This is a genomic window from Actinosynnema sp. ALI-1.44 (assembly GCF_001984155.1).
GTDB lineage: Bacteria > Actinomycetota > Actinomycetes > Mycobacteriales > Pseudonocardiaceae > Kibdelosporangium.
Genome location: NZ_MTQO01000043.1, coordinates 288,358 through 345,394, shown reverse-complemented (window position 1 = coordinate 345,394; position 57,037 = coordinate 288,358). Strand labels below are relative to the sequence as shown.

Sequence of the window (57,037 nt, the reverse complement as noted above, 5' to 3'; positions counted from 1 at the left end):
TCGGCCGGGGCATCTCGGACGTCACCGGGCCCGCCGCCGAGAACGGCATGATGGGCTACTCCAAGTTCGACCAGAAGACCACCGGCATCCACCAGCGCCAGCGCTCCCGCGCCTACGTCGTGGTCGACCGGGCCACGAACAAGCGGGTCGTGTACGTCAACGCCGACCTGGCGATGATCTTCCGCGCTGTCCAGGAAGCCGTCCTGGCGAAGCTCAAGCCGCGCTACGGCGAGTTGTACACCAGGCAGAACGTGCTCCTGTCGGCCACGCACACGCACGCGGGCCCCGGCGGTTTCTCCCACAACCTCGCCTACAACCTCTCAATCCTCGGCACGCAGCCGCAGACGCTCAACGCCATAGCCGACGGCATCGTCGAATCGATCGTCGAGGCGCACGAGGACCTCAAGCCCGGCACGCTCTCCATCGGGCGAGGTGAGCTGACCAACGCGAGCGTGAACCGGTCCACAGTGGCGTTCGACGCCAACGCCGCCGCCGACAAGGCCGTCTTCCCGAACGCGATCGACCCGGCCATGACCGTGTTGCGGCTCAAGCAGGGCGGCACCGACGTCGGCGCGATCAACTGGTTCGCCACCCACAACACGTCCATGACCAACGAGAACACGTTGATCAGCCCGGACAACAAGGGATACGCGGCCTATCAGTGGGAGCACGACGACAAGGGCGTGCGGTACCTGGAGAACAAGCCGGGATTCGTCGCCGCCTTCCCGAACACGAACGCCGGTGACATGTCACCGAACCTCAACCTCAAACCCGGTTCCGGCCCGACCGAGAACGAGGTGGACAACACCCGGATCATCGGCGAACGCCAGAACCGCAAGGCGCAGGAGGTCTACAACGGACCGCAGACCGAGATCACCGGCGCGGTGGACTACCGGATGCGGTTCGTGGACATGGCCAACGTCGCCGTCGACGGCAAGTACACCCCCGACGGGAAACCGGCCACGACGTGCTCAGGCGTCGTCGGCGCGTCGACCATGGCAGGCAGCGTGGAGGACGGCCCGGCGCTGCCCGGCTTCACCGAAGGCATGCAGAGCCCGTGGAAGAAGCTGTTCGAGCCGCTGCAGATGCCTGTGCCGCACTGGCTTCGCGACTGCCAGTACCCGAAGGCGTCGCTCGTGCCGACCGGTCTGATCGGGGCGACCCCGAACGTCCTGCCGGTGCAGATCGTCAAGCTCGGCCACCTGCACCTGGTAGCCGTGCCCGGTGAGGTCACGATCGTCGCGGGCCTGCGCATCCGCCGCAGCGTCGCGGAGGAACTCGGGGTGCCGTTGGCCGACGTCCTGGTCCAGGGGTACGCCAACGACTACAGCCAGTACGTCACCACGCCCGAGGAGTACGACCTCCAGCAGTACGAGGGCGGCTCGACCTTGTTCGGCCGCAACACCACCCCGGCCTACCAGCAGGAGTTCGGCAAACTCGCCGCCTCGTTGCGTGCGGGGACGACCGTGCCCACGGGCACGGCACCCGGTACGCCACCGTTCACCGACATCAACCTGCAGACCGGCGTGGTGTTCGACGACAAGAACCCCGCACAGAGCTTCGGCCAGGTGCTCACGCAGCCGAAGCCGTCGTACCAGTCCGGGCAGACGGCCACCGCTGTGTTCGTCACCGGTCACCCGAAGAACAACCTGCGCCGCAACGGCACGTTCCTCGAAGTGCAGCGGCTCGTGAACGGCACATGGACCCGGCACGCGGACGACGGCGACTGGTCGACCAGGTACGAGTGGAAACGGGTCGGCATCGCCAACTCGGAAGCCACCATCACGTGGGCGATCCCGGCAGGCACCCCGGCTGGCGCGTACCGGATCGTGCACAACGGCGACTGGAAGAGCGGTTGGACCGGCGCGATCACGTCGTTCTCCGGAACGACGACCGCCTTCACAGTGGGTTGAGAAGGCGGCTAGGGAGGGGGAGAGGGGCGCCGGTCACCGGTCACGCGTGACCGGCGCCCACCCTTGCCGTGATGTTCACTCCGTGTCGGACTGGATCGCGGTGAGGATCGGGATCCGCGCGGCTCGCCGGGCGGGCCACAGCGCGGCCAGTATCCCGATCGCGGCGGTCACCACGACGAACAGGCCGAGCCGACCCCACGGCAGCACAACGGGAATCCCGCCCTGACCGGCCACGGCGACGGCTCCGACGACGCACCCGGCCAGCAGACCGGCCACCGCGCCGAGCACGGCGATGATCACCGACTCCAGCCGCAGGATGGTGCCGACCTGGCGGCGGCCGAGACCGACCGCGCGCAACAGGCCGATCTCCCTGGTCCGTTCCAGTGTGGATATCGTCATCGTGTTGACCACCGACAACGCGCCGATCAGCACCGAGATGCTGAGCAGGGCGTAGAGGATGTTCAGCACCAGGTCCAACTGGGTGCCGACCGACTCGATGTACTCGGCGCGGGTCTGCACGACCAGCGTCGGGTTGTCCAGAGCCTGCTGGATCCCGGCGCGGACGGAGTCGGCCTGTGCCGCCTTCACCAGGACCGTGGACGGCTGCCTGCCGGTTTCGGCACGGGACGCGCTCACCAGCGCGTCGTACCGGAAACCCTCCGCCGCGTCGAAGATCGCCACGATCGGCAGACCGGGCGCGACCGACGTGCCGACTGTCCACTTGTGCACGTCGGCTTCCTTGGCACTCACGGCGATTCCGTTGGCGAGGCCGTCGAGTGAGCCCGACTTCACCTTGACGGACACGAACCGCGCGATGGTGGCGGTGTCCACTCCCGCCGCGTCCAGCCAGGTCCGGCCGACGCCGATGCTGACCGGGGTGAGGGGCGTCACCGCTTGTACGCCAGGGACTTGGGCGATCTTGCCGACGGTTTCCGCGCCGATGTCGGCGAAGTCGATGGCGGTGACGCGGATGTCCGCACTGTCGCCGGTGTCCGCGCGGCGTTCGTCCTCGGCGTTGACCGACGCGATCGGAACCGTCACCGCCGCGCAGATCGACAAGCCGATCATCAACGCGCCCGCTGTCGTGCCGGTTCGCCGCGGGTTGCGGCGGGTGTTCTCCACCGCGAGCGTGCCCCGAACGCCCGCGATGCGCGTCATCGGGCGGCGGAGCAACGCGGTCAGCCACACGCTGAACAGCGGTGTCAGGATGATCAGCCCCAGCAACAGCAGTGGCGCGCCGAGGTAGATCAGGTCCGCCGACTCCGCGCCGCCAGCCACGGCGGCGGCACCGGCCAACGCCACCACGAGGCCGGTGACGTTCCTGCGGCGCAACGACTTCCCGCTCGGTGGCAGTCCGGTCCGCAGCGCCGCGATCGGCGGGACGGCCGCGGCGCGACGAGCGGGCACGTACGCGGCCACGACCGTCACACCGATACCGACGCCGAGGGCGGCGACAACCGGCCACACGCCGACCACTTGCAACGGAATCGGCGGCCCGTCGGAGACCGAGAACAACGCGTCCAGCGACGCCGCTCCCCCGATCCCCAGCAGGTAGCCGAGGACCGTCGCGACCACGCCGAGCAGCAATGCCTCCGCGAGGACCATGCGCAGGATGTACCGCCGGTCGGCGCCGACCGCCCGCAACAGGGCGTGTTCACGGGCCCGCGCGGCCGACAGCATGGTGAAGGTGTTGGCCACCAGGAAAACCGACACGAACAACGCGACACCGGCGAACACCAGCAGGATCTCGGTCAGCTTGCTGTCGGCGCCCGGCTTGCGGATCTCCGCCGCGGTGTCGACCGTCAGGTCCTTCGACACGACTGCCCGGACGTTGGCGGCCAGTGCGGCATCGGTCGTGCCGGGCGCTGCCGTCAGGTTGATGGCTGTGTAGCTGTCCGGTGTCTTGGCGAACAGGGCACGCGCGGTGGCGTCGTCGAACGCCGTCAACGTGCCGCCTTGGGCCACGCGCGCGTCCTGCACGGTGAAGACACCGGCCAGCCGGACCGAGCGCACGTTCCCGTCCACGACGACACGTACCTGGTCCCCGACCTTGAACCCGGCTCGGCCCGCTGTCCAGTCGTCGACCGCGATCTCACCCGCGCCCTTCGGTGCCTGCCCGGCGACGAGTTCCAGGTGCGCGTCGAAGTTCACGCCGCCCGCCAGACCCGGTGGCCCGACGAGCGAGCCGTTTTTGCCTACGACGAACGCGCGGCCGTCGGCGACCGGCCGGACCTCACCGGCCCCGGCGACGCCACGCAGCTCGCCGACCAGTTCGGCGGGCACGGGCTTGTCGATCGTGTACGGGCTGACCTGGACCGAGAAGTCCGGTCGCACCCGGTCCAGCGACGCCTGCACCGAGGCGCCGTACAGCAACGCCCCCGACACGAACGCCACACCCAGCATCACCGCCACGGTCGGCAGCAGGAACCGGGTCTTGTTGGCGAGGATCGAGCGCACCGCCATCCGCAGCATCAGCGCACCGCCTGCGCGTCGAACCGGCGCATCCGGTCAAGCACACGGTCGGGCGTGGGGTGTGCCATCTCGTCGACCAGCCGCCCGTCGGCGAGGAACAGCACGCGGTCGGCGTAGCCCGCGGCGATCGGATCATGCGTGACCATGACGATCGTCTGCCCCCAATGACGCGCGCACATCTGCAACAAGCCGAGGATCTGCGCGCCGGTGCGGGAGTCGAGGTTGCCGGTCGGCTCGTCCGCCACGACGATGTCCGGCCGGGAGATCAGCGCACGGGCGCACGCCACGCGCTGCTGCTGTCCGCCGGAGAGTTCCGACGGCCGGTGGGTGAGCCGGTCCGCCAGGCCGACCGCGTCGACGACCTGCTTGGTCCACGCACTGTCCGGGCGTTTGTCGGCCAACGACAGCGGCAGCACGATGTTCTCCCACGCCGTCAGGGTCGGCAGCAGGTTGAACGACTGGAAGACGAACCCGATCTTCTCCCGCCGCAGCCGGGTGAGTCCGGCCTCGGTGAGCGAGCCGAGGTCGGTGCCGCCGATCAGCGCCTTGCCCGACGTGGGTGTGTCCAACCCGGCCAGGCAGTGCACGAAGGTGGACTTGCCCGAGCCGGACGGTCCCATCACCGCGGTGAACTCACGCTGGCGGAACTGTGCCGACACGCCCGCCAGCGCCGTCACAGCGGCCTGCCCGGTTCCGTAGACCTTGCCGAGCTGATCGGCAACGGCGACCGTTCGCTGATCCATCACACACCTTCCTCATCGGACTGGACGGTGACGATGGTGGTGCGAACGGTCGCCCCGGCGGATCAGCCACACTGGCGAGTGAGCACGGGCCCGCTCAGCCGAAAGAATGAGGCCGGGGCCGGGAGCACTGTCGTAGCGTTGCCGCCATGCTCGGCATCCTCGACAGGCTCCCATGGACACAACGCGTGGTGCTCACCGTGCTCATCGCAGTGGCGGTGGCGGGTGTCGTGTTCGAAGGACTCAGCGCCGAGACCGTCCCCGGGGCTGTCGGTGTGGTGATCTGCGGCCTGCTGCCCGTGGCCACGCTGCTGGTGCCGACCGTGCCCACGGCCCTGGTCAGCGGGATCGCCCTGCTGTCGATCGCCTACACGATCATCGGCACGCAGCTTTCGCCGCGCCTGGACAACACCTTCGGTGTGGTGGAGCTGCTGGGCCTGTCGTGGCTGCTGGTCCGGGTGGTCATGCAGTACCGGCCATTGCGGACGATCTGGCTGGCCGCGTTGCTGATCGTGGCCGCGTGCCTGTTGCCGCTGCGGCTGGACGCGTCCAACGAGGAGTACCTGCCCGCGATGGGCGTCGGGATCTTCTTCGGCATGGCGTTCATGACGTTGCTGGGCCTGTACCTGCGGCTGCACGACCGGCGCCGGGCCGACTCGTTCGAACTCGCACGCCAGGCCCAACGCCTGGAGTACGCCCGTGACCTGCACGATTTCGTGGCACACCACGTCACGGCGATCGTCGCGCAGGCCAAGGCGGTCCGGTTCACCACGGCCGCGGGGCTGCCGCCGTCGCCCGCGGCGCTCGACGACATGCTCGCGGGGATCGAGAAAGCCGGTTCGCAGGCGTTGGTGTCGATGCGCGGCATGATCACCGTACTGCGCGACGACGGCAACGGTGGCGCCGTGCCGGTCCGTCCACACCAGACTCTCGGTGAGCTGGTGGCCACCGCGGCCGACAGCTTCGCCGGTCCCCCGGTGACCACGTCGATCGACGACCAGCTGGCCGGGCGGACCCTGCCGCACCAGACGCTGGACGCGGCCAAGCACGTCGTGCAGGAGTCCCTGACCAACGTCCTGCGGCACGCGGCGGAGGTGAGTCACGTCGAGATCAGCGCGTGCGACGAGCCGGGATCCGTGCGGATCACCGTGGCGAACGACGGGATCGCCGCCGACAACGGCATGCCCAGCAGCGGGTTCGGGCTGCTGGGGCTGACCGAGCGGGTCGAGTCCGTCGGCGGGCGGCTGACCGCCGGTCCGACGGGGGCGGGCTGGGCGGTCACGGCGGTCCTGCCATCATCTCCCACATGACCATCCGTGTGCTGATCGCCGACGACCAGGAGATGATGCGTTCGGCGTTCCGGATGATCCTGGACTCCCAGCCGGACATGGCGGTCGTCGCGGCCGTCGGTGACGGCGAGGCGGCGGTCGAGCAGGCGCGCAGGTTGCGGCCGGACGTGTGCCTGCTGGACATCCGGATGCCCGAACTGGACGGTCTGGAGGCGACCCGGCTGCTGGCCGGGCCGCAGGTCCCCGATCCGCTCAACGTCCTGATCGCCACGACCTTCGACCTCGACGAGTACGTCTACCGCGCGCTGCGCAACGGCGCGAGTGGCTTCCTGCTCAAGGACATGTCCCCGGCGCTGCTGGTGGAAGCGGTGCGCGCGGCCGCCACCGGGGCGTCGCTGATCTCCCCGACGGTGACTGTGCGGCTGCTGTCGCACCTGGCTCCCCGCCGCACGGACGAGCCGGACGCAGCGGAGCAGGCGCCGGTCGAGCCGCTCACCGAACGGGAGCTGGCGGTGGTGAAGCTGGTGGCGCACGGCAGGACCAACGACGAGGTCGCCGCGGAGCTGTTCATCACCCTCGCCACGGTCAAGACTCACTTGGCGAACGTGCAGCGCAAACTCACCGTGCGCAACCGGGTCGAGATCGCCGCGTGGGCGTGGCGAACGGGCGTTGTCAGCTCGACGTGAACGACGAGGTACAGAATTCATTCCACCGCCAATGCCTCTCGTGAATATTCGCCGTTCGACGGGCAACGCGCATTGATGCGCTTGTTCATTCAATCGGGATTGAATTCGGCGCCCAGCCGGAGGCTACCCCGCACGGGGGACACGCACCGCGACACTCGAACCACGCAGCGACGCATCAGACGGCCACTCGCGGCAAGCCACTACCCCGAACGGCGCACAGCTACGCACGAGTAGGATCGCAGGACTGTGCGGTCATGCCAAATTCCCCCTGGCCGGATATCGCGGGATGACAAGTTCTCCCCTTCGGGCAATGCCGACAGAACGAAGCCTTGCGAACACCCGGGGTAACAGATAATTTGCGCTTCGGTAGCACTGTTTCGAACGAGCTACGCCCAACCGTCCGGCAATTCGGCGAAGGCCGCCGGACCGTCGGTGTTCCGCGCGGTTTTCGTGTCTTTGCTGATACTCGGAGGAAGATTGTGACCAACCGAATCGGGTCCGCCCGCGTCGCCCTCACCGCTGTCACCACCGCCGCGCTCGCGGCGTCCGCCATGCTGGTCGGTGCGGGCACCAGCGCCGCCGGGGAGCGGTCCGAGGTGGCGCTGAACTACACCTGCTCGTTCCCGCTGATCGGCGGGCAGCCGATCCAGATCACGATCGGGATCGACTTCCCGCCGAGCGTCCCCGTCGGCACCCCGGTCGACGCGCTGCCGATCAACACCGTGTCCAAGGTCGGCAAGAACGCCACCGGCGGCCTGAACCTGGTCGGCGCCAAGACACTCGAGGGCACCGCGCTGGCGCAGGCGAACATCGCCGCACCGGAAGCCCAACTGCCGCTGGAGGTCCCGGCGACCCTCGAGAAGACCCCGATCCCGGCCAGCGGCGAGTTCAGCGTGACCGCGACCGGCGAGACCCCGTCGATCACGTTCTCGCAGCCGGGCAGCGCGAAGATCACGGTCGGCGACGTCAAGCTGCACCTGGTGCCGCGCAAGGCCGACGGCAGCCTGACCGCGCTCAAGGAGTTCGACTCGGCCTGCAAGCAGAACCCCGGCCAGAACAACGAGCTGGCGACCATCGAGATCACCCCGGCGGGCGAAGCCGTCCGTCACTGAGATTCGCCCAGCACAAAGCACCGTGTGGCCGGTCCCCCGCGGCCGGCCACACGGCCTTGTGCCGCGACGCGGTCAACGAGACGCCTCAACGGGGCAGGGGCAGATCGCGGTTGGCCAGTGCCTTGAACAGCAGACCCGGCCGCTGCGGTTTCCCGGTCAGCCGGACCGTCCGCGGCTGACCGTCGACGACCTCGGCGGCGGCGTTCGGCAGCAGGTCCTGCCACGGCTGGCCGGTGATCGACTTGCCCGTGCCCACCTTGTCCGCGATCTGTTCGCGCACGTCTTCGGCCTTGCCCTCGGCCGGGAGCACGCACAGTGCCTCGGTCCCGTCGGCCAGCACGCCGATCGCGGCGGGCATCGGGTCGCGTTCCGATCGGACGATCGTCGCCGCGACCACGTCCTTGAGACACCCGGCCAGCGCCTGCACGTCCTTGTCCTTCGCGAGCGTGTCCTGTCCGGGATCGGTCACCGTGGCCAGACTGGCCGCTGAACCGGCGTACGCGAACGACCCGGTGGCCACATGGAGTTTGGTGAAACCGGTGGGAGGCGCGGCTTCCCGGAGTGGTCCGTCCAGTTGGACCTTGTTGTCCTCACCGACTGTCCACACCGCCGCGCCGTCCTTGTCCTCGCGCCGGATCTTCGCGTCGGCGAGCGCCTGGTTGACCGCTGCTGTGTCGTAGTCACCCCACAGAATGCCCGCCGCGTCCGGCGGCTGGCCCACGGTCAACGCCGCGGTGAACTTCCCCGGGTCCAGTTTGAGCCGGTCGGCCAACCGCGCCGAGTACGGGGCGATGGTCGCGTACCCCGCGTGTAACTGGGTTTTCGTCTCCCCTGGCTTGCCGTACTCGATGTACGCGCGGGTCTCGGCGGTCGCCTTGACCTTGCCGAGCGCGTCCAGCAGACTCCTCGTTTCGCTGACCGGAACCGGAGTCGAACCCGGGGACGAGCTCGGTTCGCCCGAGCAGGCGGCGAGGCTCAGCGGCAGGGCAAGCACGGTGACAACGGTCTTCCAGCGCGTGATCATCGGGCGAATGGTAGGGCCGGTGGTCCCCGGCAGCCAACCCGATGGGAGTCTCAGGACGGTCTCAGACGACCGGGACGTCCACAGCCGGAACGCCCGCGCAGCCGCTGATCGACGCCGCGGCGGCCGTCAACCGCCGCACCGCGTCCACTAACTGCTCGGACGGCAGACCGAACGGCAACCGGATCCAGCGCTCCAAACCGCCGTGCACACCGAACCGCGAACCGGGCGCCAGCTGCACACCGTGGTTCGCGGCGGACACCGCCAGCCGCGTGCTCATCGGCTCAGGAAGCTTGCACCACAACGAAAGCCCGCCCGACGGGACCTCGTACGTCCAACTGGGGCAGTGCGCCCGCAGCGCGCCGACGAGTGCGTCCCGCTGGCCGCGGAAGTCGTGCCGCCGCCTGGCCAGCGCCTCGTACCCGTCGGGTGCCATCATGGCCGCCAGGACGAGCTGGTCGAACACCGGCGGGCCGAGGTCGATGGCGTACCGCGACGACAGCAGCCGGTCAAGCAGTTCGGTCGAACCGCGGATCCACCCCAGCCGCAGGCCACCCCAGTACGTCTTCGCCGCGGAGCCCACGGTCAGCGTCAGGTCACCGGCGAAGGCCGCGAACGGCGGCGGCCCGTCCAGCGGGTCGCCGGCGTAGTCGAGTTCCACAAGGGACTCGTCGACGACCACCGGGGTGTGGCTGCGGGTGAGGATCCCGGCGACGCGTTCCCGTCCGTCCGCGGCCAGCCGCAGGCCGGTCGGGTTCTGGAAGTCCACCACGAGATACCCGAACCGCGGTGCCGCCTGGCGGACCGCCGCCTCGATCCCCGCCAGGTCCCATCCACTGACCGGGTCCAGCGCGACCGGCACCGGCTGGGCGTGCGCGGCACGCAGCGCGTCGAGCGCATTGGGGTACGTCGGCTGCTCGACCAGCACGCGGTCTCCCGGCCCGGCGAGCATCCGCAGGCACAGCACGAAAGCCGAGTACGCGCCGTTGACGACGATCACCTGGTCCGGCGTCGTGGGCAGGCCACGCGCGGTGTAGCGCTCGGCGAGCCGTTCCCGCAGCACCGGCAGGCCGCCGAGGATGTAACCGTTGCCGCCCAGGTACGCCGACAGGTCCTGGCGGGCCGCGTCCACCGCGGTCATCATCCCCGGCAGCGCCAGCGGTGCGGCCTTCGCCAGGTCGATCAGAGCCTTCCCACCGGTGAGCTCGGGTTCGGCGCGCCGGGTGCCCGTGCCCGCGATCCACGATCCCGCGCCCTGGCGGCTGGCCACGACACCGTCCTCGCGCAGACGGTCGAGTGCCGCGCCGATCAACGTGCGGCTGACGCCCAGTTCGGTGGCCAGTTCGCGTTCGGCGGGCAGCCGGGTCCCGATCGGCAGCTGGCCGTCGAGCACGTGCAGTTCGACGGCCGCGGCGAGGTCGGCCGCGCCCTGCCGTGAGCCGTGGCGCCGCCACTCGCCCAGCAACATGGCCAATCGCGCGGCGGACACCCGGCTACCCAGCGGTATGGTCGTGGTCACAAGGCCAATTATCCTGCATTGGCTCTGGATCACCAGTCCACTCTGACCCAGACTGCCCTGGTGGCATCAGTCGATCTCAGTCCGGTCAGCATCCGCCGGGCTCCCGTGCGCCGGTCCGGCCAACTGCTGGCGGGCCTTGTCCTCTACGGCGTGAGCATGGCCATGCTGTCGCGCTCCCACATGGGCCTGTTCCCGTGGGACGTGCTGACCGACGGGCTCAACAAACGCACGGGGCTGTCCTTCGGTGTGATCACGGCGATCGTGGCGGTGTTCGTCATGCTGCTGTGGATCCCGCTGCGGCAACGCCCGGGGATCGGCACCATCGCCAACATCGTCGTGATCTCGATCGCCGTCGACGTCGTCCGGGCCCTCCTGCCCGACCAGAGCCTGCTCGTGTGGCAGATCGTGCTGCTGGTCGGCGGGATCACGCTGAACGCCGTCGCGACGGCCGTCTACGTCGGCGCCCGCCTCGGACCCGGCCCGCGCGACGGGCTGATGACCGGGCTGGCCGCCCGCACCGGCTGGTCGATCCGCCTGGTGCGCACCGGGATCGAGATCGTCGTGCTCGGTGCGGGCTGGCTGCTCGGCGGCACGGTCGGTATCGGCACCGTGCTGTACGCGCTCGCCGTCGGACCACTCACCCAACTGCTGTTGCCGCTGGTGGCGTGGCGGTCCGCCGACGTGCCCCGAACGCGTGCCCTAGAGGCGCAGAGCTAACACAGGGCCTTGTCCATCGCCTTGTCGATGCGCTTGGCGGCTGCTTCCGGGTAGCCGTAGACGCCCGGCAGCACCACCACTGGAGGTAGGTTGTGCCCATTCGGGGGCTGCTCGGCCTGGGAGTGGAAGATGAGAGCACGGTTACTCGCCGCACTGGTGTCTGTCGTGGGGCTGCTCGGCGTGTCGTCGTGCGGCGGGCCACCGGCCGTCCCGACGAAGGTCACCCTGGGGTTCACCGCGTGGCCGGGCTGGATGCCGTGGCAGGTCGCCGCCGAGAAGGGGTTCTTCGCGGTGAACGGGGTGGACGTCGATCTGAAGTTCTTCGACAGCTACACCGACAGCCTCACCGCGCTGACCACGGGCGCGATCGACGCCAACAGCCAGACGCTCAACGACACGCTCGCCTCGGTCAGCGGCGGCGCCCAGCAGACCACCGTGCTCGTCAACGACGTCTCGACGGGCAACGACCAGATCATCGCGCGGCACGGGATCACCAGCGTGCGTGACCTCAAGGGCAAGACGGTGGCCGTCGAGAAGGGCACGGTCGACCACTACCTGCTCCTGCTGGCGCTCCACCGGGCCAAGCTGCACGAAGGCGACATCCAGGTCGTGTCGACCATGACCCACTCCGCCGCGGCGGTGTTCGCCGCGGGCCAGGTCGACGCGGTCGGCGCGTGGGCGCCGTACACCACGACCGCGCTGGCACGGCCCGGCAGCACCCGGCTGACCAGCTCGGCGGAGTTCCCCAGCTCGATCCCGGACACCCTGGTGGTCCGCTCCCAGCTGGCCCGGCTGCGACCGGACCTGGTGCAGCGCATCGTGAACACGTGGTTCGAGACACTGGGCTGGATCGCGCGGAACCCGGACGAGGCGACCGCGATCATGGCTCGGCGCGCGGGCGTCAGCCCGCAGACCTACCGCGCCTACCAGCCGGGCACCACGTTCCTGACCAAGCAGCAGAACAAGGAGGCGTTCGGCAGCCTGCGACTGCACCGTGAGGCGACCCAGGTCGCCGACTTCATGCAGCGGACCGGTTTGACCGAACGGCAACCGTCGCTGGACGGCGTCTTCGACGCGAGTTTCGTCAACGCACCCTAGGTCGCGACGGTCGCGTTCGGACAGATGTCGCCGCGGAACAGGCCGGTCGGGTCCACCTGCTGCCTGATCCGGTCGACCGCGACGACCTGTTCGGCGTCCAGGTGTCCCTGCGGCTGCAGGTGGCTGCCGACGAAACTGGGAACCGTGCGGCCGGTGTCCCACGGCGCCAGCTCGGCCCTGATCCTCTCGGCACGCCGCCTGCCCGCCTCGGTCGTCGCCGGATCCGCCGCCGACCCCACACACTGGTACAGCAACGGCTCGGCGACGTGGTCGAGCACCCCGCCCTCCGGGTGCGGGCGGCCGATCGCGCCGCCGAGCTGACGCAACTCCGCCGACAGCAACGGCGACCCTGAGCCCGCCGCGGCGACGAAGGTGTCCGCGTCGACGTCGTTCAACAGCATGTGGTCGCCGAACGACTTGACCGGGTTCGGCGGGTCCATGTGCGTGGCCAGGACCGCCTCCGGGCCCGCCGCGTGCCACGTGTCGTGCACCGGCTCGCCGAGCGGTCCGAGCAGGCTGTCACGGATGGACCGCGACTCGGCCGTGTCGCCGATGATCGCCCCGTCGACGCAGACCACCTGGCCGGACGTGATCGGCTCCGGCTTGCCGGGCCCGGGGGCGATGTTCATCAGCCGCAACGACGTGGTCACGGTGTCGGGCGCGTCCTTGGCCCAGTCACGCCACAGCTTCACGATCCGGCCGGCCTCGGCCACCGGCCAGAACGACGCGCCGGTGATCACCGACGACACCGGGAACAGGTCGATCTCCACCGCCGTCACGACGCCGAACCCACCACCGCCGCCCCGCAGCGCCCAGAACAGCTCGCCGTCCGCCGTCCGCGGTTCACCGTCGGCGGTGACCAGGTCGATCGAGCGGATCGAGTTCGGCGCGAGCCCGAACATGCGGCTGTAGAAGCTCAGGCCACCCCGCAGCATGTACCCGACGACACCGACAGTCGCCGCCGTACCGTGCACAGCGACCAGTCCATGCGGACTCGTCGCGGCCACGACCTCGCCCCACGACGATCCCGCCGGGATACGCGCGGTCCTCGCGTCGACGTCGACCCGCACGCCGCCCTCGATGTCGGTCTGGATCACCAACGCGTCGTGCATCGGCCCGTAGGTCGCCGACGCGTGCCCGGTGGTGTACGTCCTGACCCGCAGTCCCTTCGACACGGCACGCCTGATCGCGGCCTGGACGTCGGCGACCGTGTGCGCGACCACTCCTTCGGCCGGGTCGACCGGTGCCGCCATGTTGAAGGTCTTCATCGCTTCCCCTCGACCGCTCTGATCGCCATGCCTGACCGCCGTGACCGTCGGGATTCTGCCTGAATCCGACCCGGAACTCACCCCGCTTGGGTCAGATTTCCACTCCTGTTCCCAGTGTCCACGCGGCCCGGACGACGGCGGCGGCCGACCATGCCTGTGGGACGCACGCGGAGGGATACGCCAGCGGCGCACCATCCAACACCACGTACAGCTCGGGCGTGTGGCCGTCGAACCGCTCGCTGGCCCGGACGATACCGCGTGCCATCCGGGCCGCCAGGTCGTGGTGGCCTTCCGCGGTCAGCCCGGTCATCACGATCGCGGTGTCGTGCGGCCAGATCGATCCGCGGTGGTAGCTGAACGGGTTGTACGTCGGGCTGTCCGCGCTCAGCGTGCGCAGGCCGTAGGGGGTGAGCATGTCCGAGCCGCCCAGGCGTGCGGCGACGAGCGCCGCTTCCGCCGCGTCCAGCAGGCCGGTGCCGAGCAGGTGGCCCATGTTCGACGTGGCGCCGTCGACCGGGGTCTTCGTGCCGTCCAGTGCGATCGCCGGGTAGCGGCCGGAGGCGTCCTCGGTCCAGAAGGCCGCACGGAACCGCTCCTTCAGCCGCGCCGCCCATTCTGTCCACAGTGGAGCATTCGGCAGGTCGAAGGCCGGTGCCAGGCCGGCGGCGGCGATCGCGGCGGCGTAGGCGTAGCCCTGGGCCTCGCACAACGCCAGCGGCGCCGCCGGGTGACGGCCGTCGTGGTGCAGGAACGCGTCGTGGGAGTCTTTCCAGCCCTGATGGGTCAGGCCACCGGACGCCGACGGCACGTACTCGATCAGGCCGTCGCCGTCGGGATCGGCGTCCGGGCCGGTCAACCAGCCCATCGCGGCCACGAGGTTCGGCATCAGCGCACGGACCTCGTCGGCGGGCATGCCCGCGCGCCATGCGTCGTGCACCAGACAGATCCACAGCGGGGTCGCGTCTATCGTGCCGTAGTAGCGGGAGCTCAGCCGGACCTGACCGGTGTCGATGGCGCCGGTGCGCAGCTCGTGCGGGATCTTGCCGGGCTGCTGCTCGGAATCCCGGTCGTACCGGGTTCCCTGGCGACGGGCCAGCGCACGCAGCGTGCCCGCCGCGAGGTCCGTGCCCAGCGGGAGCAGCAGCCGCGCGGCCCAGATCGAGTCACGGCCGAACAACGTGAGGTACCAGGGGCTTCCGGCCGCCGCGTACGAGTCCGCCGGGTCCTGCGGGTCCGCGAGCAGCAGGGCGCGCAGATCCGCCAGGTTCGTCCCGGCCATTCCGCCGGGCTCGGTGTTCCACCGCGGGCGGACCTGGACCGGGAGCTGAGCGAAGTCCGCTGGTTCGGGCGCCGCGTGCGCGGTCAGCGCCAGCCGCCATGTCTGGCGCGCCGCCAACTCCACGTGCCACGTCAACCGCGCCACACTGTTGTCGATCGCCACCGCCCCAACAGGTTCCGCGCGTAACGTCACGTTGTCGCGCCAACGCAGGACATCCCCGTCGGCTGTCGGCGCGACCAACTCGGTCTCGCGGCCCGCCTTCACGGCGTCCACCCCGGCGAAGTCCGTGGCCAGGAGCATCGTGACGGTCAGCGCCCGGCTGTCGCCGCCGAAGTTGGTGATCTCCAGCCGCTCCACGAGATCCGACTCGGCCAGCACGCGGTCGCGTCGCACGTGGACGGTCGAATCCCGCCACTGCCCGGCGGATCCCCGCGCCACGGCGTCGAAGGTGACGCGCGACGGGTGGTCCTGACGGCGTCCGACCGTGACCAGGGGCATGTCGTCGATCGTCAGTTGGACGACCGAAAGCGCACGCTTGTCCCGGATGAACCACCCGCACGACCCCCCGGGCAGATCACAGGGCAGATCACCACCCTGGTCCGACAGCACCAAGGACGGTGCTGCCAGAACGGTGACGAGTGTGTGCTGGGATGCGCTCGGTCCGGTCACAGTTCCTCCCCGCGGGCACAGCGGTCTTGACATCGGCAAGTGGCGTGAGCAACAGTTACCGCTCAATTTTGACCGGTCAAAACGCGGAACGCGGAACAGCTCGACGAGCGTCGGGAGTGGACGGTGACGGAACACGGGCAAGCGGTGACACTCCGCCAGGTCGCGGTGCGGGCCGGGGTGTCACGACAAACCGTCTCCAACGTCATCAACGCGCCGGACCGCGTCGAGGAAGCGACCCTGCGCAAGGTCCAGGCCGCGATCGAAGCACTGGGCTACCAGCCCAACCGCACGGCGCGCAGCCTCGCCACCCGCCAGGCCGGGCTGATCGGCCACTGCCTGGCCCGCCACCCCGGCCGCAGCCTGTTCATGGATCCGTTCCTGCACGCGCTCACCGAAGCCGTCGAGCGCACCGGACGGCGGATGCTGGTGTTCACCGCGCCGGACGGCGCCGGGGGTCTAGCCACGTACGCGGATCTGGTCGCGCAGCGCGCCGTCGACGCCTTCATCCTGTCCGACACCGTCGGCGACGACCCGCGGCACACGTGGCTGGCAGGCCGCGGCATCCCGTTCGCCTCCTTCGGCCGCACCTGGCCCGCGCACGGCGAGCAGCCCGGTCCGTGGGTCGATGTGGACGGCGCGGGCGCATGTGCGGAGATGGTCGGCAGGTTGCACTCGGCCGGGCACGACCAGATCGCCTTCGTCGGCTGGTGCGACCCGGTCCCGATGGGCGCGGCGCACGACCGTCGCCGGGGCTGGCAGGAGGAATGCCGACGCCTGGGTCTCTCGGAGCAGTCCGCTTGTGCCGATTCCGACAGCATGCAGGCAGCCGCACGAGCCACAGCCGTCCTGTTGGACGACGCGAATCCGCCGACGGCGATCGTCGCGGCGAGCGACCTGCTCGCGGTCGGGGTGCTGACCGAGGTCCGGCGCCGGAAGCTGCGCCCCGGGCACGACGTCTGGGTGACCGGCTTCGACGACTCGGTGCTGGCCAGTTCGGTGGACGGCGGACTGACCACGGTCAGCCAGCCGACCGCCGAGATCACCTCGGCCCTGGTCCGGCTGCTGGACGCCGGGGCAGGGCACTCCGGCGGCGTCCTGCTGCGCGGGCGGATCGTGGCACGGGGCAGTGCGCCCATTGATTGAGCGGCATCAACGGTGATGGGAGAAGCTGATGGCACAGAGGACCACGCTGCGCTTGACGGCGCTGGCGAGCGCGGTGTTACTGGTCACCGCGTGCGGTAGCGGAGGCTCGGGCGGGTCCGGCGGAACGACCGGTGGGGGCGGCGGCGCCGCGCCCGCGCTCGAGGGACGCGGCGAGATCACCCTGGCCACCGGCAAGGACACGTCCAACAACATGCAGAAGCTGTCCGACGAGTGGAACGCCGCGCACCCCAACGAGAAGGTCCGGTTGGTCGAGCTGCCCGACTCGGCCGACGGCCAGCGCCAGCAGATGATCCAGAACGCGCAGGTGAAGTCCGACGCCTACACCGTGCTGAACATGGACGTGGTGTGGACCGCGGAGTTCGCGGCCAACCGGTGGGTGGTCGAGCTCCCGCGTGACCAGTTCGACCTGAACAACTTCCTCAAACCGGCCGTGGCGACCGCGGAGTACCGCGACAAGCTCTACGCCGTGCCGGTCTACTCCGACGGCGGGCTGCTGTACTACCGCAAGGACCTGTTGGAGAAGGCAGGCGTCCAGCCGCCGAAGACGTGGGATGAGCTGACCTCCGCGTGCCAGAAGGTCAAGGCGTTGCCCGAGGCGGCGAGCATCGGCTGCTACGGCGGGCAGTTCGACAAGTACGAGGGCCTGACGGTCAACTTCGACGAGTCGGTCAACTCGGCAGGCGGATCGATCGTCGACGGCTCCGGCAAGCCCACTGTGGACACACCACAGGCCAAGGCCGGCCTGGACAAGCTGGTCAACGGGTTCGCCAGCGGCCAGATCCCGCAGAAGGCCATCACCTTCAAGGAGGAGGACGGCCGCCGGGCGTTCCAGGCAGGTGAGCTGCTGTTCATGCGCCAGTGGCCCTACCAGTGGGCACTGGCCAGCAAGACCGACGGCTCGTCGCAGGTCGCGGGCAAGTTCGACGTGGCTCCCCTGCCCGGCAACGGTTCCGGACCGGGCGTGTCCAGCCTCGGCGGGCACAACTTCGCGATCTCCGCGTTCGCCAAGAACAAGGCGACCGCGCTCGACTTCATCAAGTTCTTCACCTCCGAAGCGGCCGAGCGCTCGAACCTGCTGGCCACCTCGCAGGCACCGACCCGCACGAACCTCTACGACGACGCCGAACTGAACAAGCAGTTCCCGTACCTCAAGACGCTCAAGGAGTCGATCCTCAGCGCCAAGCCGCGCCCGAAGGCCGTCCGCTACGGCGACGTCACCAGCGCGATCCAGGAGGCCGCCTACGCGGCGCTGACCAAGAACAAGGACAGCGCCACGGCGCTGAAGGAACTGCAAGCGAAGCTCCAGGATCTGCTCAAGTGACCACGCCTGCCCGGCGCGGCGGCAGAGCGGCGGGTGAGGCCGGACGGCTCGCCGCACTCCTGCTGTCGCCCACTTTCATCGTGCTCGGCCTGGTCGTCGGCTACCCGCTGGTCGCCGCGCTGCGGGAATCGCTGTACCGGAGCGGGCAGACGGTCGACGCGGACGGATTCGTCGTGCAGGGCGACCAGTTCGTCGGAGTGGACAACTACACGGGGATGTTCAGCGGGCCCGCCGCCGCCCGGTTCTGGAACGCGTTCGGCAACACCACGTTCTTCACCGTGACCACCGTGGCCGCCGAAGTCGTCATCGGGGTCGCGATGGCGCTCGTGATGCACCAGGCGCTGCGCTGGCGCGGCCTGGTCCGGGCGAGCATCCTGGTGCCGTGGGCGATCCCGACGGCCGTGTCGGCGATCCTCTGGCAGTGGATCTTCCAGGCCGACGGCGTGGCGAACGCGTTGATCGGCAACCAGATCCTGTGGACGACCGAAGGCTGGCACGCCAAGTTCGCGGTGATGATCGCGGACGTCTGGAAGACCGCGCCGTTCGTCGGGTTGCTCGTGCTCGCCGGTCTGCAGGTGATCCCCCGTGACGTCTACGAGGCCGCCAGGGTGGACGGCGCCAGCCCGGCGCGGCAGTTCTGGTCGATCACGCTTCCCCTCGTCCGGCCGGTGCTCGTGGTCGCGGTGCTGTTCCGGGTGCTGGACTCGCTGCGGATGTTCGACCTGCCGTTCGTGTTGATCGGCAACCGCAAGGAATCCGTCGAGACGCTGACGATGCTGGCGTGGGACGAGGCGAGCAACCTCCGGTTCGGGCCGGCCGCGGCCTACGCCACGATCCTGTTCGTGTACATCGCCGTCGTGGCGTTCGTGTTCGTGAAGCTGTTGGGCGCGGACGTGATCGGCGAGGCGCGTGACCGCGGCAGGCAGGCGCGGGAACGCAGACCCAAGCCGCTGCCCCAGGCCGAGGTGGTGCCCGCATGAACAGCCGTGTCGTGCTGCGCTACGCCGGTCTGGCCGCGATCCTGGTGTACTGCCTCGCGCCGTTCTACTGGATGCTGGCGTCGGCGTTCCGCAGGCCGTCCGACCAGTTCTCGCTCTCGCCGATCCCGAACCCGGTCTCGGCGACCAACTTCACCGCGGTGTTCGGCACGGATGTCGGGTTCGGTCGTGCGCTGCTCAACAGCCTGGTGGTGGCTGGGATCGCCACGGTGTTGACGTTGCTGATCGGCCTGTCGGCGGCGTACGCCATGGCCCGGCTGCGGTTCCGGTTCAAGAACGCGGTCGCCGCGCTGATCATCGCGACGTCCATGTTCCCCGGCATCTCGCTGGTCGTGCCGTTGCTGAAGCTGTTCACCGACATCGACTGGATCAACACCTACCAGGCGATGATCGTGCCGAGCATGTCGTTCGCCCTGCCCCTCGCGGTGTGGAACCTCAACGCGTTCTTCCGGCAGATGCCGGGCGAGCTCGAAGAGGCCGCGATGATCGACGGGTGCACGCGGTTGCAGGCGTTCCGCCGGATCATCCTGCCGCTGGCCGCTCCTGGCGTGTTCACCACGGCGATCATCACGTTCATCACCGCGTGGAACGAGTTCATCATCGCGCTGTCGATGGTCAACGACAAAACCATGCAGACCGCGACCGTGGCGATCTCGCGGTTCACCGGCGCGTACGGGTTCGACCAGCCCTTCGGCACCCAGATGGCCGCCGGAGTGATCGTCACCGTCCCGCTGGTGGTCCTGGTCCTGGTGTTCCAGCGGCGGATCATCACCGGGCTCACGGCGGGAGGCGTCAAATGAAAGCCGGTGTGGTCACGGCATTGGTGGTCGCCGCCACGCTCGTGCCGGTGCCGACCGCTGCGGCGGCGCCGTCCGGCGAGGTCTCGGAGACCACCCGGCTGGCCGACCGGCGTGCGCTGGTGTCCGGCGACCGGGCGTTCGCGATGGGCGACGAGACCGGGCTGTACCCGGCAACGGGGTGGCACATCCGCGGCGAGATGGGTGGTTTCTGGGCACCGCCGGTGAAGCTCCTCGACGGCGTGTGGTTCGCGCTGGACGGATCTTGGCTGGGCAAGGACGTTCCGGCGACCAGGTACGCCCGTGGCCAGGGATACCAACGGTTCGAGTACCGCGGCGGCGGGCTTTCGGTGGACCGCGTGGAGTTCGTGCCCGCCGGTGCTCGGGCGACCGTCATCGGGTTGACGGTCCGCTCGGATCGGAAACGGGACGCACGGCTGGCGTTGGACGCCCATTCGGAGCTGATGCCCGCCTACCCGTGGGGCTGGACGACGCCCAACGCCAGCACCAACGGCCCGGACAGCGGATCTGTCGGCGACGGGGCCCTGGTGTTCCAGGATCCCGTCGGCTCGGCGGTCGTCGGGTCCGCGTCCCAGCCGACGGGCCACGCCCTGGGACCGGGTCACCGGGGACCGCAGGACCCGGCGGTGGTGTGCCCGGCGGACGGTCCGGCACCCGCGCGGTGCGACGATTCCGCGTTCGGCAAGGGCACCGGGGGCAGGCTGGAGTACTCGCTGCGGCTGGCCGCCGGGCGTCCGGCGACGCTCTGGTTCGCTGTCGCCGGTGGCGACACGGGCGGCCAGGCGCGTGCGACCTTCGACGCGGTCATGCGCGACCCGGCAGGTGCGCTGCACCGGACGGTGTCGGCCCGGCGTTCGGCCGCTTCGTCCACTGTGGTGGATCTGCCGGGTGACCGCCTGCTGGAGCGGAGCGTCGAGTGGAGCAAGCAGAACCTCCTCGATTCCGTGCAGGAGGTCCGCAACGCCCGCATCCGTGACGTCGACGAGGGCAAGGCGTATCCCGATCCGGTCGGGACCGTGCCACGGATGCGTTGGCTGGCCGCGGGTTTCCCGGACTACCCGTGGCTGTTCGCCACGGACGGCGAGTACAGCGCGTACGCGGCGGTGGCGGCCGGGCAGTTCGACATCGTCCGCGACCACCTCCGCGCGCTGCGGGACGTCAGCGAGATGTTGAACAAGCGCAGCGGCAAGGTGGTGCACGAGGTCGTGTCCACTGGAGACGTCTACTTCGGCAACAACACAGCCGCCGGGAACACCGACGAGACCGTGAAGTTCCCCAGCGCTGTCGCCTTGGTCTGGCGTTGGACCGGCGACAACTCGTTCCGCGACGAGATGTACGACTTCGCGGTGCGCAACCTCCGATACGTCACCGGCACGCTGGACAAGGACGGGGACGGCTGGCCGGAAGGCCTGGGCAACGTCGAACGCCAGGGTATGGGTCAGGAGAAGCTGGACAGCGCGGTCTACCTGATCCGCGGCCTGCTCGACCTCGCCGATCTGGCGGCGAGCAAGCACGACGGCGCGGTCGCGCGTTGGGCCGCGGGCAAGGCCGAGGACCTGCGGCGGCGGTTCGAGGCGCAGTGGTGGGTCAAGGAAGGCGTCGGTTACGCGGACTCGATCGACGACCCGGCCAATCCCGCGAACGACAACACCCCGGTGTTCCAGCGGCACTGGACCGGCGTCACGCCGATGGAGGCAGGCCCGCTCGCGTCGGCCGAGCACGGCAAGCAAGCGCTCGTCCAGCGCGAACGGGACTGCTACACCGGCGAGTTCGGGACGTTCCACACCGGGACCGGCCCGACCAGCGCACCGGTGGGCAATCCCGGACCGTCCTGCGACCCGCTCGTGTCCACAGTGGCCAGTGAGCGGGCCACGTACTCCTTGAACACGGCCGTGATGGCGGTGGCCGAGGGCAACTACGGCCGGATGGCCGCGCAGCGGCGGTACACGACCGGCAACGCGCGGATCCAGCTCGACCCGGCCGTGTGGGAGACACCGGGCGCGATGCCCGAGGTGGCGCCGTCGCCCGACTCCAAGGCCAACATCGACCGGCCGTTCCACGACCGGTCGATGAACCTCCAAGCTTGGGGCACGTACGGCACGCTCTGGCCGGTCGTGCACCAGCAGCTCGGGGTGGCGCCGGACCTCGGTGCCGCTCGCCTCGCGGTCGTCCCGCAGCTGCCCGATGGCCAGAACTCCGTCGCCGGTCGCGACATCCGGGTCGGTCGCGGCTCGGTCGACGTCAGTGTCGACCGGGACGGGAGCGTCTACCGGACCGAGGTCACGTCGCGCTCGGTCGGCGCGGCGCTGACCGTCGGCGTCGTGCTGCCCGCTGGGGCAACGATCGCTGCCGTACGGCTCGACGGCCGTCCCGCCGCGTATCAGGTCGCCACCACGACACGCGGAGCGGAGGTGCGTGTGGCCTCGCCTGGCTCGTCCGCACGGCTGGAGGTACAGGTAGGCCGCTAGAAACCCAGGCCCAGCACGGAAATCGCCGCGGGCACGGCGAAGTTGAGGAGCAGGATCGGGATCTCCTCGGCGACGCCGTAGCCCGCGGCGATCACCCGACCACCAGGTTCGCCAGGCAGAACAGGAACCACAGCGGCAGGAACACCAGCGTCGCCGTGCCACTGGGTTTCGCCGTGAAGAGGAGTATCCCGGCGAGCGGGAACCGAGGCAGCCGCACGCGTCAGGCCCTGATGGTCATCCGGGAGACCTTGCCCCCGTCGACGGTGAACACGAAGTGGCTCGGCCCGGTGAAGCCGTTCCCGCCGACCTGCGCGGTCACCATGGTCTCGCCGTCCCTGGTGTCCACTTCGGTCACGTCGAGGCTGACCTGTTTGCCGATGAACTCGTTGTCGCTCCACTGACCGATGCGTTCCGCACCGCGGAACTCGCGGCCCCAGTCGTCGACCACCCCGTCCTTGGTGAAGCACGCGAGGAAGGCCTCAAGGTCGTTGTTGTTCGCGGCGTCGATAGCCGCCTGCACAGCTGCATCCATCGTCACGCCGACAGCATGAACCCGAGTGCGCCCGTTCGCATCCCAGTGATAGGTTCCGCCCCCGGATCGGGGGACACCAATCACACGCTCGCAGGGGGCTCACATGACTACGGAACAGCCAGGCCCGCAACTGGGTGACAGCTTCTTCCGTTTGAGCCGAGTCAGATCGTTGACCAAGCTCGCCGTGGTGGCGATCGTCGGCGTGGTCGCCGCGATGGTGGAGAACGCCTACGTGACCTACGTCGTGTTCGACCTCAAGTCGAAGTACGACGACTACACGGCAGGCAACCTGAGCTCGACGGAACTGCTCGACAGCGCGGAGTACGTCGACAGCCTGGTATGGCCCGAACTCGGCTTCCTGGCGCTCGTCGGGATCCTGTTCGTGATGTGGATGTGGCGGGCGCGGACCAACGCCGAACTGATCGGCGGGTCGGAGTCGCAGTCACTGGCTGCCGGGTGGGTGCTCGGCGGCTGGATCATCCCGATCGTCAACCTCTGGTTCCCGTACCGGGTGATGCGGGACATCTGGCGGGCAAGCTCGCCACGATCGGACACGCCCAGCGCACTGGTGCTCGCCTGGTGGCTGGCTTTCATCGGCAACTACGTCATCTCGTTCGTCGTGGCGCGATACCCCCCGCATGACCGACAGCAACGACATCGACCTGCGTTTCTCCGCCATGACGTTCGACGCCGTGTCGACCTTCGTGCTCACCATGGCCGCCGGTGTCATGGTGATCATGATCGTCCGGCGGATCACCGCATGGCAGTCCGCGGGCTGAGAACGTGGCCCCGGTTCAACCGGGGCCTTTGCCGTGCACGCGGCGGTAGCTCCAGCCCAGCAGCACGAGCAGCACGATCCCGGACAGGATCAGGCTCGACCCGGTGCTCCACCCGCCGAGCGGCAGCCCGTCGACCGTGCCCCACACGACGCCCGCGGCGATCAACGCCAACCCGGCGAGAACAGACCAGGCGATCCGCAGCGGTGTCTTCACGCTGTCCTCGGCGGCCTTCATGGCCCGGTCACGGACGGGGTCGACGTACTTCTCCAGCGCGGGGAACTCCGAGGCGAGCACCAGCAGACCGGCGAGCACCAGCAGCAACCCCGGCCCCGGCAGGACGAGCAGGGCCACGCCGACGAGCAGGAGCACCCCGCCGACCACTGTCAGCGTCACCTTTTTCACCGCTGCCACTGTCCGATTGTCCGCGCCGCGGCGCGGATCCGCATTTCAGACCGCGGCTTCGACGTACACCCAGCGGCCGTCCTCGCGGGCGAAGCCGCTGTTCTCGTGCATGACCTCGGCCCGTCCGTTCTGCCGGTAGCTCGCGTTGAACTCGACCGTGCCCGCCGTGTGGAACGGGCTGCCTCCGGTCGTGCCCAGGATCTCCAGTCCGGTCCAGCGCAGCGCCGGGTCGAAATCGACCCGCTGGGGGCGGGTCGTGGAATGCCACGTCCTGAGTAGGTAGCCCTCGTCACCGACGGCGTAGGCGCTGTAGCGCGACCGCATCAACGCTTCCGCTGTGTTCGCCGTCGCGTCTCCCCGGTGCAGGACGCCACAGCACTCGGTGTACGACTTGCCCGAATCACAAGGACAGGTTTGTTGCCTTTTCACGCCGGACACGCTAACAAGATCGCGATGACGTTTCTGGGGGGGTCGCGTTGGTTTTGGCGTCCTTCGTGGGTTCTCATGGATGACCTGTGCCGGGTGTCGGACGAACTGGGTGCCCGCGGCGGGTTCCGCAAGATCAGCTAGGCGGTGTGCTGACTGGTCCGAACGGCGGTAGCCAACCGGCGGGGCCGACGGCATCCTGAAACGTTCCGCATGGGGCGGACCCGGTGACACCGCACCGGCATCCACCAAGCGGAGGACACGTTGCCCGACGAGGACACCCGGTACCTCGCACACCTCTGTGGGCTGGCTGACAACCCGAATCTGCCGGACCACCTGTTGGACAAGCTGGTCGCGATGACCAGCGGCGAGCTCGACGCCGGAGAGGACCTGTTCGGCGCACCGAGGACCGCCCACGTCCCGGAAGCGGCGGACATACCGGCGCTGGAGACGACAGGCGAGGTGATGGCCCGCCGGACGGACCTGCCGGTGGCCGCCTACCACCAGATGGCCACGGACAGGAGGCTGTGGGTGCGCCTCTACCTGGCGAGAAACCCGGCGCTGCCGGAAAGCCTGCTGTGGACCCTCGCGGACGACCGGGCCGTCCGGCCGGAACTGGCGTGGAACCCCAACGTGCCGCTGCGACTGCTCGCGGAGATAGCGGTGACAGCCGCCATCCCGCCCGTTCTCCTGCCCCGCGTCGCATCGGCGGCGCCCGCGGAACTGCGCTGGCTCGCCACCTCGGAACACTGGCAGGTACGCGCACTGGCGGCACCGCACCCCGACCTGCCCACGCACCTGACGGACAAGCTGATCGACGACCAGGAGATCAGCGTGGTCCAAGCACTGGTGGCAGCCAAGAACCCCCGATGCTCGACAGAACTGCTGCACGAACTGGCCCAACGCTCCCCAGCCGTGTGTCCGCACATCGCCCAGCACCCGAACGCCAGCGCGGAGACACTCATGCTGTGCCTGCGTGTGCTCCCCGCCCGCCGCCACGCGGCGAAGCACCCGAATCTCCCAGCAGGAACAATCACCGACCTGCTCGACGACCCGGACCTACTCGTCGCAGAGGCAGCGGCAGCGAATCCAGCACTGCCCCGAAAGGTCATGGAACGGGTCTTGCTGGAATCCTGCTGAAGGGCCCCCAAAACCGCGAAAGGCCCCGGAGCGGCCCACCGAAAATCGCTACCCTGAACAGGTGATCGACTTCCAGAAGAACACGGTCTTCAAGCTGTCCCCGGCGAAGGTGGACAACCTGGCCCCCGAAGTAGCCCCCATCCTGATCCAGGGCGAGCAAGTCCTCCTGGCGTTCAAGGCGGTACGCGACTACGTCGTCTTCACGACGAAGCGCCTGATAGCGGTGAACGTCCAAGGAGTGACGGGCAAGAAGAAGGACTACACCTCCCTGCCGTACAGCAAGATCCAGGCCTTCTCCATCGAGACGGCCGGAACGTTCGACCTGGACGCCGAACTGGACCTGTGGTTCAGCGGCCTCGGCAGCGTCCGGCTGGAGTTCCGGGGAGGAGCCAACATCCGCCAGATCGGCCAGCTGATCGCGGCCCACGCCCTCTGAACCTCGACGGAATAGTCACCGATCCTGACTTGTTCAGGTCGGCATGGAGCTTGGCATCTACAGTTTCGGCGACCGCCACCCCGACCCGGTCACGGGCGAGCAGGTGTCCGTCGCCGACGCTCTGGCGCAGACCATCGAGCGGATCCGGCTGGCCGACGAGCTCGGTCTGTCCTTCTACGGTCTCGGTGAGCACCACCTCGACCAGTACGCCATCTCCAACCCGGGGACCGTGCTGGCCGCGGCGGCGAGCGTCACCACGAACATCACGCTGTCCAGCGCGGTGACCGTGCTCAGCACCGAGGACCCGGTCCGGGTCTACCAGCAGTTCACCACGCTCGACCAGCTCAGCCGCGGCCGTGCCGAACTGCTCGCCGGTCGTGGTTCGTTCACCGAGTCGTTCCCGCTGTTCGGTGCGCGGCTCGAGGACTACGACGAGCTGTTCGAGGAGAAGCTCGCGCTGCTGCTGCACCTGGACCGCCAGGATCCCATCACGTGGTCCGGGAAGTTCCGCGAGCCGCTGGACAACGTCCGGGTGCTGCCGCGGCCGTACTCCGACCGGCTGCGGATCTCGATCGGCACCGGCGGCAACCCGGAGTCGTCCATCCGCACCGGACTGCTCGGGCTGCCTGTGGTCTACGCGGTGATCGGCGGCCAGCCGGAGCGGTTCAAGCCGCTGGTCGACCTGTACCGCAAGGCCGGGGAGTCCGGTGGGCACGCGCCCGGGGACCTGCACGTCACCATGGGCGGGGTCGGGCTGATCGCGAAGAACTCGCAGGACGCCAAGGAGGCGTTCTTCCCGTACTGGATGGAAACCATGCGGTACGGCTCGAAGGCGCGCGGCTGGCCGTTGCCGACCCGCGCGCACTACGACGAGTACGCCAGGGACGCCAACTCGCTGTTCGTCGGCAGCCCGCAGGAGGTCGCCGAGCGGATGATCAGCGTCGGCAAGCTGGTCGGCGCCGACCGGTACGCCATGCAGATGGACTGGTCCGGCGTGCCGCACTCGGCTGTGATGAACGCCATCGAGCTGCTCGGGACCGAGGTCCTCCCGCAGGTCCGCGCCGAACTGGGCTGAGCGGGGCGGACCCGCGGCGGTGAAAAGGTTTGGACCATTCGTCCTCCGGGAAGGAGGATGATCGGGTGACTACCGCTGCGGGCGCGACGCGCTCCTCGCTGAGTCTGCGATCCCTCCTTCCCCTCGCGGCGATCTGCGTACCGATCGGCGTGTCCAACGCGTTGACGTGGCCGTTCCTCGCGCTGTTCCTGAGCGACGAGGTGCACGCGAGTTCGGCGGCGCTCGGCGCCTTCATGCTGGTGTCCCCGCTGGCCGGGCTCGCGGCGAGCAGTTGGCTCGGCAGGCTCTCCGACGTTAGGGCCATGCGCCGCAACATCCTGGTCGCCGGAGCCCTCGCGGGCGCGACCGGTTCCGTCTTGTTCGCGATCGTCCGCGACTACTGGGTGTTGCTGGCTGTCTCGGTCACGCTGGTCGCCATCTCCTCGTGCCTGCTCGCGCAGATGTTCGCGTACACGCGCCAGTCGCTGGAGCGCACGAACCCCGCGAAGGCGTCGTTCGGCGTCAGCATCATGCGGACGCTGCTCTCGCTGGCCTGGGTCGGCGGTCCGCCGTTGGCCGCTCTGCTGCTCGACAGGACCGGCTTCGAAGGTCTGTACTTCGGCGCGGCCGCACTGTTCCTGGTCGTGGCGCTGATGTCGGCGCGGATGCCGGAACTGGGGCTGCGGCCACCGGCCGAAAAGGACGAATCAGTCGGCGCGGTCCGGCGGCAGATCGTGTTCGCCGCGATCGGTCTCGTTCTGCTGCAAGGGGGTTCGGCGCTGGGCGTGAACGCGATGCCGCTGTTCGTCACCAACGTCCTGCAGGGCACGACCGGCGACGCCGGGCTGATCCTCGGGCTGTGCGCCGCGCTGGAGATCCCGATCATCCTCTGGTTCGGACACCTGGCGACACGGTCCGACCAGCACCTGATCGTCCTGATCGGCGGGAGTGTCGCGCTGGGCTACCACACCGTGATGCTGTTGTCCGGCGCAGTCTGGCACGTCGCCGCCGGGCAGGTGCTCAGCGCGGTCGCGATCGCGGCGGTGATGGGTGTCGGCCTGACGTACTTCCAGTCGCTGGCACCGGAGCGGCCAGGGTTCGCGACCACGCTGTACTCCAACACCCTCACGGTCGGCGTCATGCTCGCCGGGCCACTGCTCGGTCTTGCGCGGGAGCTGGGCTACCGCACGGCGTACTCGATGAGCCTCGGCCTCGTCGTGCTCGGCCTGCTGTCGTTGTTCCTCGGCAGGCCGCGGCGGGTCACTTCAGCTTGAGCCGCTCCCCCAGCGGGAACGTCAGCGTCCGCACGAACGTCTCGGTCAACGGCACGTCGCGGATCCCCGCGATCCGAATCCCTTTGTCGGCCAACGGCTTGAGCACCGAACGACAGCCCGGCAGCAGTCGATCCCCGTTGGTACCAGCGGCGCGGGTACGGAAGGGCCTGTGCACGACCGATGTGGACGGTGTTGACGACGTGGCCGGTGTGACTGGTGTTGCCGCGACACCAAGCATGGCCAAAAGTTCTACAACCGAGCGACGCTCACCCGTACCCGCGAGGAGCATCGCCACGGTGCCGAGCGTGGCCACGATCGCGCGATCCAGCCGAGCGGCAGCCGCCAACCCGTCCCGAGCCGGACGCGGCGCACAGCGATCGCGGCGAGTGGCGTGCCCGCAGTCGGTCGGGCTGGTGCTGGTGTACCACCTGAATCGACGGGACATCTCCGCGGTGGACTGTGACGTTTCAACTCGTGAGGCGGATCACACTCCACAGTGGAACCGGCCGAGCCGGGGCACGATCCGGCCCGGCTCGACGGGCGGCTGTGATCGGGCAGACGGAACATTGGGCGCGAACCTGTCCATTGAAGGCCGATCAAGGCGGGCAATAGGGGGTGATCGGGGAGCATCCTGGGGGCAATCGATCGCATCGATCACGCCGTCGCGGACTTTTTGCCGACCGCTTTGCACAGGTCAGCGGGGCCGTCCGGAAAACTGTGACAGACAGGTGATCGCCAGGGAGTGGACAAGAACCGTCTACGGGGATACCGTTTCACCAGTGTCGCGCTCCCGGTAACCCCCAGGCTGGTTGAGCGCGACACCCTTTTTTTAGCCTCCGCCCTGGTAACGAAGCGCCATACTGGTGAAATCACCAGTCTGCTCCAGCAGCACGCGAGCTTCGGGAGTGCGTGCGAAGCGCGACGCGGCCACTGTTCGCTGAACGAACTCCACCCGCCGCACGAGCCGCTCGGTGCGTCGCGCGGGCTCGAGCGCGCACACCGGGCGCAACGCCTCCTCGGCCGCGTCCAGATCTTCGGTCAGCACCCGGGCGGCGACCAGTTCGAGCAAGGCGCGCACGTCGGCGTTGCTCGGTTTCTCGCCACGCGGCCGCGCCCGGTAGGCAGCCAGGCACTGCCCGGCCAGATCCGCGGCGGCGGCGCCGTTGCCGAGGCGCACGTGCGTCGACGCCGCCAGCAACAGCCCGGACGCCGGGCGCCACTCGAAGGATGTGCCTCCCCACAACGAGTCCGCGGGCGCCCGCTCGACGTACTCCCCCGCCAGCCGCAGAGCTTCCAGCGCGGTGTCCCGGTCCCCGATCGCCGCCCTCGCGCGCGCCTGGTTGTAGAGCAGGCCCGCCTGCCGGGCCGCGGGAGCCGACGGGATCTCCGGTTCCACCATTCGGAGCGCCTCCGCGGGCTGCTCGTCCCAGAACAGGATGTTGGCCCGCACGGTGCCCGCGTGCACGCGCAGTTCGTCGTGGCCCGCCAGGCTCGCGTGCCTGCCCGCCAGTTGGGCGTGACGGGCACCGGCGGCGGCGTCACCCAGGTCCTGGTGGGTGTAGGCCAGCAAGACGCCCAGACGGCCGCTCAGCGCGTGCAGGTCGCGCCGGGCGGCAGCGTGCGTCTCCCTGGTGAACCGGTCCCTCAGCGTGGCACCCAGCCGGGTCAGCCGCTCCAGCCGTTCGCGGGGCAGCGTGCCGGTGTAGTCCTTGATCAGGCGATCGACTTCGGCCTCGGTCACGTCACCCGACGCTACGCGCGGGCCCGGTGCGCCTCAAACCGACGCGGGTCGCGGTGTTCCCGCTCGGAGGCACCCCCAGTACCGCGCCTCCGAGCGAACGCGTCGACCGTGCCCGTGCCATCGCGGATCGGACGTTACCGACACCCGCAGTGACGCGTCAAGTACGCTGGACGGTCAGTGGACGCCCACGAAACGATCACCAAACGCTTGCACGGCAGGGGATCTCAGCTCCCGGCCGAGGGTGAGCAGGTACCGCGTCTCCTGGTACACAGTGGACTCGTCCGCCGTCAGCGCCGGCAGGAACGCCTTGTCGGACGACGCGTACCGCTTCGGCGCGCCCGCGAGGCTCTCCCGCCTGGCGACCTCGAGCCACCGCGCGGTGACGCCGACCCGGTCGTCGCCAGGGGTCGCCGTTGCCGCCTGCTCGACGAGATCCGGGTGGCACCACGAGTCGTGCAGGTGGAACGCGCTGTCGCGGATCTCGATGATCCGCCGGTGCAGCCGTTCCGACGCGTCGTCGACCGTGCGGATGTCCCGCCACCGGGACACCGGCCGGGTCAGCGCGATCTCCCCGGTCGCGTCCCTGAGCATGCGCCAAAGCGAGTAGAGCCGCAGCCGCCGGTAGTAGTGCAGCAACGCCGTGCGCATCGGCTCGAACGCGGCCACCACGCACCCGAGCGGCACCATGACGAAGCGCGCGGTGGACGCGTAGAACGCGACATCGGTGAGCACCGGCGAGCCGAACCACGTCAGCCGCTCGCCGACGCGGATCACCGCGAACGGCACCTCCATCGCGTTCCCGATCGCCACGAGCGCCAGCCCGGTGCGCAACGTCCGGCCGCGGATCCCCGGCAGGTGCCGCCACATCTGCCAGGCCGCGGCCCCCAGCGAGATCCCCAGGTAGGCGAAGATCAAGAGGTTGTACGCGGCGAACGGGCCGTCCGGTGACGGTCGGAACCGCTGGGCCGCCGGGGTGACGTAGTAGCACACGGTGATCGCGCCGGCGACGGCCCACGCGGTCGCCGCGCGCAACCAGCGCCCGCCGGAGGAGTGCCACCACGTGTCCTTGCGTGCCGCGATGTGCACGACGAACCGCCACGTCACGGCCGCGTCGAGGATCGCGAACAGGCCGCGGAACAGGTTGTGGAACTTCGGGTCACCGGTGAGCTGGTCGATCCAGTCGGCGAACCACGGCTGGATCGGGATCGCACCGAGCGCGATCACCACCAGCACGACCCACAGCGGGCGCTGCTGGGCGTCGCGGACCATCGCAGGCGTACGAACCAGCACGACCAACCAGACGACAGTCAGGACCACCCACCGGGAGATCTCCTCGAACATCAGGCAGCGCCGAAGACGGCCGACGCCCGCTGCTCGAACTCGCCGCCCGGCGGGCGCTTGCGCGCCTGCTTGAGCACCATCGTCGCGAACGCCTCGGCCAGTTCCTCCTGGGCGTTGGTGTGCGGGCTGGCCACGGCCGCGGCGATCACCCGCGCGGCCATGTCGTCGCCGTCCGCCGTGGCGGGGCCGGTGTTGTGGCCGGCCAGCATGTGGCAGATCTCGTGCAGGACGATGTGGTCGCGGTGGTACCCCGTCGTGCCCGCGCGGGAGATGACGTGGTCGCGTTCACCGTCGAAGTACCAGAGGCCGAACGGCAGCGCGGCCAGATCCAGTTCGTGCAGCAGCAGCGGGCGGCCGCGCCGCTCGGCCAGCGCCGCGCACAGGTCCTCGATCCGCCATGGTCTCGGCAACGGCGGTAAGCCGGTCATCAGAGTGGTTGCCTCGGTTCGCGCCTGTTTCCACGTCATCGCCTGCACCATCTCGTGGGTCACGGAACAACGCCGGCTCATCCGCCGGTCATCCGGGCTGTGGTCATCAGGGCCGGGGGTCGTCCGGGCGGCGCTGCCCCGACGCGATGTCCAGCGCCGTCCTAATCGCGTCGAGCTGGGCCTGGTCGAAGGTCGCCAGCCGGGCCGCGAGCGCGTGCACGGAGTCCGGGTTGGGTGTGCCGTGCTCCGGTGGGTGGAAGAACGCGGGCTGTTTGCCGAAGAACCTGGCCAGCAGCACTCTCGTCCGGTCGGTCAGGTTCTCCGCCTCGCCGGTGAGAATGTTGTGCACGTGGCCGTGTGAGATCGTGTCGCCGCCGTTCGCCTCGGCGATATCGGCCGAAATGCGCCGGACACCGGGGATTCGAGGGCCGTACTTCTCCGCCAGCTGCCTTTTCACGGTCGCGGCGAGCCACGACTCTTCCCGGTGCATCGGCTCGCCCCCAAGCTGTACGCGACGCGACGTCGACACGTTCACTGTACTCGACCTGTCACCGACCGCAGTGAAATGCCCCCGCGAACCGGTTGGACACGTAGTTCTACCCAAGCGACCGCCACATCCACGGCCGTAACCTTTCGCCGTGACCGCTGACTTCCTCGTGGACGTGCTCAACGCGGCCCGTGAACGCAGGGGCGCGCCCGCGATCACCGACGGCCGGGGCACGATCACGTACGGCGACCTGATGAAACGGGTACTGGGTACGGCACACCGGCTGCGGGACAACGGTTTCCAGGTGGGCGACCGGATGCTGTTCTCGGTCCGGCCAGGTGTGCGGTCAATCGTGCTCGCGCTCGGCACGGTCGCGGCGGGCGGAACCGTGGTGTTCGTCGACCCGGGCGATGCGCCCGAGTTGTTCCACAGCCGCTTCGCGCTGACCGAGCCGTCGTGGGCGGCGGCGGAGTCGGTGCTGTACGCGGCGGGCGTTCCTGGTCCGGTTCGGGCGATCGCACGGCGCCGCGGTCTTGTCGTGCCGTCGTACGGGAAACTCCCCGTCCGGCACATCCGGTCGGGCCCGTGGTTGCCCGGTGTGCCCCGTGGCGCGCTGTCGGCCGATCGACTGGCCGAACCTGTTCGCTACAACGAGTTTCCCACGCCGACGCCGGACAGGGACGCGGTCGTGGTGTTCACGTCCGGCACCACAGCCACACCGAAAGCAGTCGTGCACACCCGTGGTTCGCTCGGTTCGGCGCTGCGCACGCTCACGGCCCGGCGTTCGCTTGTCCACGGCGACCAGGTGCACACGAACCACCTGGCGCTGGGTTTGCCCGCGCTGGTCGCCGGTGCACAGTGGACGATCACGCCGAACTCCGGACCGGGTGCGCCGCACACCATCCTGTACGACCGGGTCGGCAACCGCCGCCAGTCCACGAATCTCCGCGCGACGTCGCGCCGGGCACAGGCGGGCGCTGAGATCCCTGAAGCCCGCGCCCGGTCGCGTTCGCCGGATCGATCCAGTCCGCTGGCTTCAACCTGCCCTGACGGACAGCACGTCGATCAGGCCCGCGATCTCCAATGACCGGTACGCCGCGCCGGACTGCGCCGCGGTGACGGCCAGTTCGATGTTCTTGGCCGCGGCTTTCTCGCGCCCGGCGATCAGTGCGGACATGCCAGCCGACGCCAGGAACGTGACCTCGGTCAGGTCGACGACCAGTCTGCCGCCGCTCAGTTCGCCGACCGCGGCCACGATCGCCTTCTCCAACGCTGGTGCCGTGCTGAGGTCGACCTCTCCCGCGAAGCCGAGCACGTGACCACCACCGTCGACTTCCCGCAGTGCCTTCACGTCCAGCAGTTCACCGACCACGTTGATCCTCTTCTGTTCGGAGGGACTCGCCCGCCCAGGTACCCCGGACCGGGTGTGGATCAAACCTGTTTTCTCGCCCGGAACGCCGCGGCCTTGACCCGGTTCTGACACGCTGTCGAGCAGAACCTCTTCGTCCCGTTGCGGGAGACGTCCACGAACACCCGGTCGCAGACGGTCGCCGTGCACACGCCTAGCCGGTCGTGCATGGGGTTGCCGAGCACGATCGCGAGCGCGGTCGTCATCGGTGCCGCCCACGCACGGGCCCATGTCTCGGATGCGGTGTGGAAGTGCAGGTGCCATGGCTTGTCGTCGTGCTTGATCAGCAACGGCGCCGCCTGCGTGTCCGCCAGCAGGGTGTTGGTGAGTTCGCAGGCGTCGTCGACGCGGTCGTCGTCGACTGCTTCGAAGATCGTGCGCAGGCGTGCCGCGTACGTGCGCAACTGGTCGATGTCGTCGCTGGTCACGGTCTCGTCGCCGACCAGGTTGCTGACGTCCGGGTCGACGGCTGTGTAGGCGCGGCCCCGGGCCTGCCCTGGCGTGAGCTGGTTGACCGCTTCGACCGCCGCGGCCACGATCCCGCTCGCGTAACCGTCAAAGTCCACTTGACCAGTCACCCCTTCCCTGTCTAACGTCACTGCCGAACAGGATATCGACAGTGACGAGGTGAAGCATGACCCAGGTGACCAGCACCGCTGCCGAGACGTGGTTGCGCCGGTGGGACACGCAGCAGGAGCGGTACATCGCCGACCGCGAAGAGCGGTTCACGGTCCTGTGTGACGTCGTGGAGGCCGCGTTGGCCGACGTCGAACAGCCGGTGGTCCTCGACCTCGGCTGCGGACCCGGCTCACTGGCCGGGCGTCTGCGCCCACGGCTCCCGCACGCGACGATCATCGGCATCGACTCCGACCCGCTGCTGCTCGGCCTCGCTCGTTCGCACTACACCGACGGCATCACGTGGATCGACGCGGACCTCGGCACAGGCGACTGGGTCGCGGAGGTGCCGCGGACCATCCACGCGGCGGTGTCCACAACGGCATTGCACTGGCTGCCCGAGCACAAGCTCGCGGAGCTGTACCGCACAGTGAGCACTCTCATGGCGCCCGGCGGTGTGTTCGTCAACGGCGACCACATGGGCCCCGGCGACGAGTACCTCAACGGTCTCGCCGCGGTCGTACGCCGCCGCCGGGCGGCCAGGGCAGGCGTCGAGGACAACGAGGACTGGGGCGCGTGGTGGGACGCGGCCCGTACCGCGCCCGAACTGGCCGCACTTGCTCAGGCCCGCGAGGAACGCCTCGTGCACAAGGACGACCACAACGCGAACACGCTGACGACACCGTCACACGCCGAACTGTTGCGTGCCGCGGGGTTCAGCAGCGTGGCCCCGCTGTGGCAGGTGGGTGACGACCACATCCTGGTGGCAGTCAAGCGTTGAACGCACGGCGGTAGGCCGCGGGCGTCGTGCGCACGGCCGCGACGAAACGACGCCGCAAGTTGGTGGCGGACACCAGCCCGACCCGGCGGGCGATGGCCTCCACCGACAGGTCCGTCTCCTCCAGCAGCGCCCTGGTCGCGTTGACCCGCTGGGTCAGCAGCCAGCGACCAGGGCTCGTGCCGAGTTGCTCGTCGAACCGGCGGGCCAGGGTACGCGGCGAGATCTTCAGGAACGCGGCCATGTCCTCGACACCGATCGGCTCGGCCAGCCGCTCGGTCACCCACTCCAGCAGGCCGCCGAGTGACTGGTCCGGCTGGGTGACCGGGATGTCCACGGTGTACTGCGTCTGACCGCCTTCCCGGTGCGGCGGCAGGACCATGTACCGCGCCAGGTGCACAGACCGCGCGGCACCGAGGTCGTTGCGCACCAAGTGCAGGCACAGGTCGATCCCGGCGCCCGCTCCCCCGCTCGTGGCCACGTCGCCGTGGTCGACGTAGAGCACGTCGGGATCGACCTCCACACGCGGGAACAGCGCCCGCAACTGGTCGGTCCGGGACCAGTGCGTGGTCGCGCGGCGGCCGTCGAGCAGCCCGGTCTGAGCAAGAGCGAACGCTCCACTGCAGATCGTCACGAGACGGCAGCCACGCTTGTGCGCGCGTTTCAACGCACGCAAGACGGCAGGCGACAGTTCGGCGTCGTACGGCCGCCAGCCGGGGATGATCACGGTGTCGGCTTCGTCCACGGCAGACAGCCCGTCGGTGACGACCATGTCGTACCCAGCGGTCGTCGGCACCGGGCCTGGGCGCTCCGTGCACACCCGGAAGTCGTAGTAGCGGGGCAGGAAGTCCCGTTCGAGGCCGAAGACCTCGTTCGCGCAGGCGAGTTCGAAGGTCGACTGGACCGGGCGCACGAGAGCGACCACGCGATGCATGGCAACAAAGTACCCAATGATGTCTTTCCTGACACTGGCCGCGTGCCGCGGCGCGGGCGAGGCTCGAGCCATGGAATTCGAATCGACGCGCACCGCCGACGCCCCGGTCCACCAGTTGTTCCCGGGTATCCGGCTGCGTCCGCTGTGGAAGGGCGCGAACGGCGCGTCCGCGAACGTCGTGGAGATCGACGCGGGCGCGTGCTGGGAGGGCAAGGACGTGCACGAGCCCGGCCCGGAGGAGGTCTACGTGGTCAGCGGCGTGTTCAACGACGGCTTCAACGACTTCTCCGCCGGGTCGTTCATCCACGCCCCGGCCGGGTCGTGGCACATCCCGCAGAGCAGGACGGGCTGCGTGCTGTTCGTGTTCTACCCAGAAGGTTAGGCCGGAAGGCTAGGACTGGTACCGGTCGAGCAGCCAGCGGCCCAGCACCCGCAGCCGCCCGGTCAGCTCGACCGGTTCGAGCACGTCCAGATCGAGGTTGAGGTACGCCAGCCACCGGGCGGCCCAGTCGAGGTCATCGGTACCGAACCGCAGCTCGCACTCGTAGTCGTCGTCGATCACGGTGGCCACGCTCGGGTCCACCATCTCCCGGACAAGATCGCCCGACGTGTACACCCGCACACGAACGCGGTGACGCCACGGCCCGTGAGCGAGCGCGTCGGAAACGAACGCGGCGGCATCAGACGGCGGCTCAGGCGCTGAGAACCGGGTGCCGAGAGGTTGGACGTGGTCGACGCGGTCAAGTTTGTACACCTTCCACGCCGTCGCCCCACGCGGACACGCAACGAGGTACCACCCCCGCCGCACACTGACCAAACGATGTGGCTGCACGTCCACCGGCCGCGATTCCATCTTGCCGCCCTTGCGGTGCCGGATCCGTATGGCCTCATCGGCACGGCACGCCAGCGCGACGGGAATGAGCACTTCCCGGTCAGCGCTGCGTTGTGCGGGCCACCGCGACGATTGCACGTCGGCCAGCGCATCCAACCGTCGATGCCACCGCGACGGCACGACCTGGCCGAGCTTGGCCATAGCCGTCACCGCAGCGGCCTCAAGACCGTCGACAGAGGTCGCCGTACGCAGTCCGAGCGCGACAGCGGCCACCTCGTCCGCGTCGAGCAGCAGCGGCGGCATGGCGTGGCCGGGCGCGAGTCGGTATCCGCCGGTCCGGCCTGCCTCGCCCTCGATGTGATAGCCGAGTTCCCGCAGTTGGGCGACGTCGCGGCGAGCCGTGCGCTCGGTCACGCCGAGGCGCTCCGCGAGCCGGGTCGCCGAGATCCCCGGATGCGCCTGGAGCAGGGAAAGTGTCTCGATGCGGCGGTTGGTCGTGCTCACGAGACCATCATCCGCCATGAACCCGGACAGTAGATGTCCTAGTTGCGTTCCATACTCGTCCCATGACCGAGATTTCACTGCTCCGCCCCGAGGGCCTCGTCCAGTCCCCCGCGTTCACCCACGTCGCGATCGTGCCGCCCGGCGCGACGACCGTCTACGTCGGCGGCCAGAACGCGGTGGACAGCGAAGGCAAGCTCGTCGGCGGGGACGACGCCGCCGCGCAGACCGCCCGGGTGATGGAGAACCTGCGCACAGCGCTGGCAGCGGCGGGCGCGACCGTGCACGATCTGGTGTCGGTCACGCTCCTGCTGGTCGAGGGAGCCGACCTGAACGCGGCGTATCCCGTCGCGGCCGCGGGCCTGGAAGGCGCGACGCCCCTGATCACGGCCGCCCGCGTGGCCAACCTCGCCGTGCCGGGCGCTCTGCTCGAGGTCGGCGCCGTCGCCGCGGTGATGGCATGAGCGGCATGCGGCAGTCCCAGGTCGGCCTGACCAAGGACGCGGGCTGGCAGATCGGCGTGTCGAAGACCGTCGACCACCCGGCCCCGGCGGTGTGGGCCTTCCTCACCTCGCCCGAGGGCATCGCGATCTGGCTCGGCGAGGGCGTGACCGTGCTGTCGGACCTCGGAGCCGGTTACGAGACCAAGGGCGGCGTACGCGGTGAGACCCGCAGCTTCCACAACCACGGTCGGCTCCGCCTGACCTGGCAGCCGAAGGACTGGAAGCACGAGACCACGCTGCAGCTGACCGTCACGCCCGTCGGTGAGGGGCGTGCGCGGTTGGGCGTCCACCAGGAACGATTGGCCGACGCTGCCGAGCGGGATCAGCAACGGCGTCACTGGCAGGGTGTCGTCGCCGCACTCGTCGAGGCGCTGCCTGGAGGTACCGTCACGTGACCTGGACGGCGACGATGCACGTGTCGTCGTCCGTGTCGGCGCTGCTGTAGCGCACCAGGTGATCGAGGCGTTGCTCCAGCGGACCGGTCGTGGTGGCGGCCAGCTCGCGCAACTCCTCCAGAGCTCCGTCCAGGTCACGGTCGCGGCGTTCGATCAGGCCGTCGGTGTAGAGCATCAGCATGTCCGACGGCTCCAGCTCCAGTTCTTCCTCCGCGTACTGGGCTTCCGAGACCACACCGAGCATGGTGCCGTGCGGCAACGGGAGAAGGCTGGCACTACCCGAACGAACCAGCAGCGGCGGCAGGTGCCCGGCCCGAGCCCAGCGCAGGGTCCGGGTTTCCGGGTCGTACACCCCGCAGATCGCGGTGGCCATCACGCTGTCGGTCAGGTGGTGCGCCACCAGGTTCAGCCAGCCCAACAGCTTCGCCGGGCCCGCGCCGGTCGTCGCGAGGCCGCGCAACGCGTTGCGGAGCACCACCATCCCGGTCGCGGCCTCGATGCCGTGGCCTGCGATGTCCCCGACGGACAGGAGAATCTTCTTCGACGGCAGGACAATCGCGTCATACCAGTCGCCGCCGACCAGCGCGCCGCTCTCGGCCGGCAGGTAGCGCACGGCGATGCTCAGGCCGAACGTGTCGATCGGATCGGGCCGGGACGGCATGATCGCGCGTTGCAGCTGCAACGCCAGGCGATCGCGTTCGGCGGCGTGCTGTTCGGTCTGGGCCAACTGGTCGCGTGTCACCGCGAGGGCGACTTCCGTCCAGTGCTGAGCCGAGATGTCCTGGTACGCGCCGCGCACCTGCAGCAGCTGGTTGTCCCCGTCCAGCACAGGCTCCGCGATGACACGCACGTGCCGGGCGACGCCATCCGGGCGTTGCAGGCGGAACGCCGTCGACGCCGAGCGGTGGTGGTGCAAGACGGAACGGAGGAACCGGCTGATCGCGGGACCGTCGTCGGGGTGGGCCTGGTCAGCCAGTTGCTTCAACGGCACTGGCGGCGCGCCCTGCGGAAGCCCGTACAGGTCGAACAGCTGGCTGTTCCAGCTGACCTCGCCGGTGAGCACGTTCTCGTCGAACCCGCCGATCCTGCCCAGGCGCTGCGCGTGCTGCAGCAGGCTGGTCAGGCGGGTCGTCTCGTCCTGCAGACGCCAGATCATCAGCACCGCGTTGCCGTACCGGCTCAGGCTCACGTCCGCGGTGACTGTCACCGGGACGTCCGCGACCAGTGTCGTGATCGGCATGTCCTCGGCGCGGAACGGCTCACCGGTGGCGTGCACGCGTTCGATCTTCTCGAACATGCCGCCGCCGTCCGCGGCCATCGGGTACGACTCGAGCACGGTCGTCCCGTCGACCAGGCCGCGGGGACGCCCGGCCGGGTCGACGAACCGCTGGTTCACGTGGTGGATCCGGAAGTCCACCACCCGCCCCTGCTCCAGCCGGGGCACCAGGACCAGAGCCGGGTCCAGTATCCCGTCGGCCAGGTCCGCCAGCCGGGCCACGTCCTCGGCCAGCCTGCCGACCGCGCCCTCGTTGAACGTGTGCGCGCACAACTCGGCCAGCGCCTCGATCTGACGGCGGACCGCGACCGGTTGCGGCTCAAGGGGGTGCGTCCAGCTGATCTCCAGCACCCCGGCGATCTGGCCGCTGATCACCGCGGGCGCCGCGACCCGTCCGCCGGACGCGGGCCCGATCGACGGCACCCCGGCGCGGGACACGTCGTCCAGCCAGACCGTGCGCCGGTCGGCCAACGCCAGCCGCGCGAGCGTGGCCACACCCGGTGGCACGTAACGCCACCGGCTGGCCTCCTGCGGAGGGAATCCCGCGAACCCCGCCAGCGCCAGCGACGTGTCGGAGTCCACCGCCCACACGGCCACGGCAGCCGCGCCCAGCGGAACGAGCGCCTGCTCCAACAACGACTGCGCGACCGCCTGCGCGTCGCCCGCGGCGGCGAGCACAGCGCTCTCCGCCTTGCGCAGCCGCACGTTGTCCACTTTGGACGACGTGATGTCGGTGATCCCGTCGACCGCCGTGTCGTTGACGATGTCGGCCGCCAGTTCCAGCACCGTGACACCCGACTGTTCCGCGAGCACCTCGAGCTGCTCGGCAGCCTGCACGGGCCCGCACCGCAGCCGTTCGACGAGAATGCCCTTGGCCAGCTCGATCAGGGCACGCCCGTCGGCGGTCACGTGCGCCTGCTTGACCTCTTCGCGCAGACGCTCGACCGTCGCGGCGAGTCTGCGCACCGGCTCGCTCACGCGCCGAGCCAGCGCTGGATGCGCGCGATCAGGTGGTCGGCGTCGACCGGCTTCGTGACGTAGTCGTTGGCTCCCGAGGCCAAGCTCTTCTCCTGGTCACCGGGCATCGCCTTGGCGGTCACCGCGATGATCGGCAGTTCGCCGTACGCCGGCATGGCCCGGATCGCCGACGTGGCCGTGTAGCCGTCCATCTCCGGCATCATCACGTCCATCAGGACCAGGTCGATCTCCGGGTGCGCGGTCAGCGTCTCGATGCCCGTGCGCCCGTTCTCCGCGTGCAACACCTGGATCCCGTGCAGCTCGAGCATGCTGGTGAGGGCGAACACGTTACGCGCGTCGTCGTCGACCACGAGCACCGTCCGCCCGGCGACCCGGTCGTCATAAGTGCGTGGCGTGGACTTCGCCGCACTGTCCACACGCACCAGCGGCAGCTTCTCCGCGGTCAGGTGCAGCACGATCCGCTCCCGCAGCTCGTCCAGGCTGGCCAGCAGTTCCGTCCGGTCCTGCAGCGCGGACTCCTGCTGTGCGTCCAGCCTGCGGTTGTTGTGCGCGAGGACCGGCACGTCACGCAGCGCGGGATCACGTTCCAGAGCGTCGAGCAACGTCCACGCGGCGCCGTCCGGCATGTCGACTTCGAGCACGATGCAGTGCGACGCGGTCTCGGCCAGCGCCACCGCCGCCTCCTCGGCCGTGGTCACGGTGACCAACTCGACAGGTCCCCGATCGTCCGGATCGGTGCTGACCGGGAGATCCGCGATGGCGCTCTCGGCGACCAACGACAACAACCCGCGCGGATGGCTCTCGATCACCAGCAGCCGCCGCTGGCGCTGGGACGTGACCGGTGGCTCCTCGGCGGCGACCGCCGCGGGCGGCTCGACCGGTTGCGCACCGGTCAGTTCCTCGAAGTCCGGCCGGGCCACCGGCATGTAGAGCGTGAACGCGCTGCCCTGGCCCGGTGTGCTGCGCACGGCGATCGCCCCGCCGAGCAGGTAGGCGATCTCCCTGCTGATCGACAGGCCGAGGCCGGTGCCGCCGTACTTGCGGCTCGTGGTCCCGTCGGCCTGCTGGAACGCGCCGAAGATGGATTCCAGCTGCTGTTCGGGGATCCCGATCCCGGTGTCCAGCACGCGCAACGCGATCGCCGGGCCGTGCCTGCGCACCGACGCGGGCAACTCGGCGGCCGTCGCCGGTTCGATGCGGAGTTCGACGCTGCCGGACTCGGTGAACTTCACCGCGTTGGACAACAGGTTGCGCAGCACCTGCCGCAGCCGGGAGTCGTCGGTGAGCACCTCGCCGGGCACGCCCGCGGCCGTGGTGATCCGGAACTCCAGGTTCTTCTGCGTGGTCAGCGGGCGGAACGTCGCGTCGACGTAGTCCAGCAACTGGCGCAGTGACACGCGTTCCGGGCTGACGTCCATCTTGCCCGCCTCCACCTTCGACAGGTCGAGGATGTCGTTGATCAGCTGCAGCAGGTCCGACCCGGCCGAGTGGATGATGCTGGCGTACTCGACCTGCTTGGGCGTCAGGTTGCGGCTGGCGTTCTGGGTCAGCAGCTGGGCGAGGATCAGCAGGCTGTTGAGCGGGGTGCGCAGCTCGTGGCTCATGTTGGCCAGGAACTCCGACTTGTACTTCGACGCGAGCGACAGCTGCTGCGCGCGGGTCTCCAGCTCCTGGCGGGCCTGCTCGATCTCCAGGTTCTTGGTCTCGATGTCCCGGTTCTGGGTGGCCAGCAGCGCCGCCTTCTCCTCCAGCTCGGCGTTGGAGCGTTGCAGCTCCTCCTGGCGCACCTGGAGTTCCTCCGAGCGGGCCTGCAGCTCGGCGGTGAGCCGCTGCGACTCGCCGAGCAGCTCGTCGGTGCGGGCGTTGGCCACGATCGTGTTGACGTTGACGCCGACGGTCTCCATCAGCTGTTCGAGGAAGTCGCGGTGGATCTGGGTGTAGCGGCGCACCGACGCCAGTTCGATCACGCCGAGGATCTGGTCCTCCACCACGATCGGCAGCACGATGACGTTGGTCGGCCTGGTCTCGCCGAGACCGGACGACACCGTGATGTAGTCCGGCGGCATGTCGTCGACCGCGATCGTGCGCCGCGTCCGCGCGGCCTGGCCGACCAGGCCCTGACCGAGCCGGAACCGGGTGGCGCGGGTGTCGTCGGGGTGCCCGTACGAGCCGACCAGCCGCAGTTGCGTGTCGTCGTCGGCCAGGTAGAACGCGCCGTACTGCGCGGAGACCAGCGGTGTCAGCTCGTCCATCACCAGCTCGGCGACGACGGCGAGGTCGCGGCGGCCCTGCATCAGCGCGGAGATCTTGGCCAGGTTCGACTTCAGCCAGTCCTGGTCCTGGTTGGCCCTGGTGGTCTCGCGCAGCGACTCCACCATCGAGTTGATGTTGTCCTTGAGCTCGGCGACCTCGCCGGACGCCTCGACCGTGATCGACCGGGTCAGGTCGCCCTCGGCGACCGCGCTCGTGACCCCGGCGATGGCCCGCACCTGCTGGGTGAGGTTCCCGGCGAGGTCGTTGACGTTCTCGGTGAGCCGCTTCCACGTCCCGGACACGCCCTCGACCTCGGCCTGGCCGCCGAGACGGCCCTCGCTGCCGACCTCGCGGGCCACCCGCGTGACCTCGGCGGCGAACGCCGACAGCGTGTCCACCATCGTGTTGATCGTGGTCTTGAGCTCGAGGATCTCGCCGCGGGCGTCCACGTCGATCTTGCGGGTCAGGTCACCGAGTGCGACGGCTGTCGTGACCTGGGCGATGTTGCGGACCTGGTTGGTCAGGTTGTTCGCCATGAAGTTGACGTTGTCGGTCAGGTCCTTCCACGTGCCGGCCACGTTCGGCACGCGGGCCTGGCCGCCGAGGATGCCCTCGGTGCCGACCTCGCGGGCGACACGCGTGACCTCGTCGGCGAACGCCGACAGCGTGTCCACCATGGTGTTGATCACGCCGGCGAGCGCGGCGACCTCGCCCTTGGCCTCGACCGTGATCTTCTGCGACAGGTCACCCCGGGCCACGGCCGTGGCGACCTGGGCGATCGAGCGCACCTGACCGGTCAGGTTGGACGCCATCACGTTGACGTTGTCGGTGAGGTCCTTCCACGTGCCCTCGGCACCGCGGACACCGGCCTGGCCACCCAGGTTTCCTTCCGTGCCGACCTCACGGGCCACACGCGTCACCTCGTCGGCGAACGAGGACAGCTGGTCGACCATCGTGTTGATGGTCTCCTTGAGCTCCAGGATCTCGCCGCGGGCGTCGACTCGGATCTTCTGCGACAGGTCACCGCGCGCGACCGCGGTGGTCACCTGGGCGATCGAACGGACCTGCGCGGTCAGGTTGTCCGCCATCACGTTCACGGACTCGGTCAGCGCTTTCCAGGTCCCGGACACGCCTTTCACGTCCGCCTGACCGCCGAGGCGGCCTTCGGTGCCGACCTCGCGGGCCACCCGCGTGACCTCGTCGGCGAAGGCGGAGAGCTGGTCGACCATCGTGTTGATGGTCTCCTTGAGCTCCAGGATCTCGCCGCGGGCGGTCACGTTGATCTTCTGCGACAGGTCACCGCTGGCGACGGCGGTGGCGACCTGGGCGATCGAGCGCACCTGCGCGGTCAGGTTGCCCGCCATGAAGTTCACCGAGTCGGTGAGGTCGCGCCAGGTCCCGGACACGCCCTTCACGTCCGCCTGGCCGCCGAGGATGCCCTCGGTGCCCACTTCCCGCGCCATGCGCGTGACCTCGTCGGCGAACGAGGACAGCTGGTCGACCATCGTGTTGATGGTGTTCTTCAGCTCCAGGATCTCGCCACGGGCGTCCACGTCGATCTTCTGCGACAGGTCACCCTGGGCGACCGCCGTGGTGACCTGCGCGATGTTGCGGACCTGGTCGGTCAGGTTGCCCGCCATGAAGTTCACCGAATCGGTGAGCTCACGCCACACGCCGCCGACGCCGGGCACCTGGGCCTGACCGCCGAGCCGTCCCTCGCTGCCCACTTCCCGCGCCACGCGGGTAACCTCGTCGGCGAACGACGAGAGCTGGTCGACCATCGTGTTGACGGTCTCCTTGAGCTCCAGGATCTCGCCACGGGCGTCCACGTCGATCTTCTGCGACAGATCGCCGCGGGCCACGGCGGTGGCGACCTGGGCGATGTCGCGGACCTGGGTGGTCAGGTTGCCCGCCATGGCGTTCACCGAGTCGGTCAGGTCCTCCCACGTCCCGGACACGCCGGGCACCTGCGCCTGACCGCCGAGCCGCCCCTCGCTGCCGACCTCGCGCGCGACACGCGTGACCTCCGAGGTGAACAGGGAAAGCTGGTCGACCATGCCGTTGAAGACCGTGGCGATCTCCCCGAGCAGACCGTTCTCCTCATCCGGCAGCCGGATGCCGAAATCACCGTCGCGGACCGCCGTCAGGCCGGCGAGCAGTTGCCTGAGGCCAGGTTCACCGATTTCGCCGCCGTCCGAACGCGCTTTGTCCACCGAAACACCACCCACGTCCAACCCCACTGTCGTCGCGCAGCCCGCAAGGGCCCGAGTCGCTTCCCGCCCTTGGCTAGACGGTGGTACAACGCGAAACACTACAGGCAGAGTGAATCAGGACTCGCACTCGATTGACATGGATGGCAGGCAACGGGGTATCCGGACCCGTGGCACGCGATCCGAAGGACTTAGACGACCCCGACTGGGCCAAAGACAGGATGGACTTCGTCGCCGACCGCGACAGCGCACTGGGCCCGTTGGCCCAGCAGTTCGTCGTGTTGACCACATCGCTGCTGACCACACACACGGCGGCAGGTGTGCTGCAGGAGTTGGCGATGGCGGCCGTGCGGTTCCTGCCCGGCGCCGACATGGTCAGCGTCACCTTGCGTGACGCCGACGGCAGGCTGCACACCCCTGTCTCCACCGATCCGTTGGCGGTCCGGCTGGATGAGGTGCAGTGCGAGAGCGGCCGCGGACCGTGCGCGACGGCGGTGGCCCCCTCCGGCCCGGCGTACTCGCTGAGCAACGACCTGGCGTCGGACAACCAGTGGCCGGAGTTCGCCAAGGCTTCGTTGGACGTGGGGTTCCACGCCGTGCTGTCGACCGCGATGATGCGTGATCCGCAGCCACCGGAGCTGTCCGGCGCGATCAACGTGTACTCGCGGCGCCGTCGCGCGTTCAACGCCCACGACCGCGACGTGATGCTGTTGCTGGCCAGCCACGGATCGCTGGCGTTGGCCACGTCGCGCGCGATCACGTCCGCGCAACTGCAGGCCGAGCACCTGCACAAGGCCATCGACAGCCGTGACGTGATCGGTCAGGCGAAGGGAATCCTCATGCAGCGCAGGAAGATCAGCGCCGACGAGGCGTTCGACGTGCTGCGGGAGACGTCCCAGTCGCTCAACGTCAAACTGTCCGAACTGGCCGAGACCCTGGCGGGCAGGCACCTCGAGATCGACTAGTCGTCGTGCCGGTCGATGTCGGGTTCGTCCGGTGCCGACTCCTCCGGCTGACTGGTGTGCACGTCCTCGGGGTTGACGTGTTCGTCGGCTTCGCTGCGCAGCGACCGGATCCCGGAGTTGAGCACGGCCAGCAACGGGACGGCCAGCAGCGCTCCGGTGATCCCGGCCGTGACGACACCGGCGGAGATCACCAGGACGACGGCGAGCGGGTGCAGGCGCACCGCCCGGCCGAGCAACAATGGCTGCAGCACGTGCCCTTCCAGCTGCTGCACGGCGATGACCACCGCGAGCAGGATCAGCGCGGTCACCGGGCCGTTGGCCACCAGGGCGATCAGCACGGCCGCACCGCCCGCGACCACCGCGCCGATGATCGGCACGAACGCGCCGAGGAAGACCAGTGCCGCGAGGGGGAACGCCAACGGGACCTCGAGGATGAGCATCCCGATCCCGATCCCCACAGCATCCACTGTGGCCACCGCGATGGTCGCCCGCACGTAGCTCACCAGTGCCGCCAGCCCCCTGCGGCCCGCGACGTCGATCCGGGTGCGGTGGTCGCTGGGCACGCCGCGCAGCAGGAAACCCCAGATGCCGGGGCCGTCGTAGAGCAGGAAGATCAGCGAGAAGATCACCAGCAGCACCTGGCCGAGCACCTCGCCGATGGTCAGCGCGGTGTTCAGCGCCCCGGTCGTCAGATCGCTCTGGCTGCCCGCGACGGCGGTGACGAGGTTGTCGAAGAACTTGCGGATCTGGTCGTCGCGCAGGTGCAGTGGACCGTTGGTCAGCCAGTTCGAGATGGTCTCGACGCTGCGGGACAGCTGGGTGCGCAGTGCGGGCAGGCCGCTGACGAAGGTGGAGACCACGAAGGTCATCAACCCGCCGAAGACGGCGAGACCACCGACGATGACCAGCGCGACCGAGAAACCCCTCGGCACCCGGTGGCGGTTCAAAAAGGACACAGCCGGGGTGAGCAACGCCGACAGCAGCAACGCGATCGCGAGCGGCACGACGACGGGCGCGAGGAAGCCGACGACGTGCCCGAGCACGTAGAGCGCGGCGGCCACGACCACCACTCGCCAGCTGATCGCGGCGGTCACCCGCAGCAGTCGTGGCACGTTGTTCGGTTGTTGCGACACCCGGGCCCACCTCCGACCTGTGGCTGCCCTGGCGCAGGCAGAACTAAACCGATGTGACCTGATCATCGGGTCCCGGCTGTGAACTCGATCGAACTTTCCGCACTGCGACCGCCCGATCTGTGCGCATAATTGGTCTGGACCTCGCGACGACGGGAGGATCAGACGAATGCGTGGCACGACCGTCCTACCAGGGACACCCTGCCTGCCACCCCGCAATGGAGAACCGCCCATCCACCGGTTGGAGACACCCGACGGGATGGCCTTCGAGATGGGCACGTTCGACGCGCTCGGCCCGCTGTCCCACGCCGACTTCCCGCACCGGCACACCTTCCACGAGATCGTCTACGTGACGAGTGGGACGGGCACGCACGTCGTGGACATGGCCAGATGGGAGCTGGAACCACCGCACCTGTGCGTGATCGTGCCCGGCCAGGTGCACCACTGGGAGAACGTGACCAACCTCGACGGGGCCGTCATGCTGTTCACCGACGACTTCCTCGTCGACCACCCCGCGGACCGGGACCTGCTGCACAAGCTGAGCGAACGGCCGTGGCTCACACTCGACCCGCAGGCGCACCGGCGGATGACGCACCTGCTCGACGAGATGCACGAGGAGTTCAAGGAACGGACCGAATCCGTGCTCAGAGCCCTGCTGCACGTCATCGTCACCAGGGCGGGGAGGCTGACCGAGACCGCGGGCCCGTCGCCGGTCAGGGCGAACGCGGTCGCGCAGAAGTTCGTGAAGATGACCGCGCACACCGACCTGTGGACCGTCCGCCAGTACGCCGAGCAGATCGGGGTCACCCCCGGGTACCTCACGGACGTGATCCGCAACGCCACCGGGCGCACACCGTCCCAGCTGATCCGCGAGACCAGGATCAGGGAGGCCAAACGGCTGCTGATCAGGACCGATCTGACCGTCCGGCAGATCTCGCAGCGGATCGGGTTCGCCGACGCGGCCTACTTCTGCCGGTTCTTCCGCCGCGAGACCGGCGACAGCCCCGGCGACTTCCGGGAAAAACACCACGACTGGCCGCACCAGTCCATCGTCAACGAGAAACCGGCTACTTAGGTTGATTGTCACTGTCCCACGCGCCCACAAGGACCTGGAATGGACAACCAACCCAGCCGGAAGACGGTGTTACGCGCCGCGCTTGCCGCTGGTGTCGCCGTGCCCGCTGCCCTGCTCGCGGTACCGGCACTCGCACGCACCAGTACGCAAGCGCCTCCGCTCACACCTGCCTGTGATGACGGCGATGACCCCACCCCACCACAAACGGAAGGCCCCTACTTCAAGCCGAACTCCCCCGAGCGGACATCATTGGTGCAGCCTGGCACCGTCGGGACGCCGCTGACCGTGTCCGGCTACGTGTTCGGCCTCAAGTGCCAGCCGATCGCCAAGGTCCTGCTGGACTTCTGGCAGGCCGACAACAACGGGGCCTACGACAACGTCGGCTTCAAGTTCCGCGGCCACCAGTACACCGACGCCAACGGGGCGTTCAAGCTCACCACGATCGTGCCCGGCCTCTACCCCGGCCGCACCCGGCACATCCACGTGAAGGTGCAGGCACCCAACCGCCCGGTGCTGACCACCCAGCTGTACTTCCCCAACGAACCCCGCAACAACACGGACTCGATCTTCGACCCACGCCTGTTGATGACTGTGCACAACGTCGGCAACGGGCGTGAAGCCGCGTTCGACTTCGTGCTGAATGTTCCGCAGAACCCACCGACGACCACCCCGCCTCCAGGCGGCGGCGGGACGTGGGCGGCAGGCACGTCGTACCCCGCCGGTACCCGCGTGACGTACAACGGGATCGGTTACGTGTGCCTGCAAACGCATGTGGCACAACCGGGCTGGGAACCCCCGGCGACCGCCGCGCTGTGGCGGGCCGAGTGATGCGCCGGACGACAGCCCAGACACCCGCAGCGGCTGGACCGCGATGTAGGCGTGGTGGCGGTCTGGGATATCCGCGGGTTTGACACGTGCGTTCGAGGTGGCCGGGGTGTGGGCGCGCATGCCGGCCACCTTCGACCGCGCGCCGGTTCGTTCACCACACCTGACCTACCGCACGGCGGACGCGGGGACGGACGGTGAGAACGCTTTGTCCTTGTCGTTACTCCAGCGCGGTGCTTCCGCGGCGACGATGGCCCGCGTCGCGGCGTTGCCGCGTCGTCGTCCGTGGCCCTCGATTCGGTAGGCGCGGAGGTGGTGAGCTCGGACGAGGTGAAGTCGAAGCCGCGCGCGGGGCGGCAACCATGGAGGGTGCAGGATAGCCGCCCCGTACGCGGACTCGATCTCGTCCGGCCTGGCCGGGGTGCCGTGGCCTAGCACAGCGGGCCTACGGCACTCCGGCTGTATGGCGTTACTCGGCCTTGCTCCTCGCGGCGATCCGGGCCTGCACCTCGGGCCTGCGCAGCGGCGGCACGGTCGCGGGTGGCTGCCGCCTGGCGGGCAGCGTGTCCAGCAGACGCGTCGTGGTCGCGGTGACCTCGGCGACGGCCTGTTCGAACGCGTCCCTGGTGGCGTCCGACAGCGACTGCACGCCGCTGACCTTGCGGACGTACTGCCGCGCGGCCGCCTCGATCTCAGCGTCCGTCGCGGCTGGCTCAAGACCACGCAATGTAGTGATGTTCCGGCACATACTCCCAGCATATGACGTGTAGCAGCGCTACACCTTGGGTAACTTCTGGTCATGATCGAACCTGCGCGGGTGACCGAAGTGCTCGACGGCCGGTGGCCGAGTCTGCGCCGCGAGCTGCGGGAACGGCTGGCTGACAGCAAGCCCGCGGACACCGCCCGGCTGGACGTGGACGCGTACCGCGCGCTGGTGTCCGATCAGCTGCGCGAGCTCGCCGCCGCCCGGCACGCCCGGCTCGGGTTCGACCGCGCGCACGGCGGCGAGGGCGACATCGGCGGTTCGGTCGTGTCGTTCCAGGTCCTCGGCTACGGCGACCTGTCGCTGATGGTCAAGGCCGGTGTCCAGTGGGGGCTGTTCGGCGGCGCGATCCAGATGCTGGGCACCGAACGCCACCACGCCCGCTACCTGCCGGACGTCATGTCGCTGGACCTGCCCGGCTGTTTCGCGATGACCGAGAGCGGGCACGGCTCGGACGTCCAGCACCTGCGCACCACCGCACGGTACGACAACGGCGAGTTCATCGTGGACACCCCGGATGACGACGCCCGCAAGGACTACATCGGCAACGCCGCACGCGACGGCCGGGCGGCCGTGGTGTTCGCCCAGCTGATCGTCGACGACCGGTCGTACGGCGTGCACGCGTTCGTCGTGCCGATCAGGGACGCCGACGGCCGCCCGATGCCGGGTGTGCGGATCGAGGACTGCGGGCCGAAAGCCGGTCTGAACGGCGTGGACAACGGCAGGCTGTGGTTCGACGGCGTGCGTGTCCCCAAGGAGAACCTGCTCAACCGCTACGGTGACATCACCGACGAAGGCACTTACACCAGTCCGATCGAGAGCGACAGCCGCCGGTTCTTCACCATGCTCGGCACGCTGGTGCGCGGCCGGATCAGCGTGGCGGGCGCGGCGGGCAGCGCGACGCAACGCGCGTTGACGATCGCCGTGCACCGCGCGGAAACCCGCCGCCAGTTCCGCAGGCCGGACTCGGACGCCGAGATCCCGTTGCTCGACTACCTCGCCCACCAACGGAAACTGCTGCCCGCGCTGGCCAAGTCCTACGCACTGCACTTCGCGCAGGACGAACTGGTCCACATGCTGCACGAGGTGCACAGCACGCCGGAGCCCGACCCGATCGCCCAGCGGCAGCTCGAATCCCGCGCCGCGGGAATCAAGGCAGTGGCGACGTGGCACGCCACGAACACGATCCAGACCGCACGCGAGGCCTGCGGCGGCGCCGGGTACCTCGCGGCGAACGTGCTGCCGGGGTTGAAGGCCGACACCGACGTGTTCACCACGTTCGAGGGCGACAACACCGTCCTGCTCCAACTGGTCGCCAAAGGACTGCTGACCGACTACCGCGACAACTTCGCCGACCTGAGCCCGTTGGCGACCGCGCGCCTGGTGGCCGAACAGCTGATGGGGACCGTGCTCGAACGGATCGCGGCCAGGAACGTGATCGCGCGGTTCGACGACGACGATCTGCGCTCGCGTGCCTGGCAGCGCAGCCTGTTCGAGGACCGCGAGCAGCACGTGTTGTCCGGGTTGGCCGGGCGCTTGCGTGCCGCGGCTTCATCGGACGCTGATCCGTTCGACGTGTTCAACGACGTCCAGGACCACGTGCTGCTCGCCGGGCGCACCCACATCGACCGGCTTGTGTTCGACGCGTTCGACGCGGCCGTGGAGCGGTGCGCCGACGAGGAGGTCAAGGCCCTGCTCGGCCAGGTCTTCGACCTCTACGCACTGGCCACGATCGAGGCCGACCGGGCGTGGTTCCTCGAACACGGCCGGATCACGTCCGCCCGTGCCAAGAAGGTGATCGCCGAGGTCAACGCGCTGTGCAAGGAGCTGCGGCCGCACGCCGTCACGCTGGTCGACGCGTTCGCGATCCCTCGCCAGTACCTGGCGTAGCGGCCATCCTGTGGTCCTCTGTGGACCTCCACACCGTGCCGCGGCGCTCGTACTCGAGGACTTCCTCGACGAGCAAAGCGGCCTCGGGGCCACGCAGGCGTTCGACCAGCCACACACCGAGGTCGAGACCCGAGGTGACGCCACCGGACGTGACGAGGTCTCCGTCGTCGACCACCCGGCCGCCGACCACGCGTGCGCCCTGCGCGGCCAAGTCGTCCTTGGCGACGTGGTGCGTGGTGCAGGGGCGGTCGGTCGTGAGTCCGGCGGCGGCCAGCAGGAGAGTTCCGGTGCACACCGCGGCCAGCACCTGATCGGGACGCCGGGCCCGGGCCAGCGCGGTCGGGAGTGTGCCGCGCCGGATCTGTTCGTCCACAGGGGAATTCGGGCCGTAACCGCCGCCGGGCACCAGGATCAGGTCGGCCGTTTCCGGGGACCACCGGGATCGGACCGTGATCTCGGCGCCGGACGACGTGATCACCGTGCCGGGGCCGTCGGCGCTGACATAGGACAGCCGGATGTCCTCCAGCACACCGAAAGCCGTCAGCACACCGACGAAATCCTGGTCCTCGACGCCGTCGTACAGCACGGTTTGAACTTGCAGAGCCAAGTCGGCTCCCTTCTCCGAAGGTAGTGGGACACAGCGAGTATGTCCGCGGCCACCGGGACCGAACAGTGGCGAGATCGCCCCCTTTCCCTAGGATCTCGCCATGCATGTCGTCGCCGTACTCGCCGTTGACGGCGTGGTCGGCCTTGAGCTGACCATCCCGTGCCAGGTCTTCGGCATCACGCCCGGCTACGACGTCCGGGTCTGCGCCCAGCCGAGGGCGACCGCCACCACCGCCGGGCGGGAGGACTTTCGTGTTGTCTCGCGCTACGGCCTGGCCGACGCCGAAGGCGCCGACACGGTGATCGTGCCGGGCGCCGATCCGGGGCAGCCGCCGAATCCCCGGGTTCTGCGGCTGTTGCGCGGTGCGGCGGACCGCGGTGCGCGCGTGGCGGCGATCTGCACAGGCGCGTTCACGCTCGCGGCGGCGGGCCTGTTGGACGGGCGCCGGGCAACGACACACTGGCTGCTCGCCGGACAACTCGCCGAGACCTACCCGGCTGTGACAGTCGACCCTTCCGTCCTGTTCGTCGACGAGGGGCAGATCCTGACGTCGGCCGGGGTCGCCGCCGGTCTCGACCTCTGCCTGCACCTCGTGCGGCGCGACCACGGCGCGGCGGTCGCGGCGGGCACCGCGAGGCAGATCGTGATGCCACCGCAGCGCGCGGGCGGGCAGGCCCAGTTCATCGAGCACCCCGACCCGGACGGCCACGACGCGGGTGACCTGGCCCCGACACTGCGGTGGATGCGGGAGAACCTCGCGTCACCGATGACCCTCGGCGACATCGCCGCCGAGGCGGCTATGAGCACGCGCACGCTCTCGCGGCGGTTCCGTGCGCAGACCGGCACGACCCCTTTGCGCTGGCTGCTCGATCAACGCCTGCAACGCGCCCGCGAACTCCTGGAAACGACGGACTTGCCGGTGGAGCGCGTCGCACGGGACACGGGCTTCGGCTCGGCGGAGTCCCTGCGGGTGCACTTCACCGAGCACGTCGGCACCAGCCCGCGTACCTACCGGGGCACCTTCAGGGCTGCCCCGCGCCGTCGATGAACTCAAGCCACTTACCTGCACTTTTGCAACCAATGTGGCCTTTGTTGCGTTTTTGGCTACCAATGTGGCATTCGTTGCATCCCATGCACCTGCATGAAACGCAACGAATGCCGCCTTGGTTGCGTCTGGCGCACCGAAGGCCACATTGGTTGCACCCCCACCTTGCGTTGGATACCCCTGGGGGGTATAAATCCAGCACGGCCGCGACGGTTCGGGGTACCCGTAGGGGGTAGCCTGGGATCAACGGGCCGGATGACCGCGACATCAGCCCGAGAACAGGACTGACGATGAACACAGCCACGAGGCTCACCGTCTACGGTGTGGCGCTCGCCCTGGTCGCCACGGGTGCCTGGGCGATCGGCACCGCTGTCGGTCCCGTGAGCGACGCGGCGGGCACCTCCGCCGCGCCCCACACGGACACCCACGGCGACACCGTCACGGCGAGCAGCGAGGGACCCGACGGCCTGGCGTCGGCCAAGGACGGCTACATCCTCCAGCCGACCGGCACGACGTTCACCACGGGAACCACCACCCCGTTCAGCTTCCGGATCACCAAGAGCGACGGCGCCGCGCTGACGGCGTTCGACGTCGAGCACGACAAGCGCATGCACCTGATCGTCGTACGCCGTGACCTGGCCGGATTCCAGCACCTGCACCCCGAGATGGCGCCGGACGGCACGTGGACCGTGCCGCTGACGCTCACCCAGGCGGGCAGCTACCGCGCGTTCGCCGACTTCAAGCCCACCGGCGGCAAGAAGCTCACACTCGGTGCCGATCTGGCCGTGCCCGGCCTCTTCCAGCCGGTCAGCTACCGCGACTTCCGGGTGTCGGCCGTCGACGACTACGAGGTCAAGCTCGACGGCCAGCTCGTCGCAGGCCGCTCGTCCCGGCTCGTGCTGACGGTCCGTCGCGCCGGGCAGGACGTCACCGACCTGCAGCCCTATCTGGGGGCGTATGGTCACCTCGTCGCGCTCCGGGTCGGCGACCTGGCCTACCTGCACGTCCACCCCGACAGCACCACGACGGCCGGGCCGACCATCACCTTCTTCGCCGAGGTCCCGTCGAGCGGCAAATACCGGCTGTTCCTGGACTTCAAACACGGTGACAAGGTGCGCACAGCGGACTTCACGCTGAGCGCGGACGGCACGAACGCCCCGCCGCCCACCCAACAGGGACATGCCGACGACGGCCACGGCCACTGACACCGGAAAGGAGAGGTCCCATGGCAGTTCCCACGACACCGCCCGAACTCCTCGCCGGTCAGCAGATCGAACTGGCGATCAGCGGGATGACATGCGCGTCATGCGCCAACCGCATCGAACGCAAACTGAACAAACTCGACGGCGTGACCGCGACGGTCAACTACGCCACCGAGAAGGCCACGGTCACCTTCCCCACCGAGGTCGACCCGACCGTGCTCGTGCAGACGGTCGAAGCCGCCGGGTACGGCGCCACGCTTCCGCAGCCGGAGAAGCGCGACGACGCTGAGCCGGACGACCCGCTGCGGTCGTTGCGGCAGCGGCTGATCGGCGCGACCGTGCTGTCGGTCCCGGTGATCGCGCTGGCGATGATCCCGGCGCTGCAGTTCACGTACTGGCAGTGGATCTCGCTGGCGCTGGCCGGGCCGGTGCTGGTGTGGGCCGCGTGGCCGTTCCACCGCGCCGCGTGGCAGAACCTGCGGCACGGCGCGGCCACAATGGACACGCTCATCTCGATGGGCACGCTCGCCGCGTTCGCCTGGTCGTTGTACGCGTTGCTGTGGGGCAGCGCGGGCGTGCCGGGCATGACGCACCCGTTCGAGCTGACGATCCAGCGGATGAGCGGCGACGGCAACATCTACTTCGAAGTCGCCGCGGGCGTGACCACCTTCATCCTGGCGGGCCGGTACTTCGAGGCACGGTCCAAGCGCCGTGCCGGTGCCGCGCTGCGGGCGTTGCTGGAGCTCGGCGCGAAGGACGTCGCCGTGCTGCGGGACGGCCGTGAGGTCCGTGTCCCTGTGGACACGCTGGCCGTCGGAGACCGGTTCGTGGTCCGGCCGGGAGAGAAGATCGCGACCGACGGCGTGATCGAGGACGGCAGTTCCGCGGTCGACGCCAGCATGCTGACCGGCGAGTCCGTTCCCGTCGAGGTCGGCGTGGGCGACAAGGTCGTCGGCGCGACGGTCAACGCAGGCGGGCGACTGGTCGTGCGGGCCACCCGGATCGGCGCGGACACGCAGCTGGCGCAGATGGCCAAGCTGGTGGAGGACGCGCAGACCCGCAAGGCGGACGTGCAGCGGCTGGCCGACCGGATCTCCGGCGTGTTCGTGCCGATCGTGATCGCGTTGGCCGTCGGCACGCTGGGCTTCTGGCTGGGCGCGGGCGGTTCGACCGCCGCCGCGTTCACCGCCGCCGTGGCCGTGCTGATCATCGCCTGCCCGTGTGCGCTCGGGCTGGCGACGCCGACCGCGCTGCTCGTCGGCACGGGCCGGGGCGCGCAGCTCGGGATCCTGATCAAGGGCCCCGAGGTGCTGGAGTCGACGCGCCGGATCGACACCGTCGTACTGGACAAGACCGGCACGGTGACCACCGGCCAGATGTCCCTTGTGGACATCCACGTGACCGGCGGCGTCGACGACGAGGAAGCGCTGCGACTGACAGGGGCGCTGGAGAAGGCCTCGGAACACCCGATCGCACGGGCGATCGCGGCCGCCGCCACCGACAAACTCGGTGACCTGCCTGACGTCGAGGACTTCAAGAACGTCGAAGGCCTTGGCGTGCAGGGAATCATCGACGGCAAGGCGGTCATCGCGGGGCGGGCGGCACTGCTGGCCGACTGGAGCCAGCACCTGCCCGCGGACCTGGCCGACGCCAAGTCGGCCGCGGAGAAGGACGGCAGGACCGCGGTGGCGGTCGGCTGGGACGGCGCGGCCAGGGCAGTGCTCGTGGTCGCGGACACCGTCAAACCGACGTCCGCCGAAGCCGTCCGCAAGCTGCGGGCGCTCGGCCTGAAGCCCGTGCTGCTCACCGGTGACAACTCGGCCGTGGCCCACGCGATCGCCGCCGAGGTCGGCATCGACGAGGTGATCGCCGAGGTGCTGCCGAAGGACAAGGTCGACGTGGTCAGCGGACTGCAGGCCGACGGCCGGGTGGTCGCGATGGTCGGCGACGGCGTGAACGACGCGGCGGCGCTGGCGCAGGCGGACCTCGGACTGGCGATGGGCACCGGCACCGACGTGGCGATCGAGGCGAGCGACCTGACGCTGGTGCGCGGCGACCTGCTCGCGGCCGTGGACGCGATCCGGCTGGCCAGGCGGACGCTCGGCACCATCAAGGGCAACCTGTTCTGGGCGTTCGCCTACAACGTGGCCGCGTTGCCGCTGGCGATGGCCGGGCTGCTCAACCCGATGATCGCGGGCGCGGCGATGGCGTTCAGCTCGGTGTTCGTGGTCAGCAACAGCCTGCGGTTGCGCGGTTTCCG

Annotated in this window: 53 protein-coding genes and 1 pseudogene (2 of these 54 running past the window's edge); 30 read left to right on the top strand and 24 right to left on the bottom strand. The window is 69.3% G+C overall.

Going from position 1 to position 57,037, the window contains the following annotated elements:
• Positions 1-1,913: the 3' portion of a neutral/alkaline ceramidase gene (locus ALI144C_RS18735; protein WP_237774214.1), read on the top strand. It extends 88 nt beyond the left edge of the window; the window shows 1,913 of its 2,001 coding nt (coding positions 89-2,001); its start codon lies off the left edge, out of view; it ends in the stop codon at positions 1,911-1,913.
• Positions 1,914-1,988: 75 nt separating this feature from the next.
• Here ALI144C_RS18735 and ALI144C_RS18730 read toward each other — a convergent pair whose 3' ends face one another.
• Together ALI144C_RS18730 and ALI144C_RS18725 are read right to left on the bottom strand one after the other, a co-directional pair.
• Positions 1,989-4,385 carry an ABC transporter permease gene (locus ALI144C_RS18730; RefSeq protein ID WP_076988383.1) on the bottom strand — a complete coding sequence of 799 codons (2,397 nt, stop codon included), beginning with the start codon at positions 4,383-4,385 and terminating at the stop codon, positions 1,989-1,991.
• Complete coding sequence (locus ALI144C_RS18725) at positions 4,385-5,128, bottom strand: ABC transporter ATP-binding protein (RefSeq protein WP_076988382.1); 744 nt, start codon at positions 5,126-5,128, stop codon at positions 4,385-4,387. Before ALI144C_RS18725 ends, ALI144C_RS18730 begins: the two co-directional genes overlap by 1 nt.
• Positions 5,129-5,274: 146 nt before the next feature.
• Here ALI144C_RS18725 and ALI144C_RS18720 point away from each other — a divergent pair, with 146 nt between their 5' ends.
• From ALI144C_RS18720 to ALI144C_RS18710, 3 genes are all read left to right on the top strand, one after another.
• Positions 5,275-6,435 carry a sensor histidine kinase gene (locus ALI144C_RS18720; protein WP_076988381.1) on the top strand — a complete coding sequence of 387 codons (1,161 nt, stop codon included), beginning with the start codon at positions 5,275-5,277 and terminating at the stop codon, positions 6,433-6,435.
• Entirely contained in the window at positions 6,432-7,100 is a 669-nt protein-coding gene (locus ALI144C_RS18715) for a response regulator (protein WP_076988380.1), read from the top strand. The genes ALI144C_RS18720 and ALI144C_RS18715 overlap by 4 nt, the downstream gene beginning before the upstream one ends.
• Positions 7,101-7,579: 479 nt before the next feature.
• Positions 7,580-8,212 carry a DUF6801 domain-containing protein gene (locus ALI144C_RS18710; protein ID WP_237774213.1) on the top strand — a complete coding sequence of 211 codons (633 nt, stop codon included), beginning with the start codon at positions 7,580-7,582 and terminating at the stop codon, positions 8,210-8,212.
• Between the two features lie 85 nt (positions 8,213-8,297).
• On the opposite strand, the gene ALI144C_RS18705 is transcribed toward ALI144C_RS18710, so the two are convergent.
• Positions 8,298-9,236 carry a hypothetical protein gene (locus tag ALI144C_RS18705; RefSeq protein WP_076988379.1) on the bottom strand — a complete coding sequence of 313 codons (939 nt, stop codon included), beginning with the start codon at positions 9,234-9,236 and terminating at the stop codon, positions 8,298-8,300.
• Between the two features lie 61 nt (positions 9,237-9,297).
• A complete protein-coding gene (gene yczR / locus ALI144C_RS18700; protein ID WP_237774212.1) occupies positions 9,298-10,752 on the bottom strand; it encodes a MocR-like transcription factor YczR in 1,455 nt (484 codons plus the stop codon).
• Between the two features lie 60 nt (positions 10,753-10,812).
• On the opposite strand from yczR, the gene yczE reads away from it, so the two are divergent.
• Both yczE and ALI144C_RS18690 read left to right on the top strand, forming a co-directional pair.
• Positions 10,813-11,469 (top strand): membrane protein YczE, encoded by a 657-nt coding sequence (gene yczE / locus ALI144C_RS18695; RefSeq protein WP_076988378.1) that lies wholly within the window; start codon positions 10,813-10,815, stop codon positions 11,467-11,469.
• 129 nt (positions 11,470-11,598) lie between these two features.
• The gene (locus ALI144C_RS18690) at positions 11,599-12,567 is read left to right on the top strand and encodes an ABC transporter substrate-binding protein (protein WP_076988377.1); all 969 of its coding nucleotides are present in this window, start codon (positions 11,599-11,601) and stop codon (positions 12,565-12,567) included.
• Here ALI144C_RS18690 and ALI144C_RS18685 read toward each other — a convergent pair.
• Both ALI144C_RS18685 and ALI144C_RS18680 read right to left on the bottom strand, forming a co-directional pair.
• On the bottom strand, positions 12,564-13,835 hold the full coding sequence (locus tag ALI144C_RS18685) for an FAD-binding oxidoreductase (RefSeq protein ID WP_076988376.1): 1,272 nt from the start codon (positions 13,833-13,835) through the stop codon (positions 12,564-12,566). The genes ALI144C_RS18690 and ALI144C_RS18685 overlap by 4 nt on opposite strands.
• A 91-nt stretch (positions 13,836-13,926) precedes the next feature.
• Positions 13,927-15,783 (bottom strand): amylo-alpha-1,6-glucosidase, encoded by a 1,857-nt coding sequence (locus ALI144C_RS18680; RefSeq protein WP_076988375.1) that lies wholly within the window; start codon positions 15,781-15,783, stop codon positions 13,927-13,929.
• 123 nt (positions 15,784-15,906) lie between these two features.
• Here ALI144C_RS18680 and ALI144C_RS18675 point away from each other — a divergent pair, with 123 nt between their 5' ends.
• The 5 genes from ALI144C_RS18675 to ALI144C_RS18655 are packed head-to-tail and all read left to right on the top strand — an operon-like array spanning position 15,907 to position 22,552.
• Positions 15,907-16,926 carry a LacI family DNA-binding transcriptional regulator gene (locus ALI144C_RS18675; RefSeq protein ID WP_083753157.1) on the top strand — a complete coding sequence of 340 codons (1,020 nt, stop codon included), beginning with the start codon at positions 15,907-15,909 and terminating at the stop codon, positions 16,924-16,926.
• 28 nt (positions 16,927-16,954) lie between these two features.
• Positions 16,955-18,268, top strand: a complete 1,314-nt coding sequence (locus ALI144C_RS18670) for an ABC transporter substrate-binding protein (protein ID WP_076988374.1) — start codon at positions 16,955-16,957, stop codon at positions 18,266-18,268.
• Positions 18,265-19,248: a carbohydrate ABC transporter permease gene (locus ALI144C_RS18665; protein ID WP_076988373.1), complete on the top strand. Its 984-nt coding sequence runs from the start codon at positions 18,265-18,267 to the stop codon at positions 19,246-19,248. The genes ALI144C_RS18670 and ALI144C_RS18665 overlap by 4 nt, the downstream gene beginning before the upstream one ends.
• Positions 19,245-20,066: a carbohydrate ABC transporter permease gene (locus ALI144C_RS18660; protein ID WP_076988372.1), complete on the top strand. Its 822-nt coding sequence runs from the start codon at positions 19,245-19,247 to the stop codon at positions 20,064-20,066. Before ALI144C_RS18665 ends, ALI144C_RS18660 begins: the two co-directional genes overlap by 4 nt.
• Positions 20,063-22,552, top strand: coding sequence for a hypothetical protein (locus ALI144C_RS18655; RefSeq protein WP_202818988.1), 2,490 nt, complete (start codon positions 20,063-20,065; stop codon positions 22,550-22,552). The genes ALI144C_RS18660 and ALI144C_RS18655 overlap by 4 nt, the downstream gene beginning before the upstream one ends.
• Positions 22,553-22,643: 91 nt before the next feature.
• On the opposite strand, the gene ALI144C_RS58425 is transcribed toward ALI144C_RS18655, so the two are convergent.
• Together ALI144C_RS58425 and ALI144C_RS18650 are read right to left on the bottom strand one after the other, a co-directional pair.
• Entirely contained in the window at positions 22,644-22,769 is a 126-nt protein-coding gene (locus ALI144C_RS58425; RefSeq protein WP_269086686.1) for a hypothetical protein, read from the bottom strand.
• Between the two features lie 3 nt (positions 22,770-22,772).
• Entirely contained in the window at positions 22,773-23,084 is a 312-nt protein-coding gene (locus ALI144C_RS18650) for a nuclear transport factor 2 family protein (RefSeq protein ID WP_076988416.1), read from the bottom strand.
• A gap of 103 nt (positions 23,085-23,187) precedes the next feature.
• Between ALI144C_RS18650 and ALI144C_RS59080 the strand changes: the two are divergent.
• Both ALI144C_RS59080 and ALI144C_RS55540 read left to right on the top strand, forming a co-directional pair.
• Positions 23,188-23,655 (top strand): annotated as a pseudogene (locus ALI144C_RS59080) (DUF4328 domain-containing protein); the annotation flags it as partial.
• Positions 23,656-23,722: 67 nt separating this feature from the next.
• The gene (locus ALI144C_RS55540; protein ID WP_168211283.1) at positions 23,723-23,863 is read left to right on the top strand and encodes a hypothetical protein; all 141 of its coding nucleotides are present in this window, start codon (positions 23,723-23,725) and stop codon (positions 23,861-23,863) included.
• 15 nt (positions 23,864-23,878) lie between these two features.
• Here ALI144C_RS55540 and ALI144C_RS18640 read toward each other — a convergent pair whose 3' ends face one another.
• Together ALI144C_RS18640 and ALI144C_RS18635 are read right to left on the bottom strand one after the other, a co-directional pair.
• Positions 23,879-24,274 (bottom strand): PGPGW domain-containing protein, encoded by a 396-nt coding sequence (locus ALI144C_RS18640; protein ID WP_076988371.1) that lies wholly within the window; start codon positions 24,272-24,274, stop codon positions 23,879-23,881.
• A gap of 36 nt (positions 24,275-24,310) precedes the next feature.
• Positions 24,311-24,694, bottom strand: coding sequence for a YchJ family protein (locus ALI144C_RS18635; RefSeq protein ID WP_237774210.1), 384 nt, complete (start codon positions 24,692-24,694; stop codon positions 24,311-24,313).
• 261 nt (positions 24,695-24,955) lie between these two features.
• Here ALI144C_RS18635 and ALI144C_RS18630 point away from each other — a divergent pair, with 261 nt between their 5' ends.
• The 4 genes from ALI144C_RS18630 (at position 24,956) to ALI144C_RS18615 (ending at position 28,595) form a co-directional block, all read left to right on the top strand.
• Positions 24,956-25,831 carry a hypothetical protein gene (locus tag ALI144C_RS18630; RefSeq protein ID WP_076988369.1) on the top strand — a complete coding sequence of 292 codons (876 nt, stop codon included), beginning with the start codon at positions 24,956-24,958 and terminating at the stop codon, positions 25,829-25,831.
• Between the two features lie 61 nt (positions 25,832-25,892).
• On the top strand, positions 25,893-26,267 hold the full coding sequence (locus tag ALI144C_RS18625) for a PH domain-containing protein (protein WP_054292737.1): 375 nt from the start codon (positions 25,893-25,895) through the stop codon (positions 26,265-26,267).
• Positions 26,268-26,310: 43 nt separating this feature from the next.
• Positions 26,311-27,342, top strand: coding sequence for an LLM class flavin-dependent oxidoreductase (locus tag ALI144C_RS18620; RefSeq protein WP_076988368.1), 1,032 nt, complete (start codon positions 26,311-26,313; stop codon positions 27,340-27,342).
• A gap of 65 nt (positions 27,343-27,407) precedes the next feature.
• Positions 27,408-28,595: a sugar efflux transporter gene (locus tag ALI144C_RS18615; RefSeq protein ID WP_083753156.1), complete on the top strand. Its 1,188-nt coding sequence runs from the start codon at positions 27,408-27,410 to the stop codon at positions 28,593-28,595.
• Here the strand turns inward: ALI144C_RS18615 and ALI144C_RS57560 are convergent.
• From ALI144C_RS57560 to ALI144C_RS18595, 5 genes are all read right to left on the bottom strand, one after another.
• Positions 28,582-28,770: a hypothetical protein gene (locus ALI144C_RS57560; protein WP_237774209.1), complete on the bottom strand. Its 189-nt coding sequence runs from the start codon at positions 28,768-28,770 to the stop codon at positions 28,582-28,584. The genes ALI144C_RS18615 and ALI144C_RS57560 overlap by 14 nt on opposite strands.
• 654 nt (positions 28,771-29,424) lie before the next feature.
• The gene (locus ALI144C_RS18610; RefSeq protein ID WP_076988367.1) at positions 29,425-30,336 is read right to left on the bottom strand and encodes a hypothetical protein; all 912 of its coding nucleotides are present in this window, start codon (positions 30,334-30,336) and stop codon (positions 29,425-29,427) included.
• Positions 30,337-30,510: 174 nt separating this feature from the next.
• Positions 30,511-31,677, bottom strand: a complete 1,167-nt coding sequence (locus ALI144C_RS18605; RefSeq protein ID WP_076988366.1) for an MAB_1171c family putative transporter — start codon at positions 31,675-31,677, stop codon at positions 30,511-30,513.
• Positions 31,677-32,144: a hypothetical protein gene (locus ALI144C_RS18600; RefSeq protein WP_143230711.1), complete on the bottom strand. Its 468-nt coding sequence runs from the start codon at positions 32,142-32,144 to the stop codon at positions 31,677-31,679. Before ALI144C_RS18600 ends, ALI144C_RS18605 begins: the two co-directional genes overlap by 1 nt.
• 67 nt (positions 32,145-32,211) lie before the next feature.
• On the bottom strand, positions 32,212-32,595 hold the full coding sequence (locus tag ALI144C_RS18595) for a hypothetical protein (RefSeq protein WP_076988365.1): 384 nt from the start codon (positions 32,593-32,595) through the stop codon (positions 32,212-32,214).
• A 148-nt stretch (positions 32,596-32,743) separates the two neighbouring features.
• Between ALI144C_RS18595 and ALI144C_RS18590 the strand changes: the two genes are divergently transcribed.
• The gene (locus ALI144C_RS18590) at positions 32,744-33,679 is read left to right on the top strand and encodes a class I adenylate-forming enzyme family protein (protein ID WP_076988364.1); all 936 of its coding nucleotides are present in this window, start codon (positions 32,744-32,746) and stop codon (positions 33,677-33,679) included.
• On the opposite strand, the gene ALI144C_RS54435 is transcribed toward ALI144C_RS18590, so the two are convergent.
• Both ALI144C_RS54435 and ALI144C_RS18580 read right to left on the bottom strand, forming a co-directional pair.
• Entirely contained in the window at positions 33,629-33,964 is a 336-nt protein-coding gene (locus ALI144C_RS54435) for an STAS domain-containing protein (RefSeq protein ID WP_202818987.1), read from the bottom strand. The two genes, ALI144C_RS18590 and ALI144C_RS54435, sit on opposite strands and share 51 nt — an antisense overlap.
• A 59-nt stretch (positions 33,965-34,023) precedes the next feature.
• Entirely contained in the window at positions 34,024-34,566 is a 543-nt protein-coding gene (locus tag ALI144C_RS18580) for a CGNR zinc finger domain-containing protein (protein WP_076988363.1), read from the bottom strand.
• Positions 34,567-34,643: 77 nt separating this feature from the next.
• On the opposite strand from ALI144C_RS18580, the gene ALI144C_RS18575 reads away from it, so the two are divergent.
• Positions 34,644-35,396, top strand: coding sequence for a class I SAM-dependent methyltransferase (locus tag ALI144C_RS18575; protein ID WP_237774208.1), 753 nt, complete (start codon positions 34,644-34,646; stop codon positions 35,394-35,396).
• Here ALI144C_RS18575 and ALI144C_RS18570 read toward each other — a convergent pair.
• On the bottom strand, positions 35,386-36,327 hold the full coding sequence (locus ALI144C_RS18570) for a GlxA family transcriptional regulator (protein WP_076988361.1): 942 nt from the start codon (positions 36,325-36,327) through the stop codon (positions 35,386-35,388). The genes ALI144C_RS18575 and ALI144C_RS18570 overlap by 11 nt on opposite strands.
• 70 nt (positions 36,328-36,397) lie before the next feature.
• Here ALI144C_RS18570 and ALI144C_RS18565 point away from each other — a divergent pair, with 70 nt between their 5' ends.
• Entirely contained in the window at positions 36,398-36,709 is a 312-nt protein-coding gene (locus ALI144C_RS18565; RefSeq protein WP_076988412.1) for a cupin domain-containing protein, read from the top strand.
• 9 nt (positions 36,710-36,718) lie between these two features.
• Here ALI144C_RS18565 and ALI144C_RS18560 read toward each other — a convergent pair whose 3' ends face one another.
• Complete coding sequence (locus tag ALI144C_RS18560) at positions 36,719-37,663, bottom strand: helix-turn-helix transcriptional regulator (protein WP_083753174.1); 945 nt, start codon at positions 37,661-37,663, stop codon at positions 36,719-36,721.
• A gap of 62 nt (positions 37,664-37,725) precedes the next feature.
• Here ALI144C_RS18560 and ALI144C_RS18555 point away from each other — a divergent pair, with 62 nt between their 5' ends.
• Together ALI144C_RS18555 and ALI144C_RS18550 are read left to right on the top strand one after the other, a co-directional pair.
• Positions 37,726-38,124: a RidA family protein gene (locus ALI144C_RS18555; RefSeq protein ID WP_076988359.1), complete on the top strand. Its 399-nt coding sequence runs from the start codon at positions 37,726-37,728 to the stop codon at positions 38,122-38,124.
• Positions 38,121-38,558, top strand: coding sequence for an SRPBCC family protein (locus ALI144C_RS18550; protein ID WP_237774207.1), 438 nt, complete (start codon positions 38,121-38,123; stop codon positions 38,556-38,558). The genes ALI144C_RS18555 and ALI144C_RS18550 overlap by 4 nt, the downstream gene beginning before the upstream one ends.
• Here ALI144C_RS18550 and ALI144C_RS18545 read toward each other — a convergent pair.
• Both ALI144C_RS18545 and ALI144C_RS18540 read right to left on the bottom strand, forming a co-directional pair.
• Positions 38,551-40,812, bottom strand: a complete 2,262-nt coding sequence (locus ALI144C_RS18545) for a SpoIIE family protein phosphatase (protein ID WP_237774206.1) — start codon at positions 40,810-40,812, stop codon at positions 38,551-38,553. The two genes, ALI144C_RS18550 and ALI144C_RS18545, sit on opposite strands and share 8 nt — an antisense overlap.
• On the bottom strand, positions 40,809-45,278 hold the full coding sequence (locus tag ALI144C_RS18540) for a HAMP domain-containing protein (RefSeq protein WP_237774205.1): 4,470 nt from the start codon (positions 45,276-45,278) through the stop codon (positions 40,809-40,811). The genes ALI144C_RS18545 and ALI144C_RS18540 overlap by 4 nt, the downstream gene beginning before the upstream one ends.
• A gap of 167 nt (positions 45,279-45,445) precedes the next feature.
• Between ALI144C_RS18540 and ALI144C_RS18535 the strand changes: the two genes are divergently transcribed.
• Positions 45,446-46,240 (top strand): GAF and ANTAR domain-containing protein, encoded by a 795-nt coding sequence (locus ALI144C_RS18535; RefSeq protein WP_330359597.1) that lies wholly within the window; start codon positions 45,446-45,448, stop codon positions 46,238-46,240.
• On the opposite strand, the gene ALI144C_RS18530 is transcribed toward ALI144C_RS18535, so the two are convergent.
• Positions 46,237-47,373 (bottom strand): AI-2E family transporter, encoded by a 1,137-nt coding sequence (locus tag ALI144C_RS18530; RefSeq protein WP_076988355.1) that lies wholly within the window; start codon positions 47,371-47,373, stop codon positions 46,237-46,239. The two genes, ALI144C_RS18535 and ALI144C_RS18530, sit on opposite strands and share 4 nt — an antisense overlap.
• Positions 47,374-47,539: 166 nt before the next feature.
• Between ALI144C_RS18530 and ALI144C_RS18525 the strand changes: the two genes are divergently transcribed.
• The 3 genes from ALI144C_RS18525 to ALI144C_RS18515 all read left to right on the top strand — a co-directional run bounded on the left by ALI144C_RS18525 (position 47,540) and on the right by ALI144C_RS18515 (position 49,574).
• The gene (locus ALI144C_RS18525; protein ID WP_076988354.1) at positions 47,540-48,445 is read left to right on the top strand and encodes an AraC family transcriptional regulator; all 906 of its coding nucleotides are present in this window, start codon (positions 47,540-47,542) and stop codon (positions 48,443-48,445) included.
• 39 nt (positions 48,446-48,484) lie between these two features.
• Positions 48,485-49,273 (top strand): dioxygenase family protein, encoded by a 789-nt coding sequence (locus ALI144C_RS18520; protein ID WP_076988353.1) that lies wholly within the window; start codon positions 48,485-48,487, stop codon positions 49,271-49,273.
• A 118-nt stretch (positions 49,274-49,391) separates the two neighbouring features.
• Positions 49,392-49,574 carry a hypothetical protein gene (locus ALI144C_RS18515; RefSeq protein ID WP_143230710.1) on the top strand — a complete coding sequence of 61 codons (183 nt, stop codon included), beginning with the start codon at positions 49,392-49,394 and terminating at the stop codon, positions 49,572-49,574.
• A gap of 165 nt (positions 49,575-49,739) precedes the next feature.
• Here the strand turns inward: ALI144C_RS18515 and ALI144C_RS18510 are convergent, their stop codons facing one another.
• Positions 49,740-50,018 carry a DUF2277 domain-containing protein gene (locus tag ALI144C_RS18510; RefSeq protein ID WP_076988351.1) on the bottom strand — a complete coding sequence of 93 codons (279 nt, stop codon included), beginning with the start codon at positions 50,016-50,018 and terminating at the stop codon, positions 49,740-49,742.
• A gap of 51 nt (positions 50,019-50,069) precedes the next feature.
• On the opposite strand from ALI144C_RS18510, the gene ALI144C_RS18505 reads away from it, so the two are divergent.
• Entirely contained in the window at positions 50,070-51,923 is a 1,854-nt protein-coding gene (locus ALI144C_RS18505; RefSeq protein ID WP_076988350.1) for an acyl-CoA dehydrogenase family protein, read from the top strand.
• Here the strand turns inward: ALI144C_RS18505 and ALI144C_RS18500 are convergent.
• Positions 51,877-52,530, bottom strand: coding sequence for a DJ-1/PfpI family protein (locus ALI144C_RS18500; RefSeq protein WP_202818986.1), 654 nt, complete (start codon positions 52,528-52,530; stop codon positions 51,877-51,879). The two genes, ALI144C_RS18505 and ALI144C_RS18500, sit on opposite strands and share 47 nt — an antisense overlap.
• A 100-nt stretch (positions 52,531-52,630) precedes the next feature.
• On the opposite strand from ALI144C_RS18500, the gene ALI144C_RS18495 reads away from it, so the two are divergent.
• From ALI144C_RS18495 to ALI144C_RS18485, 3 genes are all read left to right on the top strand, one after another.
• On the top strand, positions 52,631-53,578 hold the full coding sequence (locus ALI144C_RS18495; protein WP_076988349.1) for a GlxA family transcriptional regulator: 948 nt from the start codon (positions 52,631-52,633) through the stop codon (positions 53,576-53,578).
• Between the two features lie 287 nt (positions 53,579-53,865).
• Positions 53,866-54,780 carry a hypothetical protein gene (locus ALI144C_RS18490; protein ID WP_076988348.1) on the top strand — a complete coding sequence of 305 codons (915 nt, stop codon included), beginning with the start codon at positions 53,866-53,868 and terminating at the stop codon, positions 54,778-54,780.
• 20 nt (positions 54,781-54,800) lie between these two features.
• Positions 54,801-57,037, top strand: the 5' portion of a protein-coding gene (locus ALI144C_RS18485; RefSeq protein ID WP_076988347.1) for a heavy metal translocating P-type ATPase. Its footprint extends 4 nt past the window's final position; 2,237 of the gene's 2,241 nt are visible here — the first part of the coding sequence; its start codon is at positions 54,801-54,803; its stop codon lies beyond the right edge, outside the window.

What these genes read in the sequence shown, in the direction of transcription:
- ALI144C_RS18490 (WP_076988348.1), top strand. Translation starts at nt 53,866, where the DNA reads ATGAACACAGCCACGAGGCTCACCGTCTACGGTGTGGCGCTCGCCCTG.
- ALI144C_RS18510 (WP_076988351.1), bottom strand. Translation starts at nt 50,018, where the DNA reads ATGTGCCGGAACATCACTACATTGCGTGGTCTTGAGCCAGCCGCGACG.
- ALI144C_RS18685 (WP_076988376.1), bottom strand. Translation starts at nt 13,835, where the DNA reads ATGAAGACCTTCAACATGGCGGCACCGGTCGACCCGGCCGAAGGAGTG.
- ALI144C_RS18550 (WP_237774207.1), top strand. Translation starts at nt 38,121, where the DNA reads ATGAGCGGCATGCGGCAGTCCCAGGTCGGCCTGACCAAGGACGCGGGC.
- ALI144C_RS18520 (WP_076988353.1), top strand. Translation starts at nt 48,485, where the DNA reads ATGGACAACCAACCCAGCCGGAAGACGGTGTTACGCGCCGCGCTTGCC.
- ALI144C_RS18660 (WP_076988372.1), top strand. Translation starts at nt 19,245, where the DNA reads ATGAACAGCCGTGTCGTGCTGCGCTACGCCGGTCTGGCCGCGATCCTG.
- ALI144C_RS18655 (WP_202818988.1), top strand. Translation starts at nt 20,063, where the DNA reads ATGAAAGCCGGTGTGGTCACGGCATTGGTGGTCGCCGCCACGCTCGTG.
- ALI144C_RS18555 (WP_076988359.1), top strand. Translation starts at nt 37,726, where the DNA reads ATGACCGAGATTTCACTGCTCCGCCCCGAGGGCCTCGTCCAGTCCCCC.
- ALI144C_RS18725 (WP_076988382.1), bottom strand. Translation starts at nt 5,128, where the DNA reads ATGGATCAGCGAACGGTCGCCGTTGCCGATCAGCTCGGCAAGGTCTAC.
- ALI144C_RS18525 (WP_076988354.1), top strand. Translation starts at nt 47,540, where the DNA reads ATGCGTGGCACGACCGTCCTACCAGGGACACCCTGCCTGCCACCCCGC.
- ALI144C_RS18565 (WP_076988412.1), top strand. Translation starts at nt 36,398, where the DNA reads ATGGAATTCGAATCGACGCGCACCGCCGACGCCCCGGTCCACCAGTTG.
- ALI144C_RS18705 (WP_076988379.1), bottom strand. Translation starts at nt 9,236, where the DNA reads ATGATCACGCGCTGGAAGACCGTTGTCACCGTGCTTGCCCTGCCGCTG.
- ALI144C_RS18605 (WP_076988366.1), bottom strand. Translation starts at nt 31,677, where the DNA reads ATGTTCGAGGAGATCTCCCGGTGGGTGGTCCTGACTGTCGTCTGGTTG.
- ALI144C_RS18505 (WP_076988350.1), top strand. Translation starts at nt 50,070, where the DNA reads ATGATCGAACCTGCGCGGGTGACCGAAGTGCTCGACGGCCGGTGGCCG.
- ALI144C_RS18595 (WP_076988365.1), bottom strand. Translation starts at nt 32,595, where the DNA reads ATGCACCGGGAAGAGTCGTGGCTCGCCGCGACCGTGAAAAGGCAGCTG.
- ALI144C_RS18730 (WP_076988383.1), bottom strand. Translation starts at nt 4,385, where the DNA reads ATGCTGCGGATGGCGGTGCGCTCGATCCTCGCCAACAAGACCCGGTTC.
- ALI144C_RS18515 (WP_143230710.1), top strand. Translation starts at nt 49,392, where the DNA reads ATGCCGGCCACCTTCGACCGCGCGCCGGTTCGTTCACCACACCTGACC.
- ALI144C_RS18620 (WP_076988368.1), top strand. Translation starts at nt 26,311, where the DNA reads ATGGAGCTTGGCATCTACAGTTTCGGCGACCGCCACCCCGACCCGGTC.
- ALI144C_RS18495 (WP_076988349.1), top strand. Translation starts at nt 52,631, where the DNA reads ATGCATGTCGTCGCCGTACTCGCCGTTGACGGCGTGGTCGGCCTTGAG.
- ALI144C_RS18570 (WP_076988361.1), bottom strand. Translation starts at nt 36,327, where the DNA reads ATGCATCGCGTGGTCGCTCTCGTGCGCCCGGTCCAGTCGACCTTCGAA.
- ALI144C_RS18715 (WP_076988380.1), top strand. Translation starts at nt 6,432, where the DNA reads ATGACCATCCGTGTGCTGATCGCCGACGACCAGGAGATGATGCGTTCG.
- ALI144C_RS18690 (WP_076988377.1), top strand. Translation starts at nt 11,599, where the DNA reads ATGAGAGCACGGTTACTCGCCGCACTGGTGTCTGTCGTGGGGCTGCTC.
- ALI144C_RS18650 (WP_076988416.1), bottom strand. Translation starts at nt 23,084, where the DNA reads ATGGATGCAGCTGTGCAGGCGGCTATCGACGCCGCGAACAACAACGAC.
- ALI144C_RS18720 (WP_076988381.1), top strand. Translation starts at nt 5,275, where the DNA reads ATGCTCGGCATCCTCGACAGGCTCCCATGGACACAACGCGTGGTGCTC.
- ALI144C_RS18670 (WP_076988374.1), top strand. Translation starts at nt 16,955, where the DNA reads ATGGCACAGAGGACCACGCTGCGCTTGACGGCGCTGGCGAGCGCGGTG.
- ALI144C_RS55540 (WP_168211283.1), top strand. Translation starts at nt 23,723, where the DNA reads ATGACCGACAGCAACGACATCGACCTGCGTTTCTCCGCCATGACGTTC.
- ALI144C_RS18600 (WP_143230711.1), bottom strand. Translation starts at nt 32,144, where the DNA reads ATGACGTGGAAACAGGCGCGAACCGAGGCAACCACTCTGATGACCGGC.